This is a genomic window from Actinoplanes sp. NPDC051388, from assembly GCF_055586225.1.
In genome coordinates this window covers 1-56,806 of record NZ_JBVJIP010000031.1, presented here as the reverse complement: position 1 = coordinate 56,806, position 56,806 = coordinate 1, and the positions used below count along the sequence as shown (strand labels likewise).

The 56,806-nt window shown below is 72.0% G+C and carries 48 protein-coding genes and 1 pseudogene (1 of these 49 cut by a window edge); 24 read left to right on the top strand and 25 right to left on the bottom strand.

The window, feature by feature from the left end:
• The 3 genes in view from ACZ6TI_RS45765 to ACZ6TI_RS45755 are tightly spaced (at most 10 nt apart) and all read right to left on the bottom strand, a layout consistent with a single transcriptional unit that may run on beyond the window.
• On the bottom strand, positions 1–469 hold the 5' end (the start) of the coding sequence (locus tag ACZ6TI_RS45765) for an alpha-hydroxy acid oxidase (RefSeq protein WP_465351589.1). It extends 551 nt beyond the left edge of the window; only the first 469 of its 1,020 coding nucleotides appear in the window; its start codon is at positions 467–469; its stop codon lies off the left edge, out of view.
• 1 nt (position 470) lies between these two features.
• Positions 471–2,036 (bottom strand): NAD(P)-binding domain-containing protein, encoded by a 1,566-nt coding sequence (locus ACZ6TI_RS45760; protein ID WP_465351588.1) that lies wholly within the window; start codon positions 2,034–2,036, stop codon positions 471–473.
• Positions 2,037–2,046: 10 nt separating this feature from the next.
• Positions 2,047–3,537, bottom strand: coding sequence for an aromatic amino acid ammonia-lyase (locus ACZ6TI_RS45755; RefSeq protein WP_465351587.1), 1,491 nt, complete (start codon positions 3,535–3,537; stop codon positions 2,047–2,049).
• 61 nt (positions 3,538–3,598) lie between these two features.
• On the opposite strand from ACZ6TI_RS45755, the gene ACZ6TI_RS45750 reads away from it, so the two are divergent.
• The 8 genes and pseudogenes from ACZ6TI_RS45750 to ACZ6TI_RS45715 form a co-directional block, all read left to right on the top strand.
• Positions 3,599–5,134 carry an NAD(P)-binding domain-containing protein gene (locus tag ACZ6TI_RS45750; RefSeq protein WP_465351586.1) on the top strand — a complete coding sequence of 512 codons (1,536 nt, stop codon included), beginning with the start codon at positions 3,599–3,601 and terminating at the stop codon, positions 5,132–5,134.
• A complete protein-coding gene (locus ACZ6TI_RS45745) occupies positions 5,127–6,503 on the top strand; it encodes a class I adenylate-forming enzyme family protein (RefSeq protein WP_465351585.1) in 1,377 nt (458 codons plus the stop codon). The genes ACZ6TI_RS45750 and ACZ6TI_RS45745 overlap by 8 nt, the downstream gene beginning before the upstream one ends.
• Before the next feature lie 81 nt (positions 6,504–6,584).
• Positions 6,585–6,953: a cupin domain-containing protein gene (locus ACZ6TI_RS45740; protein ID WP_465351584.1), complete on the top strand. Its 369-nt coding sequence runs from the start codon at positions 6,585–6,587 to the stop codon at positions 6,951–6,953.
• Positions 6,954–7,406: a MarR family winged helix-turn-helix transcriptional regulator gene (locus tag ACZ6TI_RS45735; RefSeq protein WP_465351583.1), complete on the top strand. Its 453-nt coding sequence runs from the start codon at positions 6,954–6,956 to the stop codon at positions 7,404–7,406.
• Between the two features lie 91 nt (positions 7,407–7,497).
• A complete protein-coding gene (locus tag ACZ6TI_RS45730; RefSeq protein ID WP_465351582.1) occupies positions 7,498–9,039 on the top strand; it encodes an eCIS core domain-containing protein in 1,542 nt (513 codons plus the stop codon).
• Between the two features lie 73 nt (positions 9,040–9,112).
• A complete protein-coding gene (locus tag ACZ6TI_RS45725) occupies positions 9,113–11,170 on the top strand; it encodes a M14 family zinc carboxypeptidase (RefSeq protein WP_465351581.1) in 2,058 nt (685 codons plus the stop codon).
• Positions 11,171–11,238: 68 nt separating this feature from the next.
• A complete protein-coding gene (locus ACZ6TI_RS45720) occupies positions 11,239–14,412 on the top strand; it encodes an nSTAND1 domain-containing NTPase (protein ID WP_465351580.1) in 3,174 nt (1,057 codons plus the stop codon).
• A gap of 245 nt (positions 14,413–14,657) precedes the next feature.
• Positions 14,658–17,048 (top strand): annotated as a pseudogene (locus ACZ6TI_RS45715) (AfsR/SARP family transcriptional regulator); the annotation flags it as partial.
• Positions 17,049–17,608: 560 nt separating this feature from the next.
• Here ACZ6TI_RS45715 and ACZ6TI_RS45710 read toward each other — a convergent pair.
• Entirely contained in the window at positions 17,609–18,697 is a 1,089-nt protein-coding gene (locus ACZ6TI_RS45710) for a dipeptidase (RefSeq protein ID WP_465351579.1), read from the bottom strand.
• Positions 18,698–18,885: 188 nt separating this feature from the next.
• Here ACZ6TI_RS45710 and ACZ6TI_RS45705 point away from each other — a divergent pair, with 188 nt between their 5' ends.
• Positions 18,886–19,344, top strand: a complete 459-nt coding sequence (locus tag ACZ6TI_RS45705; protein ID WP_465351578.1) for a GNAT family N-acetyltransferase — start codon at positions 18,886–18,888, stop codon at positions 19,342–19,344.
• Here ACZ6TI_RS45705 and ACZ6TI_RS45700 read toward each other — a convergent pair.
• Genes ACZ6TI_RS45700 through ACZ6TI_RS45680 form a run of 5 tightly spaced genes read right to left on the bottom strand, consistent with a single transcriptional unit; the run spans position 19,341 to position 22,065 of the window.
• Complete coding sequence (locus ACZ6TI_RS45700; RefSeq protein ID WP_465351577.1) at positions 19,341–19,988, bottom strand: hypothetical protein; 648 nt, start codon at positions 19,986–19,988, stop codon at positions 19,341–19,343. The genes ACZ6TI_RS45705 and ACZ6TI_RS45700 overlap by 4 nt on opposite strands.
• 41 nt (positions 19,989–20,029) lie before the next feature.
• Entirely contained in the window at positions 20,030–20,281 is a 252-nt protein-coding gene (locus ACZ6TI_RS45695) for a DUF899 family protein (RefSeq protein WP_465351576.1), read from the bottom strand.
• 35 nt (positions 20,282–20,316) lie between these two features.
• Positions 20,317–20,829 carry a hypothetical protein gene (locus ACZ6TI_RS45690; protein WP_465351575.1) on the bottom strand — a complete coding sequence of 171 codons (513 nt, stop codon included), beginning with the start codon at positions 20,827–20,829 and terminating at the stop codon, positions 20,317–20,319.
• 14 nt (positions 20,830–20,843) lie between these two features.
• Positions 20,844–21,248 (bottom strand): SRPBCC family protein, encoded by a 405-nt coding sequence (locus ACZ6TI_RS45685; protein WP_465351574.1) that lies wholly within the window; start codon positions 21,246–21,248, stop codon positions 20,844–20,846.
• Between the two features lie 10 nt (positions 21,249–21,258).
• A complete protein-coding gene (locus ACZ6TI_RS45680) occupies positions 21,259–22,065 on the bottom strand; it encodes an SDR family oxidoreductase (protein ID WP_465351573.1) in 807 nt (268 codons plus the stop codon).
• 85 nt (positions 22,066–22,150) lie between these two features.
• Here ACZ6TI_RS45680 and ACZ6TI_RS45675 point away from each other — a divergent pair, with 85 nt between their 5' ends.
• Both ACZ6TI_RS45675 and ACZ6TI_RS45670 read left to right on the top strand, forming a co-directional pair.
• Positions 22,151–23,017 carry a sigma-70 family RNA polymerase sigma factor gene (locus tag ACZ6TI_RS45675; protein WP_465351572.1) on the top strand — a complete coding sequence of 289 codons (867 nt, stop codon included), beginning with the start codon at positions 22,151–22,153 and terminating at the stop codon, positions 23,015–23,017.
• Positions 23,018–23,092: 75 nt separating this feature from the next.
• Positions 23,093–23,470 carry a hypothetical protein gene (locus ACZ6TI_RS45670; RefSeq protein ID WP_465351571.1) on the top strand — a complete coding sequence of 126 codons (378 nt, stop codon included), beginning with the start codon at positions 23,093–23,095 and terminating at the stop codon, positions 23,468–23,470.
• A 48-nt stretch (positions 23,471–23,518) separates the two neighbouring features.
• Here ACZ6TI_RS45670 and ACZ6TI_RS45665 read toward each other — a convergent pair whose 3' ends face one another.
• The 4 genes from ACZ6TI_RS45665 to ACZ6TI_RS45650 all read right to left on the bottom strand — a co-directional run bounded on the left by ACZ6TI_RS45665 (position 23,519) and on the right by ACZ6TI_RS45650 (position 26,513).
• The gene (locus tag ACZ6TI_RS45665) at positions 23,519–24,052 is read right to left on the bottom strand and encodes a PepSY domain-containing protein (RefSeq protein WP_465351570.1); all 534 of its coding nucleotides are present in this window, start codon (positions 24,050–24,052) and stop codon (positions 23,519–23,521) included.
• Between the two features lie 90 nt (positions 24,053–24,142).
• Complete coding sequence (locus ACZ6TI_RS45660; RefSeq protein WP_465351569.1) at positions 24,143–25,426, bottom strand: sensor histidine kinase; 1,284 nt, start codon at positions 25,424–25,426, stop codon at positions 24,143–24,145.
• On the bottom strand, positions 25,419–26,096 hold the full coding sequence (locus ACZ6TI_RS45655) for a response regulator transcription factor (RefSeq protein ID WP_465351568.1): 678 nt from the start codon (positions 26,094–26,096) through the stop codon (positions 25,419–25,421). Before ACZ6TI_RS45655 ends, ACZ6TI_RS45660 begins: the two co-directional genes overlap by 8 nt.
• Before the next feature lie 75 nt (positions 26,097–26,171).
• Positions 26,172–26,513, bottom strand: coding sequence for an STAS domain-containing protein (locus ACZ6TI_RS45650; protein WP_465351567.1), 342 nt, complete (start codon positions 26,511–26,513; stop codon positions 26,172–26,174).
• Positions 26,514–26,769: 256 nt separating this feature from the next.
• Here ACZ6TI_RS45650 and ACZ6TI_RS45645 point away from each other — a divergent pair, with 256 nt between their 5' ends.
• On the top strand, positions 26,770–28,629 hold the full coding sequence (locus tag ACZ6TI_RS45645) for an adenylyl cyclase (protein WP_465351566.1): 1,860 nt from the start codon (positions 26,770–26,772) through the stop codon (positions 28,627–28,629).
• Between the two features lie 45 nt (positions 28,630–28,674).
• Here the strand turns inward: ACZ6TI_RS45645 and ACZ6TI_RS45640 are convergent, their stop codons facing one another.
• Complete coding sequence (locus ACZ6TI_RS45640) at positions 28,675–28,893, bottom strand: hypothetical protein (protein WP_465351565.1); 219 nt, start codon at positions 28,891–28,893, stop codon at positions 28,675–28,677.
• A gap of 147 nt (positions 28,894–29,040) precedes the next feature.
• Here ACZ6TI_RS45640 and ACZ6TI_RS45635 point away from each other — a divergent pair, with 147 nt between their 5' ends.
• Positions 29,041–31,563 (top strand): ATP-binding protein, encoded by a 2,523-nt coding sequence (locus ACZ6TI_RS45635; protein WP_465351564.1) that lies wholly within the window; start codon positions 29,041–29,043, stop codon positions 31,561–31,563.
• Positions 31,560–34,466 (top strand): protein kinase domain-containing protein, encoded by a 2,907-nt coding sequence (locus ACZ6TI_RS45630; RefSeq protein WP_465351563.1) that lies wholly within the window; start codon positions 31,560–31,562, stop codon positions 34,464–34,466. Before ACZ6TI_RS45635 ends, ACZ6TI_RS45630 begins: the two co-directional genes overlap by 4 nt.
• Positions 34,467–34,624: 158 nt before the next feature.
• Here the strand turns inward: ACZ6TI_RS45630 and ACZ6TI_RS45625 are convergent, their stop codons facing one another.
• Both ACZ6TI_RS45625 and ACZ6TI_RS45620 read right to left on the bottom strand, forming a co-directional pair.
• The gene (locus ACZ6TI_RS45625; protein ID WP_465351562.1) at positions 34,625–35,782 is read right to left on the bottom strand and encodes a CU044_5270 family protein; all 1,158 of its coding nucleotides are present in this window, start codon (positions 35,780–35,782) and stop codon (positions 34,625–34,627) included.
• Entirely contained in the window at positions 35,782–36,390 is a 609-nt protein-coding gene (locus ACZ6TI_RS45620) for an RNA polymerase sigma factor (RefSeq protein WP_465351561.1), read from the bottom strand. The genes ACZ6TI_RS45625 and ACZ6TI_RS45620 overlap by 1 nt, the downstream gene beginning before the upstream one ends.
• Before the next feature lie 81 nt (positions 36,391–36,471).
• Here ACZ6TI_RS45620 and ACZ6TI_RS45615 point away from each other — a divergent pair, with 81 nt between their 5' ends.
• Entirely contained in the window at positions 36,472–37,338 is an 867-nt protein-coding gene (locus ACZ6TI_RS45615; protein WP_465351560.1) for a PPK2 family polyphosphate kinase, read from the top strand.
• Here ACZ6TI_RS45615 and ACZ6TI_RS45610 read toward each other — a convergent pair.
• On the bottom strand, positions 37,290–38,276 hold the full coding sequence (locus ACZ6TI_RS45610) for an acetylxylan esterase (RefSeq protein ID WP_465351559.1): 987 nt from the start codon (positions 38,274–38,276) through the stop codon (positions 37,290–37,292). The two genes, ACZ6TI_RS45615 and ACZ6TI_RS45610, sit on opposite strands and share 49 nt — an antisense overlap.
• Positions 38,277–38,364: 88 nt before the next feature.
• On the opposite strand from ACZ6TI_RS45610, the gene ACZ6TI_RS45605 reads away from it, so the two are divergent.
• From ACZ6TI_RS45605 to ACZ6TI_RS45585, 5 genes are read left to right on the top strand one after another with little or no spacing between them, the layout of a single operon-like run.
• Positions 38,365–40,035, top strand: a complete 1,671-nt coding sequence (locus tag ACZ6TI_RS45605; protein WP_465351558.1) for an ABC transporter substrate-binding protein — start codon at positions 38,365–38,367, stop codon at positions 40,033–40,035.
• Positions 40,036–40,041: 6 nt separating this feature from the next.
• Positions 40,042–41,031, top strand: a complete 990-nt coding sequence (locus ACZ6TI_RS45600; RefSeq protein ID WP_465351557.1) for an ABC transporter permease — start codon at positions 40,042–40,044, stop codon at positions 41,029–41,031.
• Positions 41,028–41,891 carry an ABC transporter permease gene (locus tag ACZ6TI_RS45595; RefSeq protein WP_465351556.1) on the top strand — a complete coding sequence of 288 codons (864 nt, stop codon included), beginning with the start codon at positions 41,028–41,030 and terminating at the stop codon, positions 41,889–41,891. The genes ACZ6TI_RS45600 and ACZ6TI_RS45595 overlap by 4 nt, the downstream gene beginning before the upstream one ends.
• Entirely contained in the window at positions 41,888–42,769 is an 882-nt protein-coding gene (locus ACZ6TI_RS45590; protein WP_465351555.1) for an ABC transporter ATP-binding protein, read from the top strand. Before ACZ6TI_RS45595 ends, ACZ6TI_RS45590 begins: the two co-directional genes overlap by 4 nt.
• Positions 42,766–43,560, top strand: coding sequence for an ABC transporter ATP-binding protein (locus ACZ6TI_RS45585; protein WP_465351554.1), 795 nt, complete (start codon positions 42,766–42,768; stop codon positions 43,558–43,560). Before ACZ6TI_RS45590 ends, ACZ6TI_RS45585 begins: the two co-directional genes overlap by 4 nt.
• Before the next feature lie 496 nt (positions 43,561–44,056).
• Here the strand turns inward: ACZ6TI_RS45585 and ACZ6TI_RS45580 are convergent, their stop codons facing one another.
• The 3 genes from ACZ6TI_RS45580 to ACZ6TI_RS45570 form a co-directional block, all read right to left on the bottom strand.
• Positions 44,057–45,307 (bottom strand): MFS transporter, encoded by a 1,251-nt coding sequence (locus ACZ6TI_RS45580; RefSeq protein WP_465351553.1) that lies wholly within the window; start codon positions 45,305–45,307, stop codon positions 44,057–44,059.
• Positions 45,307–45,882, bottom strand: coding sequence for a helix-turn-helix domain-containing protein (locus ACZ6TI_RS45575; RefSeq protein WP_465351552.1), 576 nt, complete (start codon positions 45,880–45,882; stop codon positions 45,307–45,309). Before ACZ6TI_RS45575 ends, ACZ6TI_RS45580 begins: the two co-directional genes overlap by 1 nt.
• Positions 45,883–46,128: 246 nt before the next feature.
• Complete coding sequence (locus ACZ6TI_RS45570; RefSeq protein WP_465351551.1) at positions 46,129–46,545, bottom strand: hypothetical protein; 417 nt, start codon at positions 46,543–46,545, stop codon at positions 46,129–46,131.
• A gap of 256 nt (positions 46,546–46,801) precedes the next feature.
• Between ACZ6TI_RS45570 and ACZ6TI_RS45565 the strand changes: the two genes are divergently transcribed.
• The gene (locus tag ACZ6TI_RS45565; RefSeq protein ID WP_465351550.1) at positions 46,802–47,245 is read left to right on the top strand and encodes a hypothetical protein; all 444 of its coding nucleotides are present in this window, start codon (positions 46,802–46,804) and stop codon (positions 47,243–47,245) included.
• A gap of 189 nt (positions 47,246–47,434) precedes the next feature.
• Positions 47,435–47,800 carry a hypothetical protein gene (locus ACZ6TI_RS45560; protein ID WP_465351549.1) on the top strand — a complete coding sequence of 122 codons (366 nt, stop codon included), beginning with the start codon at positions 47,435–47,437 and terminating at the stop codon, positions 47,798–47,800.
• On the opposite strand, the gene ACZ6TI_RS45555 is transcribed toward ACZ6TI_RS45560, so the two are convergent.
• On the bottom strand, positions 47,797–48,666 hold the full coding sequence (locus tag ACZ6TI_RS45555) for an EamA family transporter (RefSeq protein ID WP_465351548.1): 870 nt from the start codon (positions 48,664–48,666) through the stop codon (positions 47,797–47,799). The genes ACZ6TI_RS45560 and ACZ6TI_RS45555 overlap by 4 nt on opposite strands.
• Before the next feature lie 64 nt (positions 48,667–48,730).
• Entirely contained in the window at positions 48,731–49,909 is a 1,179-nt protein-coding gene (locus ACZ6TI_RS45550; protein WP_465351547.1) for an ROK family transcriptional regulator, read from the bottom strand.
• A 100-nt stretch (positions 49,910–50,009) separates the two neighbouring features.
• On the opposite strand from ACZ6TI_RS45550, the gene ACZ6TI_RS45545 reads away from it, so the two are divergent.
• Together ACZ6TI_RS45545 and ACZ6TI_RS45540 are read left to right on the top strand one after the other, a co-directional pair.
• On the top strand, positions 50,010–52,376 hold the full coding sequence (locus tag ACZ6TI_RS45545; RefSeq protein ID WP_465351546.1) for a glycoside hydrolase family 2 protein: 2,367 nt from the start codon (positions 50,010–50,012) through the stop codon (positions 52,374–52,376).
• The gene (locus ACZ6TI_RS45540; protein ID WP_465351545.1) at positions 52,373–53,215 is read left to right on the top strand and encodes a LacI family DNA-binding transcriptional regulator; all 843 of its coding nucleotides are present in this window, start codon (positions 52,373–52,375) and stop codon (positions 53,213–53,215) included. The genes ACZ6TI_RS45545 and ACZ6TI_RS45540 overlap by 4 nt, the downstream gene beginning before the upstream one ends.
• Here the strand turns inward: ACZ6TI_RS45540 and ACZ6TI_RS45535 are convergent.
• From ACZ6TI_RS45535 to ACZ6TI_RS45525, 3 genes are all read right to left on the bottom strand, one after another.
• Positions 53,205–54,194 (bottom strand): NAD(P)-dependent alcohol dehydrogenase, encoded by a 990-nt coding sequence (locus ACZ6TI_RS45535; RefSeq protein WP_465351544.1) that lies wholly within the window; start codon positions 54,192–54,194, stop codon positions 53,205–53,207. The genes ACZ6TI_RS45540 and ACZ6TI_RS45535 overlap by 11 nt on opposite strands.
• Before the next feature lie 211 nt (positions 54,195–54,405).
• On the bottom strand, positions 54,406–55,428 hold the full coding sequence (locus ACZ6TI_RS45530; RefSeq protein ID WP_465351543.1) for a 5'-3' exonuclease: 1,023 nt from the start codon (positions 55,426–55,428) through the stop codon (positions 54,406–54,408).
• A 41-nt stretch (positions 55,429–55,469) separates the two neighbouring features.
• Entirely contained in the window at positions 55,470–56,477 is a 1,008-nt protein-coding gene (locus ACZ6TI_RS45525) for a hypothetical protein (protein ID WP_465351542.1), read from the bottom strand.
• Between the last annotated feature and the right edge of the window lie 329 nt (positions 56,478–56,806).

Here is a 56,806-nt window from a genome sequence, read left to right as displayed (position 1 = left end):
GCCCGAACACCGGCGAGTCCACGGTCACCACCAGCGCCCGGCAGCCGGCCGCCTCGGCCCGCTTGACCACCGCCTCGGTGAACACGCGGTCCGGCTGCGGATAGAGCTGGAACCAGAGCGGCCCGCCCGCCTCGGCGATCCGCTCGACCGGCTCGGTGGCCGCCATGCTGACCGTCATCAGGGCGCCCGCCGAGGCCGCCGCCCGGGCCGTCCCGCTCTCGCCGTCCGGGTGCGCGAGCCGGTGGAAGGCCGTCGGCGCGAGCAGCACCGGCATGCTCAGCTCCACCCCGAGCAGAGTGGTCCGCAGCTCGGGCGAGCCCACGCCGCGCAGGACGCGTGGCACGATCCGGCGGCGGGCGAACGCCTCCTCGTTGGCGCGCAGCGTGCGCTCCTCGCCGGCGCCGCCCGCGAAGAAGTCCCAGTGCACCGGGTCCAGCCGCGCCCGCGCCCGCTCGGCCAGCGCGCGCATCTCAGCCCGCCGCGCCGCTCAGGCACCGCCGGATGAACTCGGCCAACGGTTTGACGTGCACCTCCGGCCGATCCCATTGGTTTTCCAGGTTCTCCGCGAGGTGGTGGGTGGCGATCAGCTCGCCGGCCCGGTGATAGCGGACCATCGGGTGCAGATAGGCGGCGTCGTGCGCCTGACCCACGGTGTCCTGCGCGATCCGGGACACCGTGATGTCGAACGGGTCGACCTGGTCGTGATCGGGCCCGTATTCCAGGGTCACCACGAACGCGTCGTCGTAGGCGTGGTCCGCGGTCATCAGACCGGTCTCGGTGAAGTAGGCGACCGGGACCTCCTGGTGGTAGCGGGCCGTGTCGGCGGTCAGCGTCAGCACGTCGGCCAGGAACCCGAACTGCTGCCACAACGCCGAGCTGCGGTTCACCCGCGCGATCACGGCGGCGGTGAGCGCCTCGGGCGAACGCTCCACCGTGGCGGAAGGCCAGGCCTTCTCGGCGTACCTGCGGTTGAGGATCTGGTGGAGAGCGCGCACCGCGTAGCGGAAGCCGTGGATGAAGCCGCTCGTCGATTTCTTGAAATCGCGGACCTGGGAGATCGTGCCGGCGAAGAAGATGCCGGGCACGTTGACCGACTCCCACTCGGCGGTCTGGTCGGGGAAGCGATCCCGGATGGTCAGGTTCGGGCGGGCCGAGTCGTCGAAGATGGACGCGTCGAACGCGAAGCCGGTGCACGCCAGTACGCGGTCGTAGCGCAGCTCCTTGACCACCTCGTCGGCCCGGGAGAAGGAGAAGGTGACCAGGTAGCCGTCGCCGTCCCGCTCGATCCGGCGGACGTTGCCGTCCAGCACCGCGTTCGCCGACTTCAGCTGATAGGTGTCCAGGAAGTTGTTGTTCACCGCGCGCAGGTGCCCGACGTAGTGCGTGCGCCAGGCCATCCGCACCGAGCTCGGCCCGGCCAGGTGGATCAGCGTGGTGGTCTCCATCAGGCTGTCCGCGGTCTCGAAGGCGGAGTTGCCCTTGCCGATGATCAGCACCTTCTGGTCGAGGTAGTCCCGGGGGTCGGTGGACATCTCGGTGTACTGCTCGGCCAGCTCGATGCCGGGGATCTCCGGGATGAAGGGCCGGGACACGCCGGTCGCGACGACGACGCTTCTCGCCTGGTGGGACTCGCCTCCGGCGATCACGGTGAAGAGTCCGTCCTGCTTGGACACGTTGGTCACCCGGGCGCCGTAACGCACGTTGACGCCGGTCTTCGCGGCGAAGTCGGCCAGGTAGCGGACCATGACGTCGGCGTCCGGGAAATAGCGCTCGGTGTAGCCGGTGAACAGCAGCGCCGGGTCGTCGGTGAGCAGCGAGTTCCAGTCCAGCCGCAGGTTGAGCTCGGGATCGTCGGTGCCGGTGTGCGGCTTGTTGATCGAGATCAGTTGCCGGTGCCGGGGGAAGCGCGCGAAGAACGCGCCGGGCGTGTCCGCACCCTCCAGAACCAGATAGTCGTGGTGGCCCTCCGCCTCCAGCAACGCTGCCAGCTGGAGGCCCGCGGGCCCGGCTCCGATGATCAGATAATCGAGCGTCACGCGTCGGACGCTAGGCGGCAGAACTCAGAGAAATATCAACCACGATCCCTGCCGCACGCCGGACGTCCTCTTCGAGCGGGCGGTCCGGGTCGATCGGCGGGATCGCCGCGATCAGCTCGTCCAGCAACGCCGCGCAGCTGGGCGCGGTCGGCCGCCGGGCGCCCGCGTGCACCGCCTGGCGCAGCCCGAGCGCCAGCGAGCCGCAGATCAGCCGCAGCAGCCCGGCCTGGTCCCGGGCGCGCAGCGCGGCCTGGGTGCCGAGCGGGATGACGTCCTGGTTGTGCAGGTTGGTCGGCACGCTCTGCAGGCTGGCCGGCAGGGCGTCCCGGCGGATCTCGGTGATCAGCGCGGTCGCCGCCAGCTGCACCCCCTGCAGCCCGTGCTGCATGCCCGGCCCGGCGGCCAGCATCGGCGGCAGACCGGTGTTGCGGTGCGGGTCGACCAGCAGGTCGAGCTGGCGCTCGGCCAGGTTGCCGGTCTGCGCGATCACCATGGTGAGCAGGTCGGCGGCGAACGCGGCGGGCTGGCCGAAGAAGTTGCCGCCGTGCAGCACCACGTCGTCGTCCGGGAAGAACAGCGGGTTGTCGCTGACCGCGCCGAGATCTGCGGCGAGCACGCCGTCGGCGTAACGCAGGGCGTCCTCGGCCGCGCCGAGCAGCTGCGGAGCGCAGCGGATGCTGTACGGCTCCTGCAGCGGCCGTTTTCCCGACGGTGTCAGGCCCTCGGCGGTGGCCCGCATCGCCGCGGCCATCTCCCTCGCGCCGGGGTGGTTGTATCTGTCGATCAAGCGGGCGTCGAGGAACTGTGGGTCGCTGCCCAGCAGATCGGCCAGCACGCAGGTCAGGTTCTGCACGGCCCGATGGCATCTTCTGGTCTCGTGCAGGGCGAGCCCCAGAGCGGCGGTGGTCACCGATGTTCCGTTGACCAGGGCCAGTGCGTCGCGGCCGTCGAGGGGGAGTGGGCCCATCCCGGTCTTCGCCAGTGCCTCGGCCGCGGGCATTCGCACGCCGTCCACATAGGCGTGTCCGCGGCCGCGCAGAGCCTGCGCCGCCGCGCCGAGCGGGATCAGGTCGCCGCTCGCGCCGACCGAGCCCCAGCGCGGCATGGCCGGGGCGAACGAGGTGCCCAGCATGGCGATCAGCGCGTCCACCACATGCGGCGAGACGCCGGACGCGCCCTGGGCGAGCGACCACACCCGGATCAGCATGGCCGCGCGGGCGATGTCCGGCGCGATGTCCGGGCCCTGGCCGGCGCCCAGGTGCGCGAGCGTGTTGTCGGCCTGATCGGCCAGGTCCGCGCGGCCCGCATAGCCGACCAGCGCGCCGAAGCCGGTGGTGGCGCCGTAGATCGCCCGGTCGTCGCCCAGCGCCTTGGTCAGGAACGCCCGGGACGCGGCCACCTGCTCGCGCACCTCCGGGCCGGCCAGCACGGTCACCGGCGCGGCCGCCGCGACCAGGCTCGCCGGGTCGAGCGGCGCACCGAGATCGATCGAAGTCGTCATGGCCGCACGCTATGCACGGTTTCTCAGAACGCTCTGATTTGGCCCGCGTACGGTCCGGCACATGACGCACGACTACGTGATCATCGGGGCCGGACCGGCCGGGTTGCAGCTCTCCGCCCTGTTCCGCGAGGACGGCCGGGACCACGTCGTCCTGGAGGCCGGGCCGGGGCCGGGGACGTTCTTCCGGACCTATCCGCGGCACCGGCAGCTGATCTCGATCAACAAGGTGTGGACCGGCTCCGAGGATCCGGAGTTCAACCTGCGGTCGGACTGGAACTCGTTGCTGGGCGGTGAGCGCCTCTTCAAGTCCTACAGCAGTTCATATTTCCCGTCCGCCGACGACATGGTGCGCTATCTGTCCGATTTCTCGGCCGGGCTGCCGGTGGAATATGACGTCCGCGTCACCCGGATCTCCTTTGCTGCCGGCGCTTTCACGGTTGAGGCCGGTGAACGGTCATGGACAGCCCGCCGGGTCATCGTCGCCACCGGCGTCTCGCAGCTCTACGTGCCGGAGATCCCGGGCATCGAGCTGGCCGAGCGCTACGACACCGTGTCGTTGTCGCCGCAGGACTTCACCAACCAGCGGGTGCTGATCATCGGCAAGGGCAACTCCGGCTTCGAGACCGCCGACGCGCTGGTCGAGACCGCCGCGGTGATCCACGTGGCCGGGCCGCACTCGATCAAGCTGGCCTGGCAGTCGCACTACGTCGGGCACCTGCGGGCGGTGAACAACAACTTCCTGGACACCTATCAGCTGAAGTCGCAGAACGCGGTGCTGGACGGCACCGTCGAGCGGATCGAGCGACGGGACGACGGCGGCTTCCGGGTCTGGTTCCGCTACGCGCGCACGGTCGAGGCGCTGCGGGTGCTGGAGTACGACCGGATCATCGCGTGCACCGGCTTCCGCTTCGACGGGTCGATGTTCGACGAATCGGCCCGCCCGCGGCTGGTGATCAAGGACCGCTTCCCCGAGCAGACCCCCGCCTTCGAGTCGGTGAACGTGCCCGGCCTGCACTTCGCCGGGACGCTCACCCAGCAGCGCGACTTCAAGAAGTCGACCAGCGGGTTCATCCACGGCTTCCGGTACGGCGCCCGCGCGCTGCACCGGATCCTCGGGCAGCGGCACCACGACACCCCGTGGCCGGCCCGCCCGCTGGAGGCCACGCCGGAGGCGATCACCGAGGCGATCATCGCGCGGATCAACGTGACGTCGGCGCTGTGGCAGCAGTTCGCGGTGCTGGCCGACGTCGTCACGGTGTCCTCCGCCGACGCCCGGTACCACGAAGAGGTGCCGGTGGCGTACCTCGAGGAGGGTGGTCTGGGGTCCTTCCCCCTGGCCTTCGCGACGACGCTGGAATACGGCCCGGACCACGACACCGTCGATCCGTTCGACATCACCATTCCGCGGATCGCCGAGAACGACGCGGCGTCCGCACACGACGCGAGCTACCTGCATCCGGTGGTGCGCGTGTATCGGGGGGCCGAGGTGGTGGCCGAGCACCACCTGGCGGAGAACCTGGAGAACCACTGGGACCTGCCGGCGGTGCACCAGCAGCCGCTGGCGCTGTTCGTGAAGTCCGTCCTGGCCGATGCCTGAGCCGCCGTTCCCGCAGGCGATCCTCGACCTGCTCGCGGTCGGCGGTGACCGGCCGGTCTTCGAGCACGGCGATTCGGTGGTCACCGCCGCTTCGATGTCCGCGATGGTCCGCCGGATCGTCGCCGGGCTGCGGGCCGACGGCGTGGGGCCGGGGTGCGGCGTCGCGGTCCGGCTCGGCGTGCACCCGGCCGCCTTCGCCGCGATCGTGGCCGCGCACGCGGTCGGCGCGCGCGTCGTCGGTCTGCGGCCGGAGCTGTCGATGCCCGCCGACCGTCTCCTCGACGAGGACCTCCTGATCTCCCTGTTGTCCACTCCGGACGACGGCCGGCCGGTGGTGGCGGCGGGACGGCCCGCGGACGTCGCCCGGATCATCCTGACCAGCGGCAGCACGGGACGACCCAAGGGCTGCGCCCAGACGTACGCCGCAATGAGCGCGTCCTGGACCACCCACCCCGACCGGTGGCCCCCGGCGATCCGCGAGCTGGCCGGGCGGCTCGGCCGGTTCCTGGTCTTCGGCTCGCTGTCCAGTCAGGTGATGTGGGAGTACAGCGTGGTCACGCTGGCCGCCGGCGGGGTGCTGGTGACCGCCGACCCGCCCGGCTTCCCGGACGCGATCGTCCGCCATCGGGCCACCGCGAGCGTCATCACGGTCGGCAAGCTGCACCAGCTGGTCCGCTCGCAGCGGGCCGGCCCGGCCGACCTGAGCAGCCTGGGCGCGCTGCTGGTGTCCGGTTCGCCGCTGCACCCGCAACGGCTGGCCGAGGCGCTCGACGTGCTCGGGCCGGTCGTGTTCCACGGCTACGGCCAGACCGAGACCGGCATGATCAGCATGCTCACGCCGGGGGAGATGCTGGCCGATCCGGCCCTGCTCGGCACGGTCGGCCGCCCGCCGGCCTCGAACGCGGTCGCGGTCCGCGACGGCGAGCTGTACGTCCGGACCCCCGCCCAGGCCGTCGGCTACTGGCAGGACCCGGACGCCTCCGCCGAGGTGTTCCGCGACGGCTGGGTGCGCACCCGCGACCTGGCGGCCATCGGCGACGACGGCTACCTGCGGCTGCTCGGCCGCGCCCGCGACGTGATCATCGTGCACGCCACCCTGGTCTACGCCGGCCCGATCGAGCGGGTGCTCGCCGCGCATCCGGACGTGGCCGAGGCCTATGTGGTCGGCGCTCCGGACGACGACACCGGCGAGGCGGTGCACGCGTTCGTGGTGCCGGCGCCCGGCCGGGTGCCCGCCGCCGCCGAGCTCCGCGCACTGGTCGAAGGCCGCCTGGGCGCGGCGGCGGCGCCGAGCACGATCGCCCTGATCGACCAGGTGCCGATCGCGCCCAGCGGCAAGCCCGACAAGCGGGCCCTGCTCGGCTCCTGACGCGGAGACGCGCGGGGGTGGTCAACCACGTTGACTTGTGATTGGATTCAGTCAACGAGGTTGACTACCGGAGGTCCTGACATGCCCGTGTTGCATCCCGCGCCCGCGATGAATCCGTTTCCGGGCACCAGTTTCACCCCGCTGGCTGGTCCCAGCCGCGGCACCGAGAAGTCCAGCGTCTGGACCGTCACCATCGAGCCCGGACCGCTGCCCGCGCCGCACCGGCTGACCACCGAGGAGGTCTTCCTGGTGCTGGCCGGCACGGCCGAGGTCGCGCTCGGCGGCGAGACGCTGACGGCGGCCGAGGGCGACGCCATCGTGGTGCCGCCGGACACCGACTTCGCCGTGCGCAGCGCCGGCGACGGGCCGCTGCGGCTGGTCTGCGTGCTGCCCGTCGGCGGCCAGGTGCGCACCGCGGACGGGCTCTTCACCCCGCCGTGGGCGGCTTGAGTGCGTCCTGTCCCACTGGCCCGGCTGTTCGCGATGGCGACCAACTACCTGGTCGAGCGCCTGCACGAGCGCCTCGCCGAGCGCGGCTGGCCGGACGTGCCCCGCGCGGCGGGCTACGTGCTGCTCGCCACCCGCGACGGCCCGGCCACCGGCACCGAGATCGCGCTGCTCATGCGCACCTCCAAGCAGGCCGCCTCCAAGCTGCTGGACACGCTCGAGCGGCGTGGCCTGATCGAGCGGGCACCCGACCGGGTGGACGCGCGGGTGAAGTCGGTGCGGCTCTCCGCGGCCGGCCACGACCTGCTCACCGAGGTCGAGCGGATCTACGACGAGTTGGAGGCCGAGTGGGCGGAGCAGCTCGGCGCCGCCACGGTGGAATCCATGCGATCCGCGCTGACGACGGCGATGACCACCGCTTACGGCGGCCTCCTGCCCGCCGTCACCCCGCGCTGAGTTCCCGCCGCCCGGAAGCCCCTGATCCGGCCAGGGTCGCACCGGCGACCCGGGTCTTCCCCGGGTGGACGCCTCCCCGCATGATGGGCTGGTGAGCAAGCGGAAACGCGTGGACGGCCGGTCGATCGCGGCGGCGGAGGCCGAGGAGGCGCCGGTCGCCGCGCCGATCGTGCCGCTGTCCAACCAGATGCTGATGCGCGCGGTGAGCGGGCCGGCGCTGCCCGAGGTGGCGATGACCCAGCCGGGCGACGCGGTCGAGCGCGAGGCCGAGCACGTCGCCCAGCACGGCGGGCCGATCAGCCGGGCGGCCGGCGGGTCCGGTGGCGGGGTGCTGCCGGGCGGCGTGATGGAGGCGCTCGCCACCTCCGGGCAGCCGCTGGACAACCGCACGATGGCCACCATGGGTCAGCGGTTCGGCGCGGACTTCTCCGGCGTGCGGGTGCACACCGGGTCGACCGCGGCGCAGTCCGCCGAGCAGGTCAGCGCGGCGGCGTACACGGTCGGGTCGGACATCGTGTTCGGGGCGGGGCGTTATGCGCCGGGCACCGAGAGCGGCGAGCACCTGCTGGCCCACGAGCTGACCCACGTGGTGCAGGGCGGCGGCGGCATGAAGAGCTTCCACCTGCCGCACGGCGTCGACCCCAAGCACCAGGGCAACGAGACCACCCAGATCGCCGGCAAGTACAACGACCTGCTCAGCACGCTCAAGTCGATCATCGCGGCCGCGGTCAGCTATGGCACCCAGGTCGACATGGAGAAGTTCGTCAAGCTGTGCGGCGGGCAGCCGGCGTCCGCGGCGGCCGGGATCGACTCGGTCGGCGCCCAGCCCTTCATGCTCAAGCCCCGTTACGTGCTGACCCGGCGGGCCGGGCTGCTCGACATGCGGCACTTCATCCAGCTGATGTACATCGCCAACTTCATGGCCGCCTCGCTGCCCGGCGGCACCGACGGCAACCACCCGGCCACCAACAAGGGCCGCGAGCACGAGCTGAAGTCGGAGTCCGAGTCGCGGTTCGGACCGGAGGACACCACGTCGAACGCGATCGGCGCGTTCACCGGCAGCAGGCTGGCCGGCCTGCCGCAGTCCGGCGACCTCTACAACATGATCGAGAGCATGATCGCCCGCTGCGACCCGGTGGACTTCGCCGCGCTCAGCGGCCCGAGCCAGGACGCGGTGCTGCACTTCTACGGCGACCTGGTGGCCGACGGCGCCGGCGACATGGTGCCCGCGCACCAGAACCAGCAGGCCGCGCCGGAGATCCTGGACATCCCCGAGTTCAAGGGCTTCGACCGTTCGTTCCCGTTCGTGGTCGACCCGGACGACCCGAAGACGATCATCGAGACCGACTTCAAGAACGGCTCGAAGAGCATCAGCGACGACGACGACGTCCGCGAGTTCATCAACACCCAGCGCAAAGAGGTGATCGAGGCGCTGCCGGCCGACGAGAAGGTGCGGATGTGCAAGCTCGCCTTCGAGGGCTGGGTGTCCGACGGCGACCTGGACGCGATCATGCTGATCTACAAGGGCGCGGACAGCAGCACCAAGACCAAGATCCGGGCCGCGATCGACCCGGCCGAGCTCGGCAACCTCGACCAGCGCACCAAACTGAGGCTCCTGTTCGGACAAACGTGATCGACAACCTGTTGACAGCGATGAATGGATGGACTGATCTGGGTCCACGTCCTTCACCGCCGCAGGAGGTCCCATGTTGTCCAGGCGCTTACTCGCCGCCGCCGCCGTTGCCGTCCTGATCGTCCTTCCGGCTCCCACCTCGGCGTCCGCCGCCGCAGCAGCACCCTTGATCCCCCCGGGGCAGACCGCTCTGGTCCGCTTCTCGCTGCCCAGCGAGGCCATGTTCGAGCAGTTGCTGGCCGAGGGCGCGGACATCGCCGCCCGGCCGCGCACCACGGCCGGCGCGGTGCAGGCCGACCTGGTGGTGACCGCCGCCGAGCTCGACGCTCTCACCGCGCGCGGCGCCACCGCCGTGCAGGTGATTCCCACGGCGACCCGGGCCTCTGCTCAGAAGAAGGCCGCGACCGCCGCGGACACCCTGCAGTTCCTGCAGGCCTACTGGTGGACCACGAACGGGAAGACCTTCCTGCAGACGCAGGTGGCGACCTCCGCCTCGGACGACCCGAACGTGGAGATCACCGTCACCTGGCGCACCGCGGACGGCGCCACCGGCACCTATCCGCTGGTCCGGTTCGTGGACTCGGGTGAATACCAGTACCACTGGGCGCTGCCGCAGCCGCTGCCCGCGCAGCCGGTGTCCGTGGTCGCGACGTCCAGCCTGGGCGGCCGGTCCCGGCCGATCACCCCGGGCGCCTGGCCCGGCGCCACGCCGCCGGCCACTCCGGTGGGCTACCAGAAGGACTTCATCGACGCCTATCTGACGCCGACCGACATCTCGGCCCGGATCAAGCGGCTCAAGCGGCAGTATTCGCAGCTGGTGGACGTGCTGGACCTGCCGAACCAGACGCAGGGCTATCGGCGGACGGCGGTCGCCTACCTCGGTGATCCGGCGGTCGCCGCCGTGGTCGTGGAGTCGGTGAAGTTCGGTTCGCAGGGCATGAACGGCGTCCAGGCGCGCACCGTCGACCCCGGCGCCCCGAATCGGCCGCTCACCGTGGCGTACCGGGATCGGGTGTTGACCGTTTCCTTGGCGACCGATGCCGCCGGCAAGACGATCAGCTCGACCGACGAGGTCGCCGCGGCGATCAACGCCCGCTTCCCGGACCGCTTCCGGGCCTTCGCCGAGGACGGCTCGGCCGGCCTGCCGATGCCGGTGGCGGGCCCGGTGCGGCTCGATGACGGGCTGTTGGGTACGGAGGTCCCGAAGCGCCCGTGGACCGTGCAGGCGCTGCGGATCGGCGCGGTCCGGGACGGCTCCAAGATCGGCGTGCTGTCCTATTCGCAGGAGCACGCGCGCGAGTGGGCGACCCCGCTGGTGACGCTCGAATTCGCCGAGCGGCTGCTGGCCAACTACGCCACCGATCCAGCCACCCGCGAGCTGCTCGACTCGGTCGAGGTGTTCATCATCCCGACGGTGAACCCGGACGGCGCCAACTACTCGTTCAACGACTTCAACTTCCAGCGCAAGAACCTGGCCAACCACTGCACCGGCGCCGCCCGCGACCCGCGCAACCGCAACTCGTGGGGCGTCGACGTGAACCGCAACTACGCCGTCGGCTCGCACTTCGACGGCTACGTGGGCGGCAGCTCGAACTGCCTGTCCGGCACCTACTCCGGCACCGCCGAGCTGTCCGAGCAGGAGAGCAGCAACGTGGTCGCGCTGGCCACCGCACACCCGAACATCAAGTACTCGCTGAACGTGCACAGCTACGGCGGCTACTTCATGTGGTCGCCGGGGGCGTACAAGGCGGCCGGCCGGGTGACGCTGCCGCGGCCGTCGATCGACGAGTCGAAGTACTTCCTGGACAGCGCCCGGCGCATCGTCGGCGCGATCGCGACCGAGCGCGGCACGGTGACCTGGCCGTCCTACACCGGCCCGGTCGCCGACGTGCTCTACTCCGCGGCCGGCAACTCGGCCGACCACCTCTACTACGACCTGGGCATCACCGCCTGGAACTTCGAGGTCGGCAACGACAGGTGGAACGAGGCCGCGCAGCGCTGGGAGGGCGTCGGCTTCCAGCCGCCGTTCGACGAGGCACACGGCGAGTCCCAGGAATACGCGGCCGGCCTGGTCGAGCTGGTCCGCGTGGCCCGCGACGCCCAGGCCGGGGAGGCCGCGGTCACCCGATAGGTGGAACGAGGGCCCGGTGCTGCCACTCGTCGGCGGCGCCGGGTCTGGTCCGCCCTAGCGTCGGTGCCATGCCTCGCCGACGCGTCGAGTACCAGGGCGATCTTGTTCCCTTCCTGGCGAGCGTGTTCTTCGGGTTGGCGATCAATATCCTGACCGCGGAGACGGGCGACTGGCGGGGACCGCTCAAACCGATCGCTCAATATCCGTGGATCTGGGTGCCGGCCTGTCTGATCGTCTGGATCTGCTGGGACCGCCGGCGACGCCGGCGCAGCAAGCCGAGTTGGACGAGCACGGCCAGCCCCTACCCCGGCCTGGCGCCTTTCGACGCCGACCACGCCACGGTGTTCTGCGGTCGCGAGCGCGAGTCCCGCGAGATCGTCACCCGGCTGGATCGGTCAGGTCCCACCTCCATGCAACGGCTGGTCATGCTGGTCGGGCCGTCCGGCAGCGGGAAGTCGTCCCTGATCAGCGCGGGTGTCCTGCCGCGACTGCCGAAACGCTGGCAGGTGCGCGGGCCCATCCGGATGGGTGGTGATCCGTTCGGCGCGCTGGCCGTCGCCTGCCATGTCGGAGGCGATCGATCCCACACCGCCCGCTCGCTTCGGGACGACGCACGCCGCGGCGGCCGCCCCGACTACTTACTGGCCCTGCTGCATCCCGAGACCGGCCCCGTCCTGCTCGTGATCGACCAGTGGGAGGATCTGTACACGCTCTGCGGAAAGCCGGAACGAACCATGTTCCTGGAGTTGATGGCGGCTGTTCTCGCCGCTCACCCGCACGTCCATCTGCTTGTCGCACTGAGGCCGGAATTCTATGCGGCCGCCGCCGGCGAGCCGGCGCTTCCGGCCGCGGACCCGATGCCCATCGCCTCGCTGGGACCGGAACAGGTGCGGGAGGCCATCGAACAACCGGCGACAGCGGCCGGCATCACGTTCGACGAGGGCCTGGTGAACACGATGGTCATCGAATCCACCGCACATCAAGCCGATGCCCTCCCGCTGCTGGCGCACCTCCTGCGTCAACTCCACGACGAAGCCCTCCACAGCGCCATCACGGCCGCGCAATACCAGCAAGCCGGGCGGGTGGGCGGTGCGATCGCCCGGCATGCCGACTCCGTCTACCAGAGCTTGATCAAGGAGATCCCACAGCAGACGGTCGACCAGGCCCTCCTGCGCGGAGTCGGCCTGGAGGGCGATCGGACGGTCCGCCGCTCGATTCCGCGGCAGGGACTCGATGAGGGTGCACGCCTGGTCGTGACCTCCTTCCGCGACGCCCGGCTGATGGTCGATGTCGAGCGAGGGGATGCCGTCGAGTTCGCCCACGAAGCGGTGTTCCGGGAATGGCCCGCCCTGGTGGCGATCATCGAGGCGCACCAGGATCAACTGCGGCGGATCACCCTGCTCGAGCAACGTGCCGTGTCGTGGCGCGACAGCGGCCAGCCGGACGATCTGCTCAGGGGAACGGCCTTGGAGCAAGCAGCCGCACTGGTCGGCGACGTGGTGCCGGCGCCGTCGGTGCTCGAGTTCATCGCCGCGTCTCGTGCCGCGTCGGAGCGGGACCGCGAGCGCGGCGCGGATCAGGCGGCCGCGTGGGCGCAGCAACTCGAGCCGCAGGATCGGGAACTGGCGATCGCGGTGGCGTCGGCCGCGGTCGCCGAATTCGCCCCGACTGAGGCCGCCGTGCTGACATTGTGGGCCCTGCGCGCCGATTGCGCGGTCGCGCATCTTCCGGTCGGCCACGTGGCGCCGATCAGCTCGATGGTCTGGCTGCCGGACGGTCGGCTCCGCACCCTCGATGAACGCGGCAAGGTTTGCACCTGGTCCGCCGGGCATCGGCATGCAGAACAACGCCTGAGCGAGCCGGCGATGCGTCGCGGTGGCAGACTCAGCGCCTGCGGCCGGTATGCGCTCGGGCTGAGCGAGCAGCATTCCCTCGAGCTGTGGAGGCTTGCGGACGGTCACCATCTCGCCGGTATCGGTTCCCTTCTCCCCGGCGCCGGCCGGGCGGCGTGGGGGCCGGCCACGATGTTCGCCGCACAGACCGACTGGGATGCGGTCGACGTCTACGGGGTGCAAGCATCATCGGTGGTGCACCATCACCGGTTCGACGGCGCGCAGGTCGATGCCGTGGCCTTCTGCTCCTCCGCTGACCTGCTCGGCCTTGCGGGTTCCGGCGAGATCCGCGTCTTCCGGACCAGCGCCTGGACGACGCCCATCGTGACCGTGCAGGTGCGTGGAGAGGTCACCAGCCTCGCGTTCTCGCCTCTCGGAGATCTCGTCGCGGTGCTCGTCCGGACCCGGCCGGAGAGACTCCTGGATGACCACCTTGTCGCCGTCTACGACCTCGGCGGCCGGAAGGTCGCGACGTGGCGGGTGGACGGGGTGGAACCGGCGATCGCCTGGGCCCCCGACGGCGCAACCATCGCCTACGTTCAGGACGAGGACGGCGAACGCCGCGTCGAACTTCGGAAGGTCGACGATCTCGACCACGTGTGGCGGGGGTGCGACGGCGATCCGGATCACCTCGCGTGGAGCCCCGACGGCCGCCGGATCGCCTTGAGTGGCCGGACCGGCGACCTCGCGGTGTGGACGCCGGGCGACCCCCTCCTCGACGAGTACCCCGGCGGACGGGTCAAGCAGATCTCGTGGTCTCCGGACCGGTCCAGCGCCGCGGTGTCCACGTCCCAGCGTCCGGTCCGCATCATCGGCAATGACGGCATGGTTCACGAACTCTCTCCAGATTCCCAGGCGTCCCGATTTCGGTGGTCACCGTCCGGTCGTGTGCTCGCGACCTCCACGAGGAGCGGACTGGCGCTCTGCGGCACCGATGGGCAGGTCATCGACCACTTCGGTGATGGGAACGGGCGGGCGGCGTTCGACTGGGCGCCGGACGGCATCCGGATCGCCGTGTCGCGTTTCGACTTCTCGCAGCCGGAACCGGACGTGGTCGAGGTCTGGGACGCCGGGGCGGGGAGGAAGGCGAGCGTCATGGCGGGTGAGTCCGGCGCCGACCGGATCGCGTTCTGCCCCGACGGGCGGCGGCTGGCCGGAAGCGCAGCGGACGGCACCGTGCTGATCTGGGACAGCCGGACCGGTGATCTCACCGACCGTTGGAAGGCCGCGGAGGGACGGATCTCCCTGCTGGAATGGTCGCCGGACGGTCTGCTGCTCGCTGCCGCCGGTGGCGAGCAGTTGCGTGTCTGGGACTCGACGACGTCCGGAGAACGTTCGCGACCCTGCTGAGCTGGGCGATCCCCATCGACGACAGGCCGTGCGAGGGGGACGTCGAGGCTCGCCATCGCCTCACCGCGGACGACCGGCAGCGATACGGACTGCGCCCGGCCACCGAGTCGGTCAACCTCACGACGCCCACCACGTGAGACGGTGCCGGACGCCGTAGGCTGTTGTCTTGGAGCAATCAAGTCTCTGGGGGCGCGTTGCGGTTCCGCCTGCTCGGGCCGGTCGAGGCACTGGCCGGTGACCAGACCGTGCCCCTCGGCGCGCGCAAGCAGCGCCACCTGCTGGCCGCGCTGCTGTTCGACGGGGGACACCCGGCCACCTTCGAGACGCTGATCGACCGGCTGTGGGACGAGGACCCGCCGGCCGACGCCCGCGGCACGCTCTATGGCTATGTCGCCCGCCTGCGCCGCACGCTCAAGACCGCGTTCGGCGAGGCGGTGACCGTCGACCACTGGTCCGGTGGCTACACGATGCGCGCGCCGGTCGAGACGGTCGATCTCTACCGGTTCCGCGCGCTGGTCGAGGGCGCCCGCTCGGCGTCCGGTGACCTGGACCGGGCGGCCAAGCTGGACGAGGCGCTCGGCCTGTGGCGCGGCGAGGCGCTCGGCGGGCTGCCCGGCGAGTGGGCGCAGCGGGCCCGCGACGGTCTCGCGCGGCATCGGCTGGCCGCGCTGGCCGGCTGGGCCGAGGCGTCGCTGGCATTGGGGCGGCACGCCATGGTGATCGACCGGCTGACCGCCGCGCTCGCCGGGAACCCCCTGGCCGAGCCGCTGATCGGGGCGCTGATCCGGGCCCTGCACGCGGCCGGTCGCAGCCCCGAGGCGCTCGATCTCTACGCCCGCACCCGGGCCCGGATCGCCGAGGAGTTGGGCGCCGAGCCGGGGCGGATGCTGCGGGAGACGTACACCCGGATTCTGCGGGAGCCGGCGCCCGCCGCGGCGGGGCCGCCCGGTCCGGCGCTGCTGCCGCCCGACCTGCCCGACTACACCGGGCACGAGGCGCAGCTGGCGGCCGTCCGGGCGGCGCTGGAGAGCGCCGCCGGATCCCCGCCGATGGTGATCGTCTCCGGGCCGGGCGGCGCCGGGAAGACCGCGTTCGCCGTGCACGTGGCGCATCAGGTCCGGGCGGCCTATCCGGACGGCCAGATCTTCCTCAACGTGGGCGGCGCCGACCCGCTCGAGCCGCCGGAGGCGCTGAGCCGGGCGCTGCGCGCTCTCGGGGTCACCGACACCGACGCCCAGGGCAACCCCGACCTGCGGGAACGCGTCGCGCGCTACCGGGCCGAGCTGGCCGGCAAGCGGATCCTGGTGGTCGTCGACGACGCGGCCGCCGCCGCCCAGGTGCACCCGTTCCTGCCCACCGCGGCCGGGTCCGCGCTGATCGTGACCAGCCGGTCCCGGCTGTCCACCGTGCCCACGCTGGTCCGCATCGAGCTGGGTGTGCTCACCGCCGCCGAGGCCCGCGCCCTGCTCACCCGGGTGATCGGCGCCGAGCGGGCGGAGGCCGACCCGGCGCAGACCACCCGGCTCGCCGACCTGTGCGGGCGGCTCCCGCTCGCGGTGCGGGTGGCCGGCGCCCGGCTGCTGGCCCGTCCGCACTGGACCGTCGAGCGACTCGCCGACCGGCTCGGCGACGAACGCCGCCGGCTGGACGAGCTCTCCCTGGACGGGCTCGAGGTGCGCGCCGGGCTGGCGATGGGCTACCGCGCGCTGCGGCCCCGGGCGCAGCGCGCGTTCCGGGCGATCGGCTGCCTGGACCCGCCCGACCTGACCGCGGTGACCGTGGCCGCGCTGCTCGGCGCCGGGCTGGACGAGGCCGCCGACCTGGTCGAGGAGATCACCGACGCCCGCCTGCTCGACGTCACCGCCCCGGCCGGCTACGCCACCCGCTACCGGATGCACGACCTGGTCCGGCTCTACGCCGGCGAGCTGGCCCGGGAGCGTCCCGACGAGCTGCACGCCACCCTGGTGCAGGGCCTGACCGCGATGCTGCACGTCACCGAGCGGCTCGCCGTGCAGCTGCCCACCGCGGTGCCCCGGATGTACCGCCCGGCGGGCCTGCCCGCACCCGGGCCGGAGTGGACCGACGCGCTGGCCCGGATCGACCTGCCGCGGTGGTTCGCCGCCGAGGAGCCGGCGCTGGTCGCCGCGGTCGAGCGGGCCGCCGCGCTCGGCCTGGACGAACTGGCCTGCGCGCTCGCCGAAGCGCTGGTGCCGGCCTCCTTCGCCAAGGTCAACAACTTCGACGGCTGGGAGCGCACGCACACCGCCGCCGCCGCGGTCGCCCGGCGGGCCGGCAACCGCCTCGCCGAGGCCACGATCATCTGCGGGATCGCCCAGATGCACTACAGCCACGACCGCCTCGACGAGTCGCGCGAGCGGTTCGCCGCGGCGGCCGCGCTCTTCGAGGAGGTGGGCGACGACCGCGGGCTGGCGGTGGCACTGAACGGCCTCGGCACGGTCGGTCGTGAGCTCGGCGAACACTGCGAGGCGGTGCCGCTGATCGTGCGCGCCCGGGACATGCTCGAGCGGATCGGCGACCACGCCGGAGTGGCGCACGCGTCCTACAGCCTCGGCTTCGCGCACCGTGAGCTGGGCGACGACGAGGGCGCCCTGGAGCACCTGGCGCTGGCCCTCGACCGCTACCGCGCGATCGGCCACCGGCGCGGCGAGCTGATCGCGATCCGGGGGATGGGCCTGGTGCACCGGGCGCGCGGTGACCTGGCGACGGCCGAGGAGCACTGCGCCGACGCGCACGGCCGGGCGGTGGCCATCGGGGACGCGCATCTGGTCGCGTACACCAGTCAGGCCCTCGCCAAGGTCTGGATCCGCCGAGGGCGGGCGGATCGCGCGGCCGGCCTGCTCGAGGGCGCGCTCGCGACCATGACCGCGCACCGTGACCTGCAGGGCGCCGCGCTGGTCACCCGCGCGATCGGGGAGATGCACCTGGCCGAGGGGCGGTTCACGGAGGCGGCCGAGACGCTCTCCCGGGCCGCCGGCGTGTGGCAGTCCATCGGGATGGACCTCGGTCGCGCCCGCACGCTGCGCGACCTCGGCGCGGCGCGGGCCGCGAGTGGCGAGCACGAGGCCGCGCACACCGCGTGGGCCGAGGCGCAGCACACGTTCCGCCGATTGGGGGTACGCGAGCAGCACGAACTCACCGCCTGGCGCGCACAGTGGGACTGTGCCCACGACGAGGATCAGCTGGCCGCCGCCGCGTCGTCCGCCGACCGCAGCACCCGCAGCACGTTGCCGCCGGCCAGCGCGGACAGATCCGGCTCCGACCAGTGGCGGGCGGCCAGCTCGGCGAACAACCGCGGATAGCCGGACACGTCGTCCAGCCCGGCCGGCATGTCGTCGCACCCGTCGAAGTCGCCGCCCAGCCCGACGTGCGCCACACCGGCCACCGCGCGCACGTGCTCGACGTGGTCGGCCACCTGGGCCACGGTCACCGGCGGCGGCGCGCCGATCCGCGCGGCCACCGCCTCGGGCGTGTCACCGGACCGGGCCGCCTCGGTCTCCCGTTCGATCTCCCACGCCCAGCGGCCGGCGGACACGAACGCGGGCACGAAGGTCACCATGCAGACGCCGCCGTTCGCGGGCAGCCGGCGCAGGATCTCGTCCGGCACGTTGCGCGGGTGGTCGCAGATCGCCCGCGCCGACGAGTGGCTGAACAGCACCGGCGCGCGGGTCACGTCGAGCGCGTCGGTCATCGTGGTGTCCGCGACGTGCGACAGGTCGACCAGCATGCCGATCCGATTCATCTCGCGCACCACGTCGCGGCCGAAGTCGCTCAGGCCGCCGCTGTGCGGCACGTCGGTGGCGCTGTCCGCCCAGGCCGTGTTCGAGGTGTGGGTCAGCGTCAGGTAGCGCACGCCGAGCTGCCGGAACATCCGCAGCACGCCGAGCGACCGGCCGATGCAGTGCCCGCCCTCGGCGCCGATCAGCCCGGCGATGCGGCCGGCCCGGAACGCGGCGCTCACCCCCTCGGCCGTGGAGGTCAGGGTGAGGCGGTCGATGTGCCGCCAGGCGACGCGGCGGACCAGGTCGATCTGTTCCAGGGTCTGCACCACCGCGGCGGGCTCGGGCAGGTCCGCGGGCACGTACACCGACCAGAACTGGGCGCCCACCCCGCCCGCCGTCAGCCTCGGCAGGTCGGTCCGGGTGCCGGCCAGACCGCGGTCCAGCTCGAACTTCTCCAGATCGTCGTCCGACACCGGACCACCGGCCAGGGTGCGTAAAGCGTGCGGCAGGTCGTTGTGTCCGTCGATCAACAGGCGCGGCGGCATGCTCTGGGCCTCCAGTCTGGAGGCCCGGACACCAGGCGGGGCCGCCGAGCCACCCCCCGTGCTGTGGCCCCACGACCCCGCCTTCCGGCCCCGCCCCCGGGGTCGCAAGAATCGCCGACCGATCTGGCAGTTTTCTGCCATAAGTGGTCTGGAACGATCAGCCGATGGCCGAGTTGACCGTTCGCCCCATGACCGATGCCGAATTCGCCACTTACCTGGACCAGTCAGCCGAGGCCTACGCCGCAGAGCAGGTGAAAGCGGGCATCTGGGCCGCCGAGGGCGCGGTCGAGCGGGCCCGCCGGGAATACGACACCGGCCTGCCGGACGGGCTGCGCACTCCCGGCATGCTGCTGCTCACGGCGATGCTGGGGGAGGAGCCGGTCGGGCTGTTGTGGATCGCCCTGCAGCACCGGGGGTCGGCACCTGGCACGGCGTTCATCTTCGACATCCAGGTGAGCGAGGCGCGCCGGGGCGAGGGCCTGGGCCGGGCGCTGCTGGCCGCGGCCGAGGAGACGGCCCGGGCCCACGGCCGCACGGCGCTGCGCCTGAATGTGCACGCCCACAACACACGGGCGGTCCACCTCTACGAGACCGCCGGCTACCGGGTAACCAACCAGCAGATGACCAAGAGACTGGGTCCGGTCTAGCCGCGCTCCCAGCGGGCGCCGGCGTGGGATCGGGTCGCGCGCTCGCCGGGTTCGAGGTCGAGGACGTCGAGCAGCGTCGGGTCGTTCTCGATCGCGTGGTGCAGGTGGCTGATCTTGCCGGTGTCGCCGTCCGCGTCGCTCGGGCCGATCAGCTGCCACATGTCGTCGTCGGCGTCGTGGGTGACCAGCAGGATCGGCTCGCGACGCTCGAAGACCTCGATGGTCTGGATGCTGGTGGTGCCGAGCAGCCAGTGCCGCAGCCACCATGCGCGGCGGTCGCGCTCCATCACCTGGTCCGCCACCCAGAACACGAACGGCAGGTCGGTGTGGGCGCGGGCCTGGTCGGCGGTCAGGTCGGGGCCGCCCTCCGGCACCCGCTCGAACGGCCGGTCGGTGAGCGACAGCGCGTAGCCGCCCTCGTGCACGAACACCACGGCGTGGAACGAGCCGCCGCCCGGATTGCCGGCGCCGATCCCGACGGTCAGCGCGCCGACGTGCTGGTCCGTGCCGGTGGTCCAGCCGAACGCGTAGGACGCGAGCTCGCCGCGCGGGCTGACGAACTCGCCGAACGCGCGCCGATCCATGCCGGAGAAATCGGGGGTCGGCCGCTCGACGAACTCGCCCTCCACAACCTGAATGTCCACAGCGCGACACCCTACCGAGACCGGGGTTTCCGCGGGTGCCCTCAGCCGTAGGTCGGGTGCTGCGGCCAGCCGGGCGGCGAGTCCTCCCAGTCCTCCTGCCGGCCCCAGACGCTGAGGTCGCTGATGTTGTGCAGGAAGAGGAGGCGGTCCACGCCCCGCGCGGTGGTGCCCGGCAGCCGCCGGCGCCGCGCGGCGAGCGCGTCGAGCGCGCGGGTCGCTTCCTTCTCGGCCACGAGCAGTTCGGCACGCGCCGACTCCCACTCCTCGGGCGTCACTACCTGTGGTTTGTTCATCGTCCGATGATGCCTCAGTCGGTGCCGGTCAACCCTCAGACGGCCCGCTCGGCGCGGCTGCGCTGCTCCTGCAGGACGCCCGCGCGGGCCAGGCCGAGAAACGTGAGTAGCACAGCGACGCGCCACACCACGAAGCCGAACTCCGCCGTCACCGCGCGGCCGTCGACGCTGTCGTCGTGCAGCGCATTGAGCAGCGGAAACGCGGCGATGGACAGCAGCGCGGCGACGATCAGGCCGGCCACCATGGGCCACTTCGCCGCACCGGCCTCCCAGGCCAGCCAGCAGAGCGCGAACAACGCCACCGTGCCGACCACGAGCAGCACGACGACCAGCAGCGGCAGCGGCCGGTGGCTGTTCACCGGCCCGGTGCCGTGCAGGGCCCACCCCGACCACCGGGTGCCCTCGCCGGCCGCCACCCGGGTGAGGCCGTCGGGCAGCTCACGGATGTATTCCTGAGCGGCCCACGGCAACGCCAGCGCCAGCACGGCGGCCAGCGCCGCGGTCAGGGCGACGATTCGCGCGCCGGCGATATTCACCTCGGTCGACATGCCGAGGATGGTATCTAGGCGCTCTCCACCTTCTGCTTCAGGTTGTCCAGGTCGGCCTGGACCGCGCCCGCGTCACGGTCGAAGTCGGCGTCGGTCATGCCGGGCCGGCGGCGCACCGTGAAGATGAGCTCGCTGCCGTCGCCGTCGGCGACCACCCGCATCGGGTTGTACATGGCGTCGCCCCCGGGCGGCCGCACCCAGTGGTCGAGGACGCCGAAGTCGTTGCGCGGCGCGAAGGTGAGCTCGATCCGTCCCATCGGCGAGTCCATCACCCACGTCCCGTCGACGTCCTCGATGGAGCTGCCCAGTCCGGGCGCCCAGTCCGGCAGGTTGACGGGATCCGCCGCGTAGTCGTAGACCTCCCGGACGGGCCGATCGATGTGGGTGCTGACGTGCCTCGATTCCGAAGAACTGTCCATGATCACGACGTTAGCGGCGGCCCCCGCCGCCGGTCTTGAACGAATCGGACGTGACCGGCTCCGACAGGAAGTCCTCCCAGGTCCGGGTGCCGGGGCCGGCCGCCAGGTTGGCGCCGGAGCGGAACGCGGCCGCCGCCCGGCCCGGCAGCCGGATCGGCAGGCGCGGGCGCCGCCGCTTCCCGGTCGCGGTCAGATAGGCGCCGACGAGCTCGGGGAAGCTGTACGCCCGCGGCCCCCCGAAGTCCGCCACCACCCCGGCCGGCCCGCCCAGCGCCAGCTCCACCATCCGCGCGGCCACCTCCGCCCCGGCCACCGGCTGCACCCGGATCCCGGTCGGGTCGGGCACCACCGGCAGCTTCGCCATCGCCGCGGTCACGGTCCGCATCAGCTCGTGGAACTGGGTCGCCCGCAGGATCGTCCACGGCAGCCCGGAGTCCATCACGACCAGCTCGGCGGCCCGTTTGTCGGCCACGTAACCGAACATCCGCCGGTCGGTGCGGCTCACCACCGGCGTCCGGTCGGCGCCGACCACCGAGATGTGGACCAGATGCGGCTTTCCGGCGCGGGCCGCCGCGCGTACCAGAGTGGCGGTTTTGTCTTGATCTCCGGAGGAGGTCCCGGCGCAGTGGACGATGGTCGCGACGCCGTCGACCGCCCGCGCCACGCCCTCGCCGGTGTCCAGGTCGCCGCGCAGCACGCCCGGCCCGTCCGCGCCGCGGCTCAGCACGCGGACCTCGGCGCCGGCCTCGCGCAGCCCGGCGACGACGTGCCGGCCGAGCGTGCCGGTGCCGCCGGTGACCAGAATCGGTGAGCTCATCGGGTGCTCCGTTCCTCCCGGTCACGTTCGCCGGGTTCGGTGGGTCTTCATCAGGGAGACACCCGCCGAGCGAAAATGGTGACCGATGAGCTTTCCGCAGGAGTCGTTCGAGGAGCATCGGGGCCGGCTGCGAGGCGTGGCCTACCGCATGCTGGGGTCGCTCGCCGAGGCCGACGACGCGGTGCAGGAAACCTGGCTGCGGGTCCGCGGCACCGATCCGGCGACCATCGACAACCTCGGCGCCTGGCTGACCACCGTGGTCGCCCGGGTGAGCCTCAACCTGCTGCGATCGCGCGTCAACCGCCGAGAAGAGCCGTTCGGGGTACGCGTGCCCGACCCGATCGTGACCCCGGAATCCGGTCCCGGCCCCGAGCAGGAGGCGGTGCTCGCCGACTCGGTGGGTCTGGCCCTGCTCGTGGTGCTCGAGACACTCAACCCGGCCGAGCGCCTCGCCTTCGTGCTGCACGACCTGTTCGGGGTGCCGTTCGACGACATCGCGACGATGCTCGACCGCACTCCCACGGCCGCCCGCCAGCTCGCCAGCCGGGCCCGCCGCCGGGTGCGGGGCCGCCCGACCGATCCCGATCCCGACCCGGCCCGGCAGCGCGCGGTGGTGGACGCGTTCTTCGCCGCGGCCCGCGACGGCGACTTCGAGGGCCTGCTGGCGGTGCTCGACCCGCGGGTGGTGCTGAGCGCCGACGGGGGACCGGGCCATCCGCTCACCGTCATGGTCCGGGGCGCCCGCGAGGTCGCCGGCCGGGCCGTCTCCTTCGGCCGCCTTTTCCCGTACGCCCGCCCGATGCTGATCAACGGCGCCGCCGGTGTCGTGGTGGCCACCGCGGAGAAGGTCCTGTCGGTGATGGCCTTCACCGTGCGCGACGGTCGGGTCGTGTCCATCGACGTCCTCGCCGACCAGACTCGGCTGGCCGCCCTCGACCTGCTCGATTCCTGACTGTCGGCATCCTGACCTGCGGGTCTCTTCGTCGTCCCGGCTCGTTCTGTTTGGCAGAACGGGGGTGGCGGACGGATGCGTGTGCGAATGGTGGCCGTGGCGGCGGCCGCGGTGATCGCCGGTGGCCTGGCGCCCGCGGCGCTCGACGGCCGCGGCGCCGAGCGGGCGGCCCGGCCGACGCTGCCCCAGGAGTCGGTCCCGGCCGGCTGGGTGGTCCGGCCGGCCGCCCCGGTGCACCCGTCCCCGCGCCCGGCGGAGATCACCCGGCGCACCTCGGCGGCCACGGCGTCCTACCTGACCATGCACTGCTTCGGCCACTACGCCCGGCACCGCGACAGCGACGTCTGGGTCCACGGCGAGGTCGTCGACGGCGCCACCGGCCGCCGGGACGAGGGCTGGCTCTGGCACGGCGACGTTCTCGACCTGGACGCCTACCGCCTGCCCTACTGCTGAGAAACCCGAACGGGTGACCGAATTCGCCCGCCGACGGACGTCGCGCCGTCAGTTGTCCTCGGTCTTGCTCAGCACCTTGAAGCCGGCGTCCAGGTCGACCTCCCACTCCTTGTTGCCGGCGCCGCGGACCTCGACCTCGAAGGCCGCCTCGCCGTCGTCGCCCACCTCGGCGCCGGTGACCGTGCCGCCGCCGACGGCGTCCAGCGCGGCCTTCTCGGCCGAGGCCCGCTCGGCGGCGGTCAGGGCGCGCTCTCCGGCGTCGTCGGCGTTGTCGGCGGCGTCGTTGTCGCCGGCCTCCTGGCCGATGACCTTCAGGTCCTTGTCGAGGGCCACGTCCACCTCGGTGCCGTCGGCCTTGCGCACCTCGACGTCGTATGCCGCGCCGGCGTCGTCGCTGGTCTCGACGTCGGTGACGGTGCCGCCGACCGCTTGGACGGCCGCGTTGGCGGCCCGGTCGCGCTCGCCGCCGGTCACGTCGGCCTGCGCGGCGGTGGCCCACACCGCGCCGCCGATGCCCAGCGCGGCGGCGGTGGCGACGGTGACGATGACGACCCGCTTGCTGCGGAGTTTGGCGGTGTTCATGATTGACGACCTTTCCTGGGACTGGCTGGAACTGGTCCCCAGCTTGCGATCCGGTCCCTGAAACCGATCTGAACCCGGCTGAAAGCCGGTTCAGGAAGGCAGCCGCACCACGAACCGGGCACCGCCCGACGCCGCCGGCGCGATCGCCACCGTCCCGCCGTGCGCGGCCGCGATCTCCTTGACGATCGCCAGGCCCAGCCCGCTGCCACCGGCGTCCCGGTCGCGGGCCTCGTCCAGCCGCACGAACCGTTCGAAGACCCGTTCCCGCTGGTCCTCGGGGACGCCGCGGCCGTCGTCCTGGACGGTCAGCTCGACGTGGCCGCCGGTCTCCCGCACCGCGACGGCGATCGCGTGGTCGGCGTGCCGGGCGGCGTTGTCGACCAGGTTGCGCACCAGCTGGGCGAGCGCCGTGCGGTCCCCGCGCACCCGGCCGGCGCTGACGCCGGAGGTGTCCACCGTGAGCCCGGACCGGCCGACCCGCTTGGCCTCGGCCAGCGCCAGATCGTCGAGGTCGACGTCCTGCCGGGTGCGCGGCGCGGTGCCGTCGTCGGCTCGGGTGAGCAGCAGCATCTGCTCGACCAGCCGCTGCATCCGGGCCGACTCCTCGAGCACGGCGCCGGCCAGCTCGTCGCCGGGCAGCGCGCCCGGATGCGCCCGCGCCACCTCGGCGGCCTGGCGGATGCTGGCCAGCGGTGAGCGCAGCTCGTGCGAGGCATCCGCGACGAACTGCTGCTGCCGGTCCCGGGCGTCCTGCAGCCGGCCCAGCATCCGGTTCATGGTGAGCGCCAGCCGGTGGATCTCGTCGCGGGCGGGCGGCTCGGGCACCCGCCGGTCCAGCCGGTCGCCGGTGATCTCCTCGACCTCGCGCCGGATCCGCTCGACCGGGGCGAGCGCCCGGGTCACCACCGCCCAGGTGACGCCGCCGACCAGCAACAGGATCAGCGGCAGGCCGATCAGCAGCGGCGGAATGAGCGCGGAGGTGGAGTCGTCGACGTCCTCCAGCGAGACCACGACCGTCACCTCGTACCGGTCGTCCTCGGTTGTCTCGGTCACCACCAGGTGACCTTCGGCCGGCAGCTGGCGGCTGGATCGGACCACCGCGCCGCTCGCGTCGGTCACCTGCCAGATCAGGTCGTCGTCATCGTCGTCGTCGGCCGGCTCCGCGGGGGGCAGGCCGGTCGTCTCGATCTGGGCGGCCAGCGCGGCGGCGCGCTGCTCGGCGGTGTTCTCCAGCCCGTCCCGCAGCGAGCCGCGGACCAGCGCCACCAGGGTGACGGCGCCGGCCAGCAGGGCGACCGCCACGACGAGCACGGCGGCGGCCGTCGTGCGCAGCCGCACCGACGCGGGGCCGCGAGGGGTCGTCCCCCTACCCACCGTCGCTCGCCAGGCGGTAGCCCGCGCCGCGCATCGTCTGGATCGCCGCCCGGTCGAACGGCCGGTCGATCTTGTTGCGGAGGTGGCGGATGTAGACCTCGACGATGTTCGGGTCGCCCTCGAAGTCGGGGTCCCACACCGCGTCCAGGATCTGCCGCTTGGAGACGACGTCGCCACGGTTGCGGGCCAGGAAGGCGAGCAGCGAGAACTCGCGGGCGGTCAGCTCGAGTTCGGACTCGCCGCGCCAGACCCGCCGGGCGGCCGGATCGAGCCGGATGTCGCCCGCCTCGAGCTGGGTGGGCCGCTCGCGTGCGCCGCGCCGGGCCACCGCGCGCAGCCGCGCCACCAGCACCGGGAAGGAGAACGGCTTGGTCAGGTAGTCGTCCGCGCCGGTGTCCAGCCCCTCGACCTGGTCCCACTCGCCGTCCTTGGCGGTCAGCATCAGGATCGGCGTCCAGTCCCGCTCCGCGCGCAGCGTCGCGCAGATCCGGTAGCCGTTGAGGCCGGGCAGCATCACGTCCAGCACGATCGCGTCGTAGTCGTTCTCGCGGGCCAGCCACAGCCCGTCGGTGCCGTCGTGCGCCACCTCGGCCGCGAAGCCCTCGGCCTCCAGGCCCACCCGCAGCGACCAGGCGAGCCGCTTCTCGTCCTCGACGACGAGTACGCGCATCGGTGCCTCCAGGACGGGTACGGAACGCTTCATCCTGCCGTACCCGTCCTGAACGCGTGCTGAAAGCCCGGGCGGTCACCCCGCGTTGTCGTCCCGGATGAGCTCGTCGCGGGTCAGGTCCAGCAGGCCGGCGATCTCCAGCACCCGGCGCACGATCCTGGTCGCGTTCACCAGGCGGAACTCCTTGTCCTGCTCGCGGGCCTCGTTGATGCCGGAGATGATCGCGGCCATCGCCTCGGAATCCAGGAACGTGGTCGCCGCCAGGTCGAGCGTCACCGTGGCGGCCTGCGGCTCCCGGGCGGCGGCCAGCACGGCCGCCCGCAGCTCGTCCCGCGCGTCGAGGTCGAGCTCGCCGGAGAGCCGGACGACGACGGCGTCCCGGCTCACCTCGCGGGTGATGTTGAAGTGATCGTTCACGAGGTATTTGTACCAGGGCAACTAATCGGCGCGGCCCAAGGACCGGTTCCGGTACCGGTTCCGGTACCGGTTCCGGGGCACTGATGGTGCACCTTCGAATGACTGTTCGGGCAACCCGGTTCCGGAACTCCGGCGAGTTGTCCCCATCCCGTCCGGATTGCCGCCCGGGCCTCGCCAAACGTGCCTTGACATGCGGAACCGTCTATCGCTTCCTGTGATCCAGTGCATTACCAACCAGTTACGGGAAGGCATCCCCATGATCACTCGCCGGCGTCTCGGCCGGATTCTCGCCATCTGTCTGGCCCTGGCCACCGCTGGTCTCTCCACCGGCGCGGCCGCTTCCGCCACCCACCACCCGCGGCCCGGCGGCTCCGGCTTCGGCGCCAACGTCACCGTGTTCGACCCGGGCATGCCGATCAGTGAGATCCAGGCGGTCCTGGATGCCACGCACGCCCGGCAGGTCGACAACGAGATGGGCACCGAGCGGTACGCGTACTTCTTCAAGCCGGGCACGTACGGCACCGCCGAGCAGCCGCTGCAGATCAAGGTCGGCTACTACACCGAGATCTCCGGCCTGGGCGCGTCCCCCGCGGACGTGGTGATCAACGGCAAGGTCGAGGTCTACAACCGCTGCCTCACCGAGGGCGGCGCCGGCAACTGCCTCGCGCTGGTCAACTTCTGGCGCACCCTGTCCAACCTGTCGATCAACGTGAACGGCGCGGGCCAGGACGGCTGCCGCGGTTCGGCGAACTTCTGGGCCGTCTCCCAGGCCGTCTCGCTGCGCCGGGTCGACGTCTCCGGCGGCAACCTCTCGCTGATGGACTACTGCACCGCGGGCCCGCAGTACGCGAGCGGCGGCTTCATCGCCGACTCGAACATGCCCACCGTGGTCAGCGGTTCGCAGCAGCAGTGGCTGACCCGCAACAGCACGGTGCAGAGCTGGTCCAACGGCGTGTGGAACCAGGTGTTCTCCGGAGTGGTGGGTGCGCCGTCCGAGGAGGGGTTCCCGAACCCGCCGTACACGACGCTGGCGAAGACCCCGGTCAGCCGGGAGAAGCCCTACCTGTTCACAGACTCCCGTGGGCGCTACAACGTGCGGGTGCCGGCCGCCAAGCGCGACACCAGCGGCGTCTCGACGCCCGACCGGGGACGCACGGTGCCGCTGAGCGACTTCGTCGTGGCCAAGCCGGGCGACTCGGTGCGGGACATCAACAAGCAGCTCGCGCGCGGTAAGAACCTGCTGCTCACGCCCGGCGTCTATGACATCGCCCGGAGCATCGAGGTGACCCGGCCCGGCACGGTGGTGCTCGGCATGGGCCACGCGACGCTGACCGCGGTGCACGGGTCGACGCCGATCACCGTGGCCAACGTGCCCGGCGTGGTGGTCGCGGGCGTGACCATCGACGCGGGCCCGCAGGAGTCGAAGGTGCTGCTGCAGGTCGGCCGGGGCGGCAAGCATGGCCACCAGCACGGCGGCTCGTCCGATCCGACCACGCTGTCCGACGTGTACTTCCGGGTCGGTGGCCCGCACATCGGTCGGACGAACATCGCGCTCGAGGTGAACAGCGACAACGTGCTGATCGACCACACCTGGGTGTGGCGGGCGGACCACGGTGTCGAGGGCTTCACCGAGGGCGTGAACGGTGACACCCAGCGGTGGCGCACCAACATCGGCCGCACCGGCGCGGTGATCAACGGTGACAACGTGACCGCCACCGGGCTGTTCGTCGAGCACTTCCAGCGCTACAACACGGTCTGGAACGGCGACGGCGGCACCACGATTCTCTATCAGAACGAGTTGCCGTACGACCCGCCGACGCAGGCGGACTGGATGAACGGCGACACCGAGGGATTCGCGGGTTACAAGGTCGGCGACCGGGTGCGCACGCACCGGCTCTACGGCGCCGGGGTCTACGTCTTCAACCAGAACAACCCGTCGATCCACACCGAGAACGGCTTCGAGGTGCCGAACCGGCCCGGTGTGCGGCTGCACCACATCATGACCGTCAACCTCAGCGCCGGCATCATCGACCACGTCGTCAACGGCGTGGGCGGGCCGGCCGACACCACGAAGATCGGCGTCCCGGTCTACATCGTGGACTATCCGGCGTCCTGATCGGCAAAAGGGGAGCCGGGCCTCGACGGCCCGGCTCCCCTTGTCTCACTGCTGCCGAGCGGGCCACTCCTGCGCCTTCTGTGACTGCAGGAGCTGGTCGATCAGCGCCGCCTGGGACTTCTCGAAACCGACCACCTCGCCTCGCTTCCAGCCCGCATGGGGCTCCTTGAATTCCAGATATCGCTTGGTGGCGGTCGGGTCCTGCGCGATCTCGTACTTGTTGGTCTTGAGATCCTTCACGACCCTTTTCTGGTTGTCCGACATGATCGCGGTCCTTTCCGAAGAGGGGGATGCGCTCGCCCGCCGTGGAATAGACCGTCGTCACGTCCGGCCTGATACATGAAGACATCGGTATCCGGACGTGGAATTATCGGCAATCGACATCGTCGATGCGTTTCCAGGGCGGTCCTCGTGGGTCAGGTCGCCATGCCGCTCGTGCCCGAGGGGCCGATGCGGGTCTTCTACGAGCGCCTGCACGCGCTGCACGTGGCCGCGGGCCGGCCGAGCATGCGCGAGATCCAGCGCGGCACCCGCGGCCCCGGCCGCCCGCGCGGCATCAACCCCACCACCATCCACGACGCGTTCAGCTCGCCGCGCCCGGCCAGGTGGGAGACGGTACGGCTGATCGTCGGCGTGCTCGGCGGCGACCCGGCCGAGTTCGAGCCACTGTGGCGGGACGCTTTCGACGCCGACAGCCACCGCCGCAGCGGCGTCGAGGAGGCGCCGTCGTCTGCCGCCGTTCCGCGCCAGCTCCCGCCCGACGTCTACGCGTTCACCGGCCGGGACGGGACCATCGCCGAGCTGGACGCCCTGGCGTCCGGGATCACCGTGCTGTCCGGCACCGGCGGGGTGGGCAAGACCGCGCTCGCGGTGCGCTGGGCGCATCGCGCCGCGCCCTCCTTCCCGGACGGCCAGCTCTTCGCCGACCTGCGCGGCTGGAGTTCCGAGACGCCCGCCGATCCGGCCGCGGTCCTGGCCGGCTTCCTGCGCGCCCTGGGGGTGCCCGAGCAGAGCATCCCGGCCGACCCGGCCGAGCGCAGCGCCGCCTTCCGATCGGTGACCGCCGGGCGGCGCCTGCTGATCGTGCTGGACAACGCCCGCTCGGCCGCCCAGGTGCGGCCGTTGCTGCCCGGCGCCGCGGGCTGCCTCGCGCTGGTCACCAGCCGGGACGCGCTCGGCGGGCTGGTCGCGCTGAACGGCGCCCGCCGGGTCGACCTCGGACTGCTCGGCCCGGCCGAGGCGGGCCGCCTGCTCGGCACCCTGATCGGCGCCCGCACCGAGACCGACCCGGCGGCCGCCGAGACCCTCGCCGAGCTGTGCAGCCGGTTGCCGCTGGCCCTGCGGATCGCCGCCGAGTTCGTCACCGCCCGGCCCGGCCGCCCGCTCGCCGCCCTGGTCGAGGACCTGCGCGCCGAACGTTCCCGGCTGACCGCGCCGGACGAGGATCCCGGCATCCGCTCGGTGTTCACCTGGTCCTACCGCGCCCTGACACCGCCCGCGGCCCGGCTCTTCCGGCTGCTCGGGCTGTCCGTCAGCGGCCGGGTCGACGAGTGGACGGCGGCGGCCCTGGCCGGCGCCGCGCCCGCCGACGTGCGCGCGCCGCTCGACGAACTGGCCCGCTCGCACCTGCTGGAACGCACCGCCGGCGGCCGGCACGCCATGCACGACCTGCTGCGTGACTACGCGGGCCGGCTGGCCGAGCGGGAGGACCCGGCCGGCGACCGGCAGGCGGCGCTCGACCGCCTGCTCGACCACTACCTGACCACCGCCGCCCGGGCGATGGACCTGAGCTTCCCGGCGGAGAGCCATCGCCGCCCGCGGCCGGCCGGCGACCCGTCCGGCCCCGAGCTCACCGATCCGGCCGCCGCGGTGGCCTGGCTGGACGACGCCCGTGGCGATCTGGTGCGGGCCGCCGAGGCCGCCGCCCGCGGCGCCGCCCGGCAGCACGCGATGGATCTCGGTGCGGTGCTGTGGCGCTACCTGTTCAACGGCGCCCATCACACCGAGGCGGCCGCCCTGCACGCCGCCGCGCTGCGGGCCGCCACCACCCTCGGCGATCGCGGCGGCGCGGCCACCGCCCACGTCAATCTCGGCACCGTGCACTGGCGGCTGGGCCGCTACGAGAACGCCGAGCGGGAGTACCGGCAGGCACTGGACGGCTTCCGCGTGGTCAGCGACCGGCCGGGTGAGGCGCGCGCCCTGGCCAACCTCGGCGCCCTGCAGTGGCGCTGGGGCCGTTATGCGGAGGCCGAGCGCACCTGCCAGGAGGCGGTGGAGAAGTTCACCGAGGCGGGCGACGCGGCCGGGCAGGCGCGGGCCCTGGACAACCTGGGCGCGGTGCTCGCCCGCCGCGGGCGGCACGCCGACGCCGAGCAGCGGCACCGGCACGCCCTGTCCATCACGGTGGCCATCGGCGACACCGCGGGCGAGGCGCGCACGCTGGACAACCTCGGCGTCGTGCTGATCCGGCAGGGCCGCTTCGCCGAGGCCGAGGAGTGCCTGTGCCGGGCCCTGGAGATTCTCGCCGCGAGCGGATACCTGACCGGGCAGGCGGAGGCGCTCGAAGGCCTCGGGGCGCTGCGCCTGCTGCAGGGCGATCGGAAGGCGGCGCTGGTGGCATACGAGGAGGCGGTGCGGATCGCCCGGGAGGTCGGCAACCGGGCCCGGGAGAGCAGCGCCCGCAACGGCGCCGGCGAGGCGTCCGCCCTGCTCGGCCGGCCGGGGGAGGCGCGCGATCAGCACCGGCGCGCGCTGGAGCTGGCCGGTGCCGCCGGTGACCGCTACGAGCAGGCCCGCGCCCATCGCGGCCTGTCCCGGGCGGCCGCGGCGGTGGCCGACCTCGCCGAGGCGCAGACGCACGGGCAGACGGCGGATCGGATCTTCGCCGAGCTGGCCGTGCCCGAGGCGATCCCGGCCCGGCAGCCGCAACCGTGAGGCCCGGCCGCCCGCTCGACCCGCACGACCCCGACAAGCTGGGCGTGTACCGGCTCACCGGCGTGATCGGCGACGGCGGCATGGGCCGGGTCTATGCCGGGCGGTCGCCGGCCGGGCGGCTGGTCGCGGTCAAGGCGATCCGGCCCGACCTGGCCTCCGACGAGCAGTTCCGGCAGCGTTTCCGCAGCGAGGTGGACCGGGTCCGGCAGGTGCCGGCGTTCGCCACCGCCGAGGTGCTCGACGCCGACCCCGACCACGAGCCGCCCTACCTGGTCTTCGAATACGTGGACGGGCCCAGCCTGGGTGAGGTGGTGGCGGCGGACGGCCCGATCGGCCTGGCGAACCTTCGTGGGCTGGCGGTCGGCCTGGCGGTGGCGTTGCGCGCGATCCACGCCGCCGGGGTGGTCCACCGCGACCTGAAGCCGGACAACGTGCTGCTGGCCCGGGGCAGCCCGAAGGTCATCGACTTCGGCATCGCCCGCCCGATGACCGATCCGCGGCCGCTCACCGGCCGCGGCGACGTGGTCGGCTCGTTCGCCTATCTGGCGCCGGAGCGGTTCGCCGGCCGGGGTGACGCGTCGGCGGACGTGTTCGCCTGGGGCGCGGTGCTGACCTATGCGGGCACCGGTCACATCCCGTTCCCGGCGGACGGCGACGGCGCGGTCGCGCTGCGGATCGTCCGGGGCGAGCCGGAGCTGGACGGCCTGGCCGAGCCGCTGCGCGGCCTGATCGCCCAGGCCCTGCGGAAGGACCCGGCGCTGCGCCCGACGGCGCGCGAGCTGGTCGATCGGCTGAGCACGGACCGCGACGAACTGGCCGCCGCGGAGAGCTTCCACCTGGGTACGACCGACGCCACCGAGGACCGTCCGGCCGTGGCCGCGACGCCGATCACCGCCCCGGCCCCGCAGCAGGCGCCGGCGCCGCCCGCCTCGTTCGTGGGCCGCGCCGGTGAGCTCGGCGAGATCAGCGCGGCGCTGCGCCCGGACGCGTCGGTGTGCGTGGTCGGCGGCCCGGGCGGCATGGGCAAGACCTGGCTGGCGCAGCGCTGGGCGCACGACGCCGCGGACCGGTTCCCGGACGGCCGGCTCTATGTGAACCTGCGCGGCTTCGACCCGTCGGCCGAGCCGCTGACGCCCGGCGTGGTGCTGGCCGGCTTCCTGGACGCGCTCGGCGTGCCGGCCGGCGCGTTGCCGCCGGACACCGGCGCGCAGGCCGGGCTCTTCCGCACCCTGATGGCCGGCCGCCGGATGCTGGTGGTGCTGGACAACGCCCGCGACTCGGCCCAGGTGCTGCCGCTGCTGCCCGGCACTCCCGGCAGCCGGGTGCTGATCACCAGCCGGCACCGCCTGGGCGGGGTGGTCACCCGCGCGGGCGCCCGGGTCGTGCTTCTCGGCCTGCTGCCCGGCTCGCACGCCCGCGAGATGCTCGCCGGGCTGCTCGGCGCGGACCGGGTCGCCGCCGAGCCGGACGCGGTCGACGACCTGCTGCGGCACTGCGCCGGCCTGCCGCTGGCGCTGGCCATCGTGGCCGCGCGGTCGGTCGCCGACCCGCAGTTCACGCTCGCCGATCTGGTCGGCGAACTGGCCGAGGAGCGCACCCGGCTGGACGCGTTCGACGCCGGCGAGCAGACCGCCTCGCTGCGCGCGGTGTTCGGGGCGTCCTATCACGCGCTCGGGGACCGGGCGGCGGAGGCGTTCCGGCTGCTCGGCCTGGCGCCGGGGCCGGAGATCGGGCTGGCCGCGGCGGCCGCGCTGACCGGCCTGGAGGCGCCCGCCGCCCGCCGGGCACTGCGTGAGCTGACCGGCGCCCACCTGCTGCACGAGCCGGTGCCGGGGCGGTTCCGGATGCACGATCTGGTGCGGCTCGACGCGATGGACCGGGCGCTGCGGCACGAGACGCGGCTCGCGCGGCGGGCGGCGATGCGGCGGCTGGTGGACTTTCACCTGCATTCGGCGTACGCCGGGGATCGGCTGCTCTATCCGCACCGGCCACCGCTGGCTCTCGACGCGCCGGTGAGCGGCAGCGATCCGGCGCCGCCGGGGGATCGTGGCGCGGCGCTGGCCTGGTTCGAGACCGAGCAGGCCGGGCTGCTCGGTGCGCAACGGCTGGCCGCGGCCGAGGGCTGGGACAAGGCCGCGTTCGAGCTGGCCTGGTCGATGATGATCTTCAACTGGCGGCGCGGGCGGTTGCACGAGAACCGGGCGGCCTGGCGCCTCGCGCTGACCGCGGCGGTCCGGCTGGGCGACGAGTCGATCGAGGCGCAGGCGCATCGCTATCTCGGGCACGCGCTCGGGCAGCAGGGCGACCTGGCCGAGGCCGGCCGGGAGCTGTCGCTCGCGCTGGCGATGAGCGAGCTGGCCGGCGACGTGTTCGGTCAGGCGCACAGCCATCAGCTGCTGGCCTGGCTGGCCGAGATGACCGACGACCTGCCGGCCGCGCTGGAGCACGCCCGGCACGCGTTCCGGCTGTCCCGTGACCTGGACAATCCGGTGTGGACGGGTACCGCGCTGGAGAGCCTGGGGTGGTACCGGGCGCGGCTCGGCAACTATGTGGTGGCGCAGGCGGAATGCACCCGGGCGCTGGCCCTGCATCGGGCGCACGGGCACACCGAGGGGGTCACCGAATCGCTGCACAGCCTCGGCTACATCGCCCATCGCACCGGGCGCCCGGCCACCGCGCTGGAGCACTACGGTGCGGCGCTGCGGCTGGCGCGGGAGTCCGGCGACACCTATCTCGAGGCGATCGTGCTGGAGGGGATCGGGCGCACCTATGCGGAATCCCGACAGGGCGAGCCCGCCCGGGCGGCGCTGCGCGATGCTCTGATGATCTATGAGGCCCAGCATCGGGCCGGCCGGGCGGCCGGGGTCCGCGCCTTCCTGTCGGAACAGTTCCCCGATGAATAGCCCGGGCTGTCAGCGACATCGCTGACATCCCGAAAGCCTTCCGCCGAGCCTCGCGGGCGCCCATTCTGCAATGGCGTCGGAGCCGGCCGTAATGGCGGCCGGAAACGGGACACGGCGTTGCCCGGCGCCTGGAGGGGGGCCGGGCAACGCCGCTTCGGTCACCGCACGTTCGGCGGGGTCGGCTTCGCGTCGGTCCAGCCCGCGGTGATCAGCGCCACGTCCATCTCCTTGCCGCCCTTGCCGATCCGGGCGTTGCCGTCCGCGTCCACGAACGAGCCCTTCATCCCGCCGCCCAGCAGCTCGTAGGTCCGCGGGTCGAGGATCAGCCAGTTGCGGCTGACGAACTCGCCGGCCTCCTGCTCGGAGGTCCGCTTCATCTCCAGCGCCACGCCCGGGCGCCCGTTGGCGTCGTCCCGCGGGCCGGCGTTGGTGACGCCGTCCAGGCCGGACAGGACCTTGAACGCGGCGGCCCGCAGTTCCGGGCCGGCCGGCGCCTCGGTGAGCATCGCGCCCAGCAGCGAGAAGACGGCGGCGTCGGAGGTCTCGCCGGTCTGCCGGTCGATCTGCTTCTCGATCGTGGCCCGCAGCGCGGCCGGCTCGGTCGGCAGGTCGGCGAGCGCCATCGGGCCGTAGATGCTGGTCCAGTCGGAGCCGCCCCCGAACTCGGTGAGCTCGCCCTTCTCGGGCTTCGTCGAGCGGATGACGTGGTCGCCGCTCACCGTGTCGCCACGGCCGAGGTCGAAGGTCTCCGGCGAGCCCGCGCGCTGCCAGGCGGCCCGGTCCTGAGCGGTCCGCGGCCGGCTGCCCAGCTCCTGGGTGCCCAGCATGGTCGGGTCGCCGCCGGCGCGTGGCGTCCACGACTCCCGCGCCCAGCCGGTGGCGATGTAGAACTTCTCCCGCCCCACGGTCACCGGCTGGTAGAGCGAGGCCCAAGTGACCGTGAGCACCCGCCAGTAGCGGCCCTCGCCGGCCGACTTCTCGGCCTGCCCCGCGGCGGCCAGCAGCAGCTGCGGCGCGGCCGACCGCGCGGTCGCCCCGGCCGGGGGAGCGGCCACGCCGGTCGCGCCGCCGTTGCCGGTCTGGCCCAGGCCCGCGGTGCCGCTGCTGCCGGCCGCCAGCGCGAGGGCGACACCGGCCGCGGCCACCGCGGCGAGGCCGCTGCCGGCCAGCGACAGACGCCAGGTGCGGGCGCGGCGGCGGGCCGGCCGCACGCCGGAGATCTCGTTCGTCAGCCGCTGCCGCGCGGCCGCCTGGGTGTGCGCGCTGGGCGCCGGCTCGGCGAGCAGCGTACGGATCATCTGGTTCTCGGTCTCCATCAGGGTTTCCCTTCGTCGATGCGGGTCGGGTCGGCGCCGCCCAGCGCCGCCCGGATGCTCCTGCGCGCCCGGCTGAGCCGCGAGCCGACCGTGCCGGGCGGCACGCCCAGCGCGGCCGACACCTCGGCGTAGTCGAGCTGGCCGACCGCCACCAGCAGCAGCACGTCGCGGTCGCGGGCGGGCAGCGCGGCGAGCGCCCGGGCCAGCGCCGGCCGCATGGCGCCGGCCGCGATCCGGGCCACCGCCGCCGATTCGTCGCCGGACGGCGACCGGTCCGCGGCCGCGCCGGCCCGGGCCAGCGCCCGGTAACGCCGTTCCTCGTCGCGGTGCTGCCGCCGGATCAGGTTGGTGGCGATGCCGAACAGCCAGGCGCGGACATTGCCGCCGGGCACGTCGTCGCGGTATCTGTCGCGGGTGCGGAACGCCGCCAGGAACGTGTCGGCGGCGACGTCGTCCGCGCGTTCGCCGCCGAGCCGGCTCGCCGCGTAGTTCCGGATGTCCGGGTAGTAGCGGTCGAACAGGACGGCGAACCGGTCGGGGTCGGCCCGCGAGGCGTGCAGAACGGACGCGTCGGGCTCGTGTCGCCGGTCGGCGCCGAGTGTGGTCACGGGTGCTGGCCTCCCAGGCTGGGATCGTCGGACACGCATGAATGCCCGATGTCCGGCAGGGCCTTCACGTAGGGTGCGCGGATGACCGGTCTACCAGAACTGCTCGCCGTCCGTCCCGACTCGTTTCGCCTGGCCGAGGTGGATCCGCGGGGGACGCCGGGGCTGCCCGACAGCAAGGCCGTTCGCAAGGATGCGAAGGGGTGGGCGGCCGAGCAGGTCGGCGCGATCGGCGTGGAGCTGGGGGCGCACCAGGAGAAGCTCTTCGCCGCCGCGAAGGAGGGTGACTCGCGGCAGCGGGTCCTGTTGCTCCTGCAGGCGATGGATTGTGGCGGCAAGGACGGCACGGTGAGCAAGGTGCTGCACGGGATGAACCCGACCGGCATCAAGGCGATCAGCTTCGGCAAGCCGACCGACGAGGAGCTGTCGCACGACTTCCTGTGGCGGATCGAGCGGGCGCTGCCGGACGCCGGGCACGTCGGGGTGTTCAACCGGTCGCAGTACGAGGACGTGCTGGTCGTGCGGGTGCACAACCTGGTGCCGCAGGACGTCTGGGAGCCGCGCTACGAGCAGATCAACGAGTTCGAGGCGGCGCGGGCGGCCGACGGCCTGAAGATCGTCAAGGTGATGCTGCACATCTCCAAGGAGGAGCAGCGCGCGCGCCTGCTGGATCGGCTGTCCGACCCGACCAAGCAGTGGAAGTACAAGCCGGGCGACATCGACGAGCGCGAGCTGTGGGACGACTACCAGGACGCCTATCAGGCCGCGCTGACCCGGTGCAGCACGCCGGAGAACCCCTGGTACGTGGTGCCGGCCGACCGCAAGTGGTACCGCAACTGGGCGGTGGCGAACCTGATGCTCGCCGCAATGAAGGACGTGGACCCGGGCTACCCGGCGCCGTCCTACGACGTGGAAGCCGAGCGGAAGAGGCTGGCCAGCCAGGGGATCTGACGCGCCCACTGGTGCCCGGCGCCGCCCTCGTGGTCGTTGAACGGGTAGACGTCGATCTCCTTGCGCGCGGAGCCGTAGGCGTTGAACGCGGCGTAGACCGTCGACGGCGGGCAGGTCATGTCCATCAGCGCGACCGAGAACCGGGCCGGCGCCACGGCCCGCTTCGCGTGGTTGACCGCGTCGATGTAGGAGAGCGTGCGGAAGACCGTCTCCTCCTGGCCGCGGTGCACCGCCAGATAGGCCGACACCTCGGCGAACGGATCCCGTCCGGTGATCTCGACGCCGCGCCGGATGTGGCACAGGAACGGCACGTCCGACATGACCGCGGCGACGTCCGGCAGCAGCCCGGCCACGGCCAGGGCCATCGCGCCGCCCTGGCTGCCGCCGCCGACCGCCACCCGGGCCGGGTCCACACCCTCGACCGCGCGTAGCGCCTCGACGGCGCGCACCGCGTCGGTGAACAGCCGGCGGTAGTAGTGGTCGTGCGGGTCGGTGATGCCACGGGTCATGAAACCGGGCATCGCCGGGCCGGCGCCGACCGGGTCCGGCGTGTCGCCGCCGTCGCCCCACTTGCTGCCCTGGCCACGGGTGTCCAGGAACAACTCGGCATATCCGGCGGACGCCCAGCCCAGGTGCCCGGTGGACAGGCCGCGCCCGCCGCCGTAGCCGTTGCAGGTGACCACGCCGGGCAGCGGTCCGGTGGCGCCGCGCGGGCGGGTCAGCCAGCCGCGCACCGGGTGGCCGCCGAACCCCGCGAACGTCACGTCCAGCACGTCCACCAGGGCGAGGCCGGTCTCCACCGGGGTCAGCACGAGGCCCAGGTCGTGCGCCCGGGTCTCGGCCAGAGTGGTGGCCCAGAACTCGTCGAAGTCCGGCGGTTCGGCGACCTCCGGGGCGTACGCGACCAGTTCCTCGGTGCTCAGATCCCACAGCGGCATGTCGATCATCGTGCCGCACGGGCGCTTGACAACCCAAACTTAACGAGCTTAATAATGGCGCAACATATCGATAGAGGGGAGTTCGTCGATGCGCGCCCGTCCCCGCCTCGCCGTCCTCGCGGCGACCGTCCTGCTGGTCGCCGGCTGCTCCGACGCCAACACGCCCAGCCCGAATGCCGGGACCAGTTCGATCACCATCTTCAACGGGGCCACCGGCACCATCACGGAGAACTGGAACCCGTTCATCCCGGCCTACCTGCAACCCACCGCCGGGGTCATCTACGAGCCGCTCTACTACCTCAACCTGGCCAGCGACGTGCCGCCACAGCCGATGCTCGCCACCGCCTACAAGTGGGACACGGCCGGCAAGCAGCTCACCATCACCACCCGCGAGGGGGTGAAGTGGACCGACGGGCAGCCGTTCTCGGCCAAGGACGTCGCGTTCACCTTCGACCTGATCCGGCGCACCAAGGCGATCAACTCGACCGGCCTGGAGATCTCGTCGGTGCAGGCCACCGACGACAAGACCGTGGTGCTGACCTTCCCGCAGACCTCGTTCACCGCGGAGCCCAGCATCATCGGCAACACCGCGATCGTCGCCGAGCACGTCTGGAGCAAGATCACCGATCCGGCGAAGACGACGAATCCTTCGCCGGTGGGCACCGGGCCGTACAAGCTCAAGCAGTTCAGCGCGCAGAGTTATGTGCTGGAGAAGAATCCGGCCTACTGGCAGGCCGGCAAGCCGCAGATCCAGACCATCCGCTACATCTCGCTGGCCACCGCGGACGCCGCCAGCGCCGCGCTGACCGCCGGCCAGGTCGACTGGATGAGCAGCTTCCTGCCCGGCCTCGATCAACTGCTCAAGGACCAGAAGAGCCTCACGTACGTGAACACGCCGGTGCTCACCACCTCGATCTTCACCTGCTCGAACGCCGAGCTCGGGTGCACCGGCCCGCAGACCGACGTGGCCGTCCGCCAGGCCATCTACGCGGCGATCAACCGCGATCAGCTCAACAAGCTGGCCGGCGGCGGTTTCGCGGCGCCCGGCTCGCCGAGCATGCTGCTGCCCGACCGCGACAAGAAGTGGATCACCGATCCGGCGCTGCTGAACGTGCCGGGCACCGCCGACCCGGGTCGCGCGGAGAGCCTGCTGGACGCGGCCGGCTGGGCCAAGGGCGCGGACGGCATCCGGTCCAAGGGCGGCGAGCGGCTGACCCTGACGATCCAGACGGTGAGCGGCTGGAGCGACTACATCTCGCTGAACGACTCGATGGCCCAGCAGCTCAAGGCCGTCGGCATCGAGCTGAAGCCGTCGCAGCTGTCCTACAACGAGTGGAACAACAACCAGGTGCAGGGCAAATATCAGCTGTCGCTGGACTCGATCGGGCTGGGCCCGTCTGCCAACCCGTACTTCACCTACAACCCGCGCTACTCGTCGAAGACCACGGCCAAGGTGGGCGAGTCGGCGGCCAACTCCGGCAACTACGCCCGCTATGTGAACCCGGCCGTGGACGCCGCCCTGAACACCGCGTCGCAGACCAACGACGAGGCGGTCCAGAAGCCGGAGTACGCGAAGATCCAGACCGAGATCGCCCGGGACCTGCCGTACATCCCGATCTACGTGAACTCCACGCTGACCGAGTTCAACACCAGCCGCGCCACCGGCTGGCCCTCCAACGACAACAAGTACGCGTTCCCCGCCTCCTGGAAGAGCTGGGACAACGGGATCGTGCTGGCCACCATCAAGCCGGCGCAGTAGGCGCCGGTGCGATATCTGCTGCGGAAGCTCGGGTTCTACGCGATCGCGTTGTGGGCCGCGCTCACCGTGAACTTCGTGATCCCGCGGCTGATGCCGGGCGACCCGGTGGATCTGCTGATCGCCAAGCTCGGGCAGCGCGGCCCGGTGACCCCGGAGACGCGCCGCTCGATCGAGGCGCTGCTCGGCTCGGACAGCGACCAGCCGATCCTGTCGCAGTACGCCGACTACCTCGGCAACCTGGTCACCGGCGACCTCGGCGTCTCGGTGTCCTACTTCCCGGCCTCGGTCAGCTCGATCATCGCCCAGACGCTGCCCTGGACGATCGGGCTGATCGGGCTGGCCACGGTGATCTCCTTCGCCGTGGGCATCGGGCTCGGCACGCTGGCGGGCTGGAAGCGCGGCTCCTGGCTGGACCATCTGATCCCGGTCACCACGATGTTCCAGTCGGTGCCGTACTTCTGGCTCGCCCTGATCCTGCTCTTCCTGCTCGGCAGCGTGGTGTCGGTGTTCCCGCTGAACGGCGGCTACGACGTCTACACCACCATGCCCGGACCCAACCTGGCGTTCGTCACGTCGGTGCTCTATTACGGCACGCTGCCCGCGCTGACCATCATCCTGTCCTCGATCGGCGGCTGGATGCTGGGCATGCGCAACATGATGGTGTCCACGCTGTCCGAGGACTACATGGTCACCGCCGAGGCGAAGGGGCTGCGGTCCGGGCGGATGATGCGCACGTACGCCGCGCGCAACGCGGTGCTGCCGTCCATCTCCGGCTTCGCCATCTCGCTCGGTTTCGTCGTCGCCGGGTCGATCGTCACCGAGGCGGTCTTCTCCTATCCGGGCATCGGCTCGGCGTTGCTGCAGGCGGTGAGCGCCAACGACTACGCGCTGATGCAGGGCATCTTCCTGGTCATCACGCTGTCCGTGCTGGGCGCGAACCTGCTGGTCGACCTGCTCTATTCGGTGATCGATCCGAGAACCAGGGTGCGCGGATGACTGATCTGGTGACCATCGCCCCACGCCGGCGGCTCGGACTGCCGCCGATGACCGGCAAGCTCGCGGCCGGCCTGATCCTGGGCGGGGTGATCGTGCTGTTCGGCGTGGCCGGCCCGTTCCTGGTGCAGGACCCGTCCGCGGTGAACGACGTCGGCCTGGGCGGGCCGACCTCGCAGAACTGGCTCGGCACCACCCAGACCGGCCAGGACGTGCTCGCCCAGCTGGCCCACGCCACTCGGGGCTCGCTGCTGGTCGGCGCGGTGGTCGGGGTGCTGACCCTGCTGCTGTCCGCGTTCTTCGGGGTGGTCGGCGCCTATGCCGGCGGCTGGGTCGACGAGATCTTCTCGGTGTTCACCAACGTCATGCTGGTCATCCCCGGCCTGCCGCTGGTCATCGTGATCTCCAGCTATGTCCGCGACAAGAGCATCTGGCTGGTCGCGCTGGTCCTGTCGATCACCGGCTGGGCGGCGTCCGCCCTGGTCCTGCGCGGCTACACGCTCTCCCTGCGCAACCGCGACTACGTGCTGGCCGCGCGCGTCGCCGGCGAGAAGCGATGGCGCGTCCTGGCCGTCGAGATCCTGCCCAACCTCATCCCGTTGCTCGCGTCGCAGGTGGTGTTCGCGGTCATCTTCGCGATCCTCGGCGAGGCCGGCCTCTCCTATCTGGGCCTCGGCGCGACCGGCTCGTTCACCTGGGGCACAATGCTCTACTACGCGCAGAACGCCCTGGCGCTACGGCTCGGCGCGTGGTGGTGGTTCGTACCCCCGGGCTTGTTGTTGGCGCTCTTCGGCGCCGCCCTCTCACTGATCAACTTCTCGATCGACGAGATCATCAACCCCAAGCTGCGGAACGCCTCATGAGCGGCCCGGTGCTGACCATCGAGGGCCTCAGCGTCGACTACCTCGCCAACCCGGTGGTCCACGCGGTCAAAGACGTCTCGCTGACGCTTCGACGCGGCGAGGTGCTCGGCCTGGCCGGCGAGAGCGGTTGCGGCAAGAGCACCCTCGGGTACGCGCTGACGCGCCTGCTGAAGCCACCCGCGCGGATCGTCGCCGGCCGTGCCGTCTTCCACCCGGCGGACGGCGGCGACATCGACTGGCAGCTGCTCGGGGCGGGGGAGCTGCGGCGGCAGCGCTGGGACCAGATCTCGATGGTCTTCCAGGGCGCGATGAACTCGCTGAACCCGGTGATCCGGATCCGCGACCAGCTCGAGGACGTGTTCACCACACACCGCCCGGGAATGACCCGGGCGGACCGCCGGCGGCGCTGCGGCGACCTGCTGGAACGCGTCGGCGTCGACCGGGCGCGGCTGCACTCCTATCCCCACGAGCTCTCCGGCGGCATGCGCCAGCGCGTGATGATCGCGATGGCGATGGCCCTGGAACCCCAGATCATGATCATGGACGAGCCGACCACCGCCCTCGACGTCGTGGTGCAGCGGGACATCCTGCGCGAGATCAGCCGCCTGCGCGACGAACTCGGCTTCGCGGTCATCTTCATCACCCACGACCTGCCGCTGCTGCTGGAGATCACCGACCGGATCGCGGTGATGCGAGCGGGTTCCATCGTCGAGCTGGGCGATTCCGCGCAGCTGTATGCAACACCGAGTCACGAATACACGAAACGCCTGCTGGCTTCGTTCCCGAGCCTGACCGGCGACCGCGGCTCGTTCGTCCGAGGCGGCCTGGACGACAGCCTCCTGGCCCTGGACGCCGTCCAGGTGGACGGTGCCGCATGACGACCCTGACGGCAGACGCCCTGGTGAAGGACTACCGCCTGCGCGGCAAGCGGTTGCGCGCCGTGGACGACGTCAGCTTCACCCTGTCACCCGGCGCCACCACGGCGCTGGTCGGCCAGAGCGGCAGCGGCAAGTCCACGGTCGCCAAACTGCTGCTCCAACTGGAACGCCCGTCGTCCGGCGCGATCCTGCTGAACGGAGAGCCGGTGTCCCGCCGAGGCGCCGGCCTGACCCGCTACCGAAGAACCGTCCAGATGGTCTTCCAGGATCCGTTCGCCTCCCTGAACCCCTTCCACACCATCGAACACCACCTGGAACGCCCGATCCGCCTGCACCACCCCGGCCTGCGCGACGCGGAGGTCCGCACCCGCGTCCGCGCTCTGCTGGAGCGGGTCCGCCTGACCCCGGCCGACGTGGTGGCCCGCCGCCGCCCCCACGAACTCTCCGGCGGCCAGCGACAACGAGTGGCGATCGCCCGGGCCCTGGCCCCGTCCCCCGGCATCCTGATAGCCGACGAGCCGGTCTCCATGCTGGACGTCTCCATCCGCCTGGGCGTCCTCAACCTGCTGGCCAGCCTGCAACGAGAGGAAGACCTGGCCGTCCTCTACATCACCCACGACCTGGCAACGGCCCGCCACTTCGCCGACGACATCCTGGTGATGTACCAGGGCAAGATCGTCGAGCGCGGGCCGGCCGACGACGTGATCCTCCGCCCGAAGCACGACTACACCAAGTCGTTGGCCGCTGCGGCCCCCGACCCGGAACGCAGAATGCGCGAGCTTAGAGGCTGACCCCCGGCGCCTGCGCCGGCCGGCCCGGGCAATGGGCTGCCGGCCCCTTTGCTCTGCACACATATGCGCAACACCGGCGTTGACCTGCGCGTTTCCCAATGTGGTCCGGCCCAAGGTCACTTGTTCCCGTCCCCGCCCGGACGATCCAGAACGGCACCGTTCCGTTCCCGCTCTGCCTACCTATGGGCAACACCTGGGCGGTTGGTCTGGGGACGGCATTGTTTCGTTGCCGCTCTGCCTACCTATGAAAGTGCGTGGGTTCCCGATTTCTGAACGCCCGTACCACGGGAACCGAACGCGCTACTGTCGCGGGCGGCAGCGTATCGGCACGGGGTTCCGGAACTCGACCATCAAGCTGAAGTTGGCCCGGCCGCGCGAGAGCGGCCAACCAGCTCGGCGGTCAGCGCGGCGACGCGCTCGCGCGACGACAGCAGCGACCGCCATGCGGCCGCACCGGCCGAATTAACGGCATCGCTGACGAACGTGCGGTCAGGGATCAAAAGTTGATTTTGATAGAGGCGGCGCGGTGGTCATCCCGGGGAGCGAAGGAAGCATTCGGGGTCACTCGTAGCCCTACGGCGAACATCGCGGCGCCTGCGCCGGCGAGGACCGCGATGGTGGCGAAGACCGGGCGCGAGCCGGCGAACTGGAGCGCGGGCCCCGCGGCGATGGACCCGATGAATGCGGACAGGTTCTCGGTGTTGGTTACTGCGGCCAGGACGTGCGGTCTCTGGTGGGTTGGCGTGCGCAGCGTGAAGCGCGTGATGATTGTCGCCGCGAGCACCGGCGTGGCTAGTCCGGTGAGGAACAGCCCCACGGCCACGATGGCTGGTCGCTCCACGAGCAGCAGCCACAGCGGCGCGCAGAGAAGCACCGCGGCCGCGGTCAGTGTGGTGGTGCCCATCCGGTTCAGCGCGGTGACCGCGACCAGGCTGCCGAGGGCGAGGCCGGCACCGTTGGCTGCGGTAAGTAGGCCAAGTGTGCGCGGGTCTCCGCCGAGGTCGTGCAGGACGAGCACAGGTAGGCAGAGGAAGATGGCGGGAATAGCGAGCGTGACCAGTAGCAGCGCGACGCCGAACATGCGCAGCGTGGGATCGCCCAGAATCTGTCGGTAGCCGCTGCCTTTCGCGGGGTGCTTTTCTGGGCCTGTCGCGGGTTCGCTCGCGGGCGGTCGCACGAAGGCGAGCACGATCAGGAACGAGACGAAGTACGTCCCGGCGTCGATCCAGAGGACCTCCGCGGGGCCGAGGAGTGCGATGAGGACGCCGCCGAGGGCGGGTCCGGCGAGCGCGGCGATCCGGGTCGCGGCGTCGACAAGACTGTTAGCGCGGCCGACGAGGTTTTCGTCGGCGCCTCGCACGGGACCCAGCAGTTCGGGCAGGATCAACCGCTGGGACGAGACGTATGGCGTGGTGAACGCGCCGAGCCCGAACGACACCGCAAGCAGGATCGGCAGGTTCAGTCCGCCGGTCAGGTGCAGCAGCGGGATGGATGCCATCAGCGGCGCCCTGGCCGCGTCGCCGATCAGCATGGTTCGCCGCGCCCCGAGTCTGGCGACCATCGTGCCGCTGGACAGCCCAACGATCACCACGCCGGCGAACTCGGTGGTCAGGACGAGGCTCATCTTCACCGGCGAGCCGGTGGTGACCAGCACGAACCACGGTAGCGCCAGCAGGGTCAGCCAGGACCCGAATGTGGACAGCAGCTTCGCGGTGAACAGGGCGAGTAGGCCCGGCGTGCGCAGCATCAGCTCGGACCGTCGTAGGTCGGGACGGCGTAGGCGAAGAACGCGACCTGGCGGGCACCTTCCTTGCGGGGTCTGGCGGGGTTGGTGTACTCCGCGACGACGGCCTTGATCCGCTCGGTCGCCTCGGTGAGTTCCGCGGGATCGAGGTGGCCCATGTCGTCGCCGAACCAGGCCGCTTCCCGCCACGTGACGTCGAACTCGTCCTCGTGGCGCTGGTACTCGTCGAGCGCGGCCAGCCGCCGGGCGACGAACTGCTCCCGCAACGCCCGGGACGCGGCGGCGAACTCCGGCGAGCCGTCCCCGGTCGCGGTCCAGGTGATCCCCCGGCTGGTGGCCTGCCACGGCCGCTCTCGCCCACGCGCCAAATCGACGGCCGGCTCGACCAGGCCCCACTTCGCCAACTGGCCGACGTGGTAGCTCACGGATGCCGTCGACTCGCCGGTCAGATCGGCCAGCCTCCTGCCGGTCGCCGGACCATCGACAGTGAGCAGTTCGAGCAGCTTGAGCCGGATTGGGTGGGCGAGCGCGCGCAGGGACTGCGGGTCGGTGATCTGCTTCTGATGCTGGAGCGCCATATAGCCAAGATATCTTGGCCAACACATCTTGGCCAAGCTGAGCGCTGGAGATGGAGTGTCGTTGACCCAGACGTAGCTGATCTCGATGGTCCGCGTGGCCGTGACGACGTTGATGAAGAGGTGTGGGTTCGCGGTTCGCGGCCAGCGGTTCGAGCTGTGGTCGAGCCAGGCACCGAGTCGTGTGGTCACGGCCGGAGCCAGTAGAACGACCCGTCGCGGACGTCGACGAGTCGCATGCTGCGCAAGTCACGGGGTCGTGCAGCACGTCGTCGCGGGTGATCTCGCGAAGGGATTCGCAGCGCTCGGCAACGAGCGGAGGGCGGGCAGCGCGAACGTGAGATGGTTGCGGATGGTTCGGTCGGTGCGAGGGCGTATGCGGGGCGGGGTTGTGCTGCCGTAGCGCATGACGCCGAACCAGACCTCCAGCTCGGCCCTGATTTGTGCGGGTAGCGCCTGGACCTGGTGCTCGAACCAGGTAACGATCGCTGGGGGCCGGTCGTCGTCGAGCATGCCGGCGTCGGCCAGCACCTCGATCAGCGGTGTGGCCTGCAGGTTGAACGCGCGGAGCAGGCTCGTTTCGCTGGCCTTGATGGCGGCGCCTGGCGTGTCCTGGATCGCGAGCAGGAGCCGCAGCCCGCGGCGTACTGCGGAGGTGACGTTCACGGGCCATCCGTGGGTTTCGCCGCGTTCGCGGGCGGCGGCTTCGAGGGCTTCGGCGAGTGGCGGTTGCCTACCGACTTCAAGGCCAGTGCGTGCTCCATGTCGGCCTGCTTCTCGGCGCGGCGCAGTCCGGCGGTGCTCTGCCATCGCACCCACCGCGTCGGCTCACCACCAAGCGGCGAGGGCTTCATCGAGTGGCCACTACGGCCAGGTCATCATCGAAGGCAATATCGTTTCGGAGTCGCGAGGAGGTGGTGGGATGACGCTCGAACTGGTGGTCCGTGAGGTGACTCGGTGGTCGCAGTTGAACGAATTCGAGGGCGATGTCGCCGGTGAGCTCGGCGGCGTGCCGGTGCAGTGCTACTTCCAGGCGGCGTCCCTCTCCTCCCCGGAGCAGAGCTGGGGACTCTTCCAACCCGGCGCCACCATCACGGTCGACGCCTGGGTGGAACGTTCCGGTGAGGTCCAGGTTCTGGAGGATCGCACTCCTCCTGCGCTCATTCAGATCAACAGCATCCTCTACGACATGGTGGGCCGGGTGACGCACCGCGACGGTGAGGACCTGCGGGTGGAGTCCACGCTGCCGTTGGGCGTCGACCTGTGGCCGACCGCGACGGCCGGGGTCCCCGACGTGGTCGTCGGGGATGTGGTGCGCGTGCGCGGCCTGCTCAAAATCGAGCTGCCTGACGAGGAACCGCGATGATCACCCGGGTGTTGGCCGCAGCCGCCCTGCGGGGGAGGAGCCGCGATGATCACCTCGGCGTGGCCGGGGCGTCGCGCCCGGGGGGGGAAAGCATTGATCCGACCTACTCGTCGAGAAAGGCGGGCTGGCCTCCCAATCGGTCGTCTGTCGACGAAGCGGGAAACGAGCGGCTTGGATGAGGGCGAGCTTATGAGCGACGTGGATCTCGAGACGATGGACTGCCGGCTCTTCGTCGACGGTGCGCCCGGCCTACCGGAACTGCGCGGCTGGATCGCCGAGGCCGTCGGCGGTGCGATCATCGCCGGTGAGGTCGTGGCGGATGGCCTTGAGATCTGGGTCGAGGACAACGACTACGCCGGGACTACAGCGGACAGGACGAACTTCCTGTCCTTCAGCCACACCGCCGAGATCTACTTCGCGCCGCGCATCGGCCCGGCCCTCCGCGCCCAGATGGTCGGCGCCGTGCTGAAAAGCCTCTGGCAGCGCGACCTCCCCGCGACAGCCGCCTGCGACTACGAGGACGCGCTGCCGCGCCGAGTCGAAGGCCGCGATTAGAGCCGCGATGAGGTCCGCGATTTGAGTCGCGACGGCGGCTGGGACGACGTGTGAAAAGCGGTGACGCCCACCCCGGCGGCCATGACCATGAGCATCGCGGCGAAGTCGAGAACGCCCAGGCGCTGCCCCAGCACCGCCCACCCGGCGATCGCCCCGGCCGCCGGCTGCAGGCTGATCAGGATTCCGAAGACCCGGGTCGGCAGCCGCCGCAACGCGGTGATCTCCAGCCCATAGGGAAGCACCGACGACAGCACCGCCACCGCCACCGCGGTGAGCAGCACACCCGGATCTCCCAGCGAAATGCCGGAAGCCCCGAACGGAAGCACCACCAACGCCCCCGCCGTGAGCGAGACGGCCAGCCCGCCGGTGCCGGGCACCAGCCCCCCGAGTCGCTTGCTGCACAGGATGTATCCGGCTCCGCACACCCCGGCCGCCGCCGCGAAGAGCAGCCCGCCGAGCGGCGCCGACGCGCCCGGGTGCAGCCCGAGCAGCGCGACGCCACCCGCGGCGAGAAAGGCCCAGATCAAGTCGAGCAACCGGCGCGTCTGCACCATCGAGAGCAGCAGCGGCCCGAGGAACGTCACCGTGACGACCACCCCGAGCGGCACGGTGCGCAAGGCCAGGTAGTAGGTCAGATTCATGCCGGCGATCACCACGCCGAGGAGCACTGCCGCCCGCCACGCCGCGGCGGAGAAGGCCGACAGTCGGGGCCGGGTCACGACCGCCAGCACCAGCGCGGCGATCGCCAGCCGCAGCAGCGCGGCGCCGACCGCCCCGACGTCGTCGAAGAGCGTGCGGGCCAGCGCTCCGCCGAGCTGCGCCGACGCGATCGACAGGAGCACGAGCAGCGGCGCCGGCGGGGTCATGTCCGAAACGTAAGGCCGCCCGCGCCGGGGGCGGTACGGGGTTGTACCGCCCCCGGCCAGAAATCTATCCGCGAAGCGTGGACTGCAGGACGAGCGCGGCGGCTCCGGTGGCCGAAGCGGTCGCCGCGGCTAGCGACACCGTGACCGAAACCGATCGGTGCCAGGTGCGCGCGTCGGCGGCCGCGATGCGGGCCGTGATCGCCGGGCCATAGACCGACGACGCCGCCGCGAAGCCCGGTCCGGTCAGCACCAACAGGTCGATGTCGAGCAGGTTGACCACCGACTCGGCCGCCGCCGCGACATAGCGCGCGGACTCCTCCAGCAGCGCCCGGCAGGCCGGAGCACCAGCCCGCGCCGCTCGAGCCACCGCCGCGAACTCCGCCACGGCACTGCGCCGCGGCCCGGACGGATCGAGATCGGCTTCCGCCGCGGCGGTGTCGGAGGCCAGCGCGGCCGCCACCACGACCTGCGGGCCGGCCACCGCCTCCAGGCAGCCGCGACTGCCGCACCAGCACGGTGGCCCGTCGATCTGCACGCAGATGTGACCGAATTCGCCCGCGTTCGCCTGGCTGCCGCGGAGGGCGACGCCGTCCACCACGATGCCGCCGCCGATGCCGCTGCCCATGTAGAGCGCGGCGAACGACCGGCGCGGGCCGACCCGGGCGACCCAGTATTCGCCGACCGCCGCGGCCGTCGCGTCGTTCTCCACCAGCACCGGCAGGCCGACCGCCTCGGCCAGCCGCTTGTCCAGGTGCTCGCCGCGCCGGTCGCGCATCTGCGATGGTCGCAGGCCGGCCAGCACGACGCCGACGCCGAGGCAGCGGGCGCGGTCCACGCCGGAGCCGTCGATCAGCACGCCCACGTCCGCGGCCAGGCCGTCCAACACCTGGTCGGGGCCGGCGCCGGAGGTCGCCGGGCGGGCCATCCGGGAGATCACGCCGCCGGTCTGGCCGGTCAGCACATAGGTCGTCGCATCCTCGTCGAGGTGGATGCCGACGGCGATCCGGGCGGCCGGGTCGAGGCGCAACATGGTGCGCGGCTTGCCGCCGGTGGGGGTGCGTCCGGTCTCGACGACCAGGCCCTCCTCGAGCAGCCGGCGCACCGTCATCGAGACCGCGGCCTCGGTCAGACCGGTCATGCCCGCCAGTTCCACGCGGCTGAGTTGCTCGGCGGCGCGGATGGCGTCCAGGATGCTCTCACGGGCGCCCGTCCGACGTGGTCGCCGAGGTGGACCATCCGCCACGCGCGTCACCGCCTTCCCTGATCGGCCCCTGGTCGGCCTGGTGAGACCGTACCCGAGAAGGTGTTTGACGGACTTCGTTCAGTCGCTTAAGAATGTGTTCGTGACCTCAGATGAGCTCCATGACGGCTGGACCGTCCGGGCGGTGGCCGGACCGATCCCCGCGGAGGTCGCCGATCGCGAGCTGCCCGCGGTCGTGCCGGGCACCGCGCACACCGATCTGCTCACCGCCGGCCTGATCCCGGATCCCTATCGGGGCGTCAACGAGACCTCGCTGGCCTGGATGCACCGGGCGGCGTGGCTCTATCGGACCACGCTGCGCGCGTCGCCGCCCGGGTCGGACGAGCGTGTCGATCTGGTCTTCGACGGGCTGGACACCGTCGCCACGGTGCGGCTGGGCGACCACGAGCTCGGGCACACCGCCAACATGCACCGCGGCTACCGCTTCGACGTGCGGTCCCTGCTGACCGATCAGGACCTCGATCTTTCGGTACGGTTCGACTCCGCGCTCGACTATGCCGAGGCGATGCGCGACCGCCTGGGCGCCCGGCCGCACACGAACTTCCACCCGTACAACATGGTCCGGAAGATGGCGTGCAGTTTCGGCTGGGACTGGGGCCCGGGCCTGCAGACCGCGGGCATCTGGAAGCCGGTGCGCCTGGAGCGGTGGCGGGTGGCGCGCCTCGCGTCGGTGCGCGTGCTGACCACATCGGACAGTCTGACCGCGCACGTGACGGTGGAGCGTTCCGGGCTGCAACCGGACGGCGACCTGCGCGTCCAGGTCGGCGTGCTGGGCCTGGTCGGCGAGCTCACGCTGGGCCCGTCGGACACCTCCGGCACGGTCTCGATGGACGTACCGGACGCACCGACCTGGTGGCCGGCCGGCTTCGGCGACCAGCCGCTGGTCCCGGTCACGGTCACGCTGGTCGGCCACGACGCGGTGGTGAAGCGGGTCGGCTTCCGCACGATCGCGCTCGACGAGACCCCGGACGACGTCGGCAGCCGGTTCGCGATCGTCGTCAACGGCCGGGAGATCTTCGTGCTCGGCCTCAACTGGATCCCCGAGGATCACCTGCTCACCCGGCTCACCCGGGCGGACTACGAGGCGGCGGTCGACCGGGCCGTCGCGGCCAACGCCAACCTGCTGCGCGTCTGGGGCGGCGGCATCTTCGAGTCCGACGACTTCTACGACGTCTGCGACGAGCGTGGCGTGCTGGTCTGGCAGGACTTCCTGCTGGCCTGCGCGGCCTATCCGGAGGAGGAACCGCTGCGCTCCGAGATCCTCGCCGAGACCCGGGAGAATGTGACCCGGCTCTGCTCGCATCCGTCCCTCGCGATCTGGAACGGCGGCAACGAGAACATCTGGGGCCACGAGGACTGGGACTGGAAGCCGCAGCTGGGGGAGCGCACCTGGGGCGCCGGCTACTACTACGAGGACTTCCCGGCGCTGCTGGCCGAGCTCGACCCGTCCCGGCCCTACCACCCGGGCAGCCCGTCCAGCCCGGGCCGGGACCCGGCCGAGGTGCACCCGAACGACGACCGCTTCGGCACCCGGCACGAGTGGCAGGCCTGGAACACCCACGACTACACCTGGCACGACAACTTCGTCCCGCGGTTCTGCTCGGAGTTCGGCTGGCAGGCGCCGCCCACCTGGGCCACGCTGACGTCCGCACTCGAGCCGGCCGACCTGCGCCAGGACTCGCCCGCGTTCCTGCTGCACCAGAAGGCCGCGAACGGCAACGACAAGCTCAACGCCGGCCTGGCCCACCACCTGCCGATCCCGGACGACTTCGCGGACTGGGTCTGGGCCACCCAGCTCAACCAGGCGCACGCCACCAGCCATGCGGTCGAGCACCTGCGCGCGCACCGGCCGCGCACCATGGGCAGCGTGCTGTGGCAGCTCAACGACTGCTGGCCGGTCACCTCGTGGGCGGTCGTGGACGGCGCCGGGCGGCTCAAGCCCGCCTGGTTCGCGTTGCGCCGCGCCTATGCCCCGCGCCTGCTCGCCTTCCAGGGCCGGTCGCTGGTCGCGATCAACGACACCGACGAGCCGTGGGATTCGACGGCCCGCTTCTGGCCGTCCGGGTCCGCCGCCTTCTCGGTGCCGCCCCGGTCGGTGGCCTCGATTCCGGTCGACCCGGCGGTGCTGGTGGCGGACGCGGACGGGCTGCGGGCCGTCTCCCACGCCGAGACGACGCTGGATCCGGCGGCGCTCTCCGCGACGGCCACCCCCGACGGCGACGGCTGGACGGTCACGGTGACCGCGTCCGCCCTTGCCCGCGACGTCGCGCTGCTCGCCGATCGGCTGGCACCGGACGCCACCGTCGACGACATGCTGATCACCCTCCTCCCCGGAGAATCAAAGACTTTCCGGGTACGCACACAGCACGCGATCGACCCCGCAGCCCTGACCGGGCCGGCCGTGCTCCGATCGGCGAACGCCCTCTTCGCCCCCGCGGCCACCCGATGACCGGCGGCCTGATCGGGCTGGTCCTCGCCGGGCGGGCGCCCCTGGTCGGCGTCGAGCCGTTCTTCATGGAACTGGTCGCCGGCATGGAGGAGGCGCTCGGGCCGGCCGGCGCCACGGTGCTGCTGCTCGTGGTGCCGGACCTGGACGCCGAGCTGGCCACGTACCGGCGGTGGAGCGGGGACGGCACGGTCGAGGCGGTGGTCGTGGTCAACCTGGCGCACGACGACGTGCGCCCCGGCCACCTGGCCGGGCTCGGACTGCCCGCCGTGCTGGCCGGCCGGTTCCTGGGGCCACCGGCGTTCACCGGCGTGGTCACCGACGACGCGGCCGCGATGACCACCGCGGTGGACCTGCTGGCCGGCCTCGGTCACCGGGTGATCGGGCGCGTCAGCGGGCCGGCGTCGCTGGTGCACACGGCCGAGCGAACGGCCGCGATGCGGGCCGCCGCCGACCGGCTCGGCGTCGAGACACTGGTGACCGAGGCGGACTACAGCGCCGCGGCCGGTGTGCGGGGCGCGCGCGAACTGCTGGCGGGCACCCCGGCGCCGACCGCGATCGTCTTCGACAACGACGTGATGGCGGTCGCCGCCGAGGAGGACCTGGTGCGCTCGGGCATCCGGGTGCCGCACGACGTCAGCCTGCTCGCCGGCGACGACTCGGCGCTGTGCGAGCTCGCCGTGCCGCCGCTCACCGCGCTGCGCGTCGACGTGCACGGGCACGGCGTCACGCTCGGCCGGGCGGTGCTCGAGGTGCTGGCCGGCGGCCCGGCGCGGGTGCACGACGGGCCGGCCAGCCGGATCGCGCACCGCGGCAGCACGGCCGCCGCGGTCACAGCGTGATGACCACCTTCGCCCGGGCGTGCTCGCCCTCGAGATAGCGGATCGCGTCGGGGACGTCCTTCAGCGCATATGTGCGGTCCACCACCGGCCGCAGCGCCCCCGCCTCGGCCCAGTCGCGCAGCGTCGCCAGATACTCCCGGTCCTGCCGCACGTCGAGGAACCGCAGCCGGTGGCTCACGAACCGGGCCATCGCCATGCCCTGCAGCACCAGGCCCATCGGCCCGAACAGGCTGCCGCCCTCCGACACGCCACCGCCGCCGATCACCAGCGTGCCGCCCGGCACCAGCGCGCGGCGCAGGTCGGCCAGCCGCCGGTTGGCGACCATGTCCAGCACGACGTCGTAGCGCTCCGGCCCGGCGGTGAAGTCCCGCTGCGTGTAGTCGACGACGTGGTCCGCGCCGAGCGAGGTGACCAGGTCGACGTTGCGGGTGCTGCACACCGCGGTCACCTCGGCGCCGAGCAGCTTGCCGATCTGCACGGCGAACGTGCCGACCCCGCCGGACGAGCCGTTGAGCAGCAGCTTCGTACCCGGGCCGACCTCGCCCAGGTCGCGCAGCCCGACCAGCGCCGAAGCTCCGGAGAGCGGCATCGCGGCGGCCTCCTCGAAGGACAGGTTCACCGGCTTGGGCCCGACCAGCTCCGCCGGGACGCAGAGGTATTCCGCGAACGCGCCGTCGTTCACCTCGCCGTAGACCTCGTCACCCACCGCGATGTCGGTGACGCCCGCGCCGAGCGCCGCCACCCGGCCGGCGAAGTCACGGCCGCGGACCGGCTTGCGCGGCCCCTTCCGCAACGTGAGGTCGGGCAGCATCACGCGGGCGAAGTACGGGTCCCCGCGCATCACGTGCCAGTCCGCCGCGTTGGCCGCCGCGGCCAGCACCCGGACGAGCACCTCGCCGGGGCCGGGGCTGGGCTGGTCGATCTCCTCGAGGCGCAGGACGTCGGGTGGGCCGTACCGGTCTTGGACGATCGCCTTCATCTTGCGACTCCCCGGGTCGTGGTGCCGATGACGCTAGGGGCGCACCACCCCTGCGGGCATCGGGGGATGACCCTGGCGGAACCCCGATCTCGGCGTCGCTCGTCCAGTCGCTCGCTGAGTCGCTCGCTGAGTCGCTCGCTGAGTCGCTCGCTGAGTCGCTCGCTGAGTCGCTCGCTGAGTCGCTCGCTGAGTCGCTCGCTGAGTCGCTCGTTCAGAAGAGCGAGAGCTGTCCCGGGATCGGGTCGCGGCGGCTGGAGAGGCTGCGCCGGAACACCCACGGCTGCAGCTCGGGGGTCGGATCCTCGCCGCGCGGCGGTGGCACGTTGCCGGTCAGCGCCCACAGGCTCGGGCCCAGGTTGATACCGCGTTCGCGCAGCGCCTTGCGCATGGTCAGGTAGCTCAACGGCAGCCGGGCGTCGTCCAGGTCGGGCAGCTCGAGGTCGGCGCGCATCCGCATCAGGCGCCGGTTGCGCTCCACCCGCTCGCGCACCCCGTCGGCGCCGAGCTGCCCGGCGGCCGGCTCGCCGACCACCTCGCACACCGCCCGCAGATCACCGCGGTCGAGCGCCGCCCAGGCCGCGTCCACCGTGCCGAACGTTGCCAGCAACCGCGCCGCCGTCGCCGCCCCGAAGCCCCGGACGCCGTGCAGGTTGTCCGATGGGTCGCCACGAAGCGCCGCGAAGTCCCGGTATTGCGCCGCCTCGACGCCACACAGCCCGACCAGCCCGTCGGCGTCCACCAGCACGGCCTCGTCGTAGCCGCCGTTGCGCACCCGCAGCACCGAGGTGGTCTCGTCGATCAGCGCGAACGCGTCCCGGTCACTGGTCATCAGCACCGACCGCCAGCCGCTCGCGCGCGCTTTCGCCGCCGCACTCGCCAGCACGTCGTCGGCCTCCCAGGCCGGCGGCACGACCGCCTTGACCCCGGCCCGGCGCATCAGCTCGGGAGCGCCGGCGATCTGCTCGGCCAGGTCGGCGTGCTTCTCCGGGCGATGCGCCTTGTACCCCGGCCAGTCCACCCGGCGCGCCGACGACTCGGGACAGTCGAAGCCGACGATGACCGCGTCCGGCCGCAGGTGGGCGGCGGCCCGGGCGAGCGACCCCACCAGCCCGCGCAGCGCCCAGACCGGCCGCCCATCGGAATCGAGCGTCGGGTCCCCGATGCCGGCGTGGTAGGCCCGGTGCAACAGGCTGTTCCCGTCCAGCACGAGCAGCAGCGGACCCGGAAACGACACGGCAACAGCCTAACTCCCCACCCACTGCCGGCTGCTCGACCTCACCGCCCGCACCGCCCACAGGCCCGCCGGCTGCGCACGTGATAGCTGTCGCCGGCCACCAGCAGCCCGGCCCCCAGCAGGCAGTAGGCCGACATCGCCACCCAGAGGAACGCCGTCGGCAACATGCTGGTCGCCCCGAGGGCCAACTGCGCAAGACCCATTCCGAAGTACGCGATCAGCCCCGCACCCAGCCCGAACGCCGGAATCAACAACACCAGCCGCGGAACGACCCGGCCGGCCAGCCCGGGCACCCACCCCGGCCACCGCCGCCCCCACGAGTGCACCAGCGCCAGCGGCAGCAGCACTCCGGCCAGCCCGAACCCGACCTCGAGCGCGATCACCGACGCCCCGCTGATCAACCCCGCGAAGCCGTCGACGACCTGCGCCCCGATCCGAATGGCGAACCCCGCGACGGCCCCATAGGCCGCCCACCAGGCCCAAACCGGGGGAGCGGTCCACCCGGCGGCCGGCGCCCCGGTCCGGCAACAATCCGGACAGTCCCCACGCGTCCGCCGCTGATACCGCGCGGTGGCCAGCCCGAGCAGAACAGCCCCACCGACGGCCCCGAGCCGCCCACCAAGCCCCACCGGATCGAAGGGCGGCCCGGCAAACAGCAGAAACCCAACAATCTCCGGCAGCAGAATCGCGGCCGCCGCCACCAGGCATCCCACCACGATCCACCCGGCCACCGCCCACCCCACCCGCCAGCCGGCGGCCCGGTGCTGCCCGGCCGAGGCGGCCCGGTGCTGCCCCACGGCCACGACCGCGGCGGCCCCGCAGAGGGCCACCGCCCACCACCCGGTGAAGCCGACCAGATCGGACCCGAAGTTCCGGACTTCCGGCCCGCCGGTCACCGTCCACAGCACCCGGAGCCCACCGTAGACGGCGGCCCACCAGACAACGGCCTGCCACATTCGATCGCGGCGCCGGCGCTCGGTGTTCCGGCGCTCGGTGTTCCGGTGCTCGGTGTTCCGGTGCTCGGCGCGGAGTTGCTCGGTTCCAGTCATGCCCCGATCGTCGGCGCCCGCCGGCCGGAGCGATTCCCGCTGCGAGGGGGTCCGGCTCCCCCTCGCGGGGGACCGCCTGCGGCGCTTTGCCGTCCTTGCTCTGCACAATATGGGCAACACGGCGGGGTCGGGCTTGGGCGCTGTCCTTGCTCTGCGCACTTAACTGGACTATCGCCGAGTGAGCCGAGTCTGCTACTCCGCGTGACCGCATTATGCTGGGCCAACATCCGGATCTGGCACCCCTCTGTGTCAAGAGGCGGCGAGGAGTGGTGTTCTAGGCTGGAGTCTGGCGGGTCCGGGAAGTGACTTTTCCGAAGTGTCGATCATGG

What these genes read in the sequence shown, in the direction of transcription:
- ACZ6TI_RS45740 (WP_465351584.1), top strand. Translation starts at nt 6,585, where the DNA reads ATGCCCGTGTTGCATCCCGCGCCCGCGATGAATCCGTTTCCGGGCACC.
- ACZ6TI_RS45665 (WP_465351570.1), bottom strand. Translation starts at nt 24,052, where the DNA reads ATGAACACCGCCAAACTCCGCAGCAAGCGGGTCGTCATCGTCACCGTC.
- ACZ6TI_RS45540 (WP_465351545.1), top strand. Translation starts at nt 52,373, where the DNA reads ATGACCGGCGGCCTGATCGGGCTGGTCCTCGCCGGGCGGGCGCCCCTG.
- ACZ6TI_RS45565 (WP_465351550.1), top strand. Translation starts at nt 46,802, where the DNA reads ATGACGCTCGAACTGGTGGTCCGTGAGGTGACTCGGTGGTCGCAGTTG.
- ACZ6TI_RS45725 (WP_465351581.1), top strand. Translation starts at nt 9,113, where the DNA reads ATGTTGTCCAGGCGCTTACTCGCCGCCGCCGCCGTTGCCGTCCTGATC.
- ACZ6TI_RS45745 (WP_465351585.1), top strand. Translation starts at nt 5,127, where the DNA reads ATGCCTGAGCCGCCGTTCCCGCAGGCGATCCTCGACCTGCTCGCGGTC.
- ACZ6TI_RS45605 (WP_465351558.1), top strand. Translation starts at nt 38,365, where the DNA reads ATGCGCGCCCGTCCCCGCCTCGCCGTCCTCGCGGCGACCGTCCTGCTG.
- ACZ6TI_RS45750 (WP_465351586.1), top strand. Translation starts at nt 3,599, where the DNA reads ATGACGCACGACTACGTGATCATCGGGGCCGGACCGGCCGGGTTGCAG.
- ACZ6TI_RS45685 (WP_465351574.1), bottom strand. Translation starts at nt 21,248, where the DNA reads ATGGACAGTTCTTCGGAATCGAGGCACGTCAGCACCCACATCGATCGG.
- ACZ6TI_RS45640 (WP_465351565.1), bottom strand. Translation starts at nt 28,893, where the DNA reads ATGTCGGACAACCAGAAAAGGGTCGTGAAGGATCTCAAGACCAACAAG.
- ACZ6TI_RS45555 (WP_465351548.1), bottom strand. Translation starts at nt 48,666, where the DNA reads ATGACCCCGCCGGCGCCGCTGCTCGTGCTCCTGTCGATCGCGTCGGCG.
- ACZ6TI_RS45615 (WP_465351560.1), top strand. Translation starts at nt 36,472, where the DNA reads ATGACCGGTCTACCAGAACTGCTCGCCGTCCGTCCCGACTCGTTTCGC.
- ACZ6TI_RS45695 (WP_465351576.1), bottom strand. Translation starts at nt 20,281, where the DNA reads ATGAACAAACCACAGGTAGTGACGCCCGAGGAGTGGGAGTCGGCGCGT.
- ACZ6TI_RS45680 (WP_465351573.1), bottom strand. Translation starts at nt 22,065, where the DNA reads ATGAGCTCACCGATTCTGGTCACCGGCGGCACCGGCACGCTCGGCCGG.
- ACZ6TI_RS45710 (WP_465351579.1), bottom strand. Translation starts at nt 18,697, where the DNA reads ATGCCGCCGCGCCTGTTGATCGACGGACACAACGACCTGCCGCACGCT.
- ACZ6TI_RS45675 (WP_465351572.1), top strand. Translation starts at nt 22,151, where the DNA reads ATGAGCTTTCCGCAGGAGTCGTTCGAGGAGCATCGGGGCCGGCTGCGA.
- ACZ6TI_RS45525 (WP_465351542.1), bottom strand. Translation starts at nt 56,477, where the DNA reads ATGACTGGAACCGAGCAACTCCGCGCCGAGCACCGGAACACCGAGCAC.
- ACZ6TI_RS45610 (WP_465351559.1), bottom strand. Translation starts at nt 38,276, where the DNA reads ATGCCGCTGTGGGATCTGAGCACCGAGGAACTGGTCGCGTACGCCCCG.
- ACZ6TI_RS45595 (WP_465351556.1), top strand. Translation starts at nt 41,028, where the DNA reads ATGACTGATCTGGTGACCATCGCCCCACGCCGGCGGCTCGGACTGCCG.
- ACZ6TI_RS45720 (WP_465351580.1), top strand. Translation starts at nt 11,239, where the DNA reads ATGCCTCGCCGACGCGTCGAGTACCAGGGCGATCTTGTTCCCTTCCTG.
- ACZ6TI_RS45575 (WP_465351552.1), bottom strand. Translation starts at nt 45,882, where the DNA reads ATGGCGCTCCAGCATCAGAAGCAGATCACCGACCCGCAGTCCCTGCGC.
- ACZ6TI_RS45670 (WP_465351571.1), top strand. Translation starts at nt 23,093, where the DNA reads ATGCGTGTGCGAATGGTGGCCGTGGCGGCGGCCGCGGTGATCGCCGGT.
- ACZ6TI_RS45755 (WP_465351587.1), bottom strand. Translation starts at nt 3,537, where the DNA reads ATGACGACTTCGATCGATCTCGGTGCGCCGCTCGACCCGGCGAGCCTG.
- ACZ6TI_RS45625 (WP_465351562.1), bottom strand. Translation starts at nt 35,782, where the DNA reads ATGGAGACCGAGAACCAGATGATCCGTACGCTGCTCGCCGAGCCGGCG.
- ACZ6TI_RS45655 (WP_465351568.1), bottom strand. Translation starts at nt 26,096, where the DNA reads ATGCGCGTACTCGTCGTCGAGGACGAGAAGCGGCTCGCCTGGTCGCTG.
- ACZ6TI_RS45580 (WP_465351553.1), bottom strand. Translation starts at nt 45,307, where the DNA reads ATGCTGCGCACGCCGGGCCTACTCGCCCTGTTCACCGCGAAGCTGCTG.
- ACZ6TI_RS45705 (WP_465351578.1), top strand. Translation starts at nt 18,886, where the DNA reads ATGACCGATGCCGAATTCGCCACTTACCTGGACCAGTCAGCCGAGGCC.
- ACZ6TI_RS45645 (WP_465351566.1), top strand. Translation starts at nt 26,770, where the DNA reads ATGATCACTCGCCGGCGTCTCGGCCGGATTCTCGCCATCTGTCTGGCC.
- ACZ6TI_RS45585 (WP_465351554.1), top strand. Translation starts at nt 42,766, where the DNA reads ATGACGACCCTGACGGCAGACGCCCTGGTGAAGGACTACCGCCTGCGC.
- ACZ6TI_RS45560 (WP_465351549.1), top strand. Translation starts at nt 47,435, where the DNA reads ATGAGCGACGTGGATCTCGAGACGATGGACTGCCGGCTCTTCGTCGAC.
- ACZ6TI_RS45535 (WP_465351544.1), bottom strand. Translation starts at nt 54,194, where the DNA reads ATGAAGGCGATCGTCCAAGACCGGTACGGCCCACCCGACGTCCTGCGC.
- ACZ6TI_RS45690 (WP_465351575.1), bottom strand. Translation starts at nt 20,829, where the DNA reads ATGTCGACCGAGGTGAATATCGCCGGCGCGCGAATCGTCGCCCTGACC.
- ACZ6TI_RS45590 (WP_465351555.1), top strand. Translation starts at nt 41,888, where the DNA reads ATGAGCGGCCCGGTGCTGACCATCGAGGGCCTCAGCGTCGACTACCTC.